At 59.4% G+C, this 57671-nt stretch carries 50 protein-coding genes and 2 pseudogenes (2 of these 52 cut by a window edge); 18 read left to right on the top strand and 34 right to left on the bottom strand.

Features of this window, described 5'->3' with window-relative positions; translation table 11 throughout:
• Nucleotides 1-310, bottom strand: the beginning of a protein-coding gene (locus ACQY1P_RS02595; RefSeq protein ID WP_430253842.1) for a glycosyl transferase family 90. The gene continues 494 nt to the left of window position 1, outside the view; only the first 310 of its 804 coding nucleotides appear in the window; its start codon is at nt 308-310; its stop codon lies off the left edge, out of view.
• 537 nt (nt 311-847) lie between these two features.
• On the opposite strand from ACQY1P_RS02595, the gene ACQY1P_RS02590 reads away from it, so the two are divergent.
• Both ACQY1P_RS02590 and ACQY1P_RS02585 read left to right on the top strand, forming a co-directional pair.
• A complete protein-coding gene (locus tag ACQY1P_RS02590) occupies nt 848-1063 on the top strand; it encodes a glycoside hydrolase family protein (RefSeq protein ID WP_430253899.1) in 216 nt (71 codons plus the stop codon).
• Nucleotides 1064-1235: 172 nt separating this feature from the next.
• The gene (locus ACQY1P_RS02585; RefSeq protein WP_430253840.1) at nt 1236-2705 is read left to right on the top strand and encodes an FkbM family methyltransferase; all 1470 of its coding nucleotides are present in this window, start codon (nt 1236-1238) and stop codon (nt 2703-2705) included.
• 434 nt (nt 2706-3139) lie between these two features.
• Here the strand turns inward: ACQY1P_RS02585 and ACQY1P_RS02580 are convergent.
• The 3 genes and pseudogenes from ACQY1P_RS02580 to ACQY1P_RS02570 all read right to left on the bottom strand — a co-directional run.
• Nucleotides 3140-3334: pseudogene (locus ACQY1P_RS02580) on the bottom strand (transposase domain-containing protein); the annotation flags it as partial.
• Nucleotides 3312-3563, bottom strand: coding sequence for a winged helix-turn-helix domain-containing protein (locus ACQY1P_RS02575; protein ID WP_430253897.1), 252 nt, complete (start codon nt 3561-3563; stop codon nt 3312-3314). The gene ACQY1P_RS02575 and the pseudogene ACQY1P_RS02580, both read right to left, overlap by 23 nt.
• Before the next feature lie 76 nt (nt 3564-3639).
• A protein-coding gene (locus ACQY1P_RS02570) for an IS3 family transposase (RefSeq protein ID WP_430253838.1) occupies nt 3640-4829 on the bottom strand; the annotation gives its coding sequence in 2 pieces (ribosomal slippage) (nt 3640-4577 and nt 4577-4829; 1191 coding nt in all).
• Between the two features lie 383 nt (nt 4830-5212).
• On the opposite strand from ACQY1P_RS02570, the gene ACQY1P_RS02565 reads away from it, so the two are divergent.
• Nucleotides 5213-6751, top strand: coding sequence for an IS3 family transposase (locus ACQY1P_RS02565; RefSeq protein WP_430253837.1), 1539 nt, complete (start codon nt 5213-5215; stop codon nt 6749-6751).
• A gap of 443 nt (nt 6752-7194) precedes the next feature.
• Here the strand turns inward: ACQY1P_RS02565 and ACQY1P_RS02560 are convergent, their stop codons facing one another.
• Nucleotides 7195-7665: a hypothetical protein gene (locus ACQY1P_RS02560; RefSeq protein ID WP_325264660.1), complete on the bottom strand. Its 471-nt coding sequence runs from the start codon at nt 7663-7665 to the stop codon at nt 7195-7197.
• A gap of 302 nt (nt 7666-7967) precedes the next feature.
• Between ACQY1P_RS02560 and ACQY1P_RS02555 the strand changes: the two are divergent.
• Nucleotides 7968-8339: pseudogene (locus tag ACQY1P_RS02555) on the top strand (IS66 family transposase zinc-finger binding domain-containing protein); the annotation flags it as partial.
• A gap of 207 nt (nt 8340-8546) precedes the next feature.
• Here the strand turns inward: ACQY1P_RS02555 and ACQY1P_RS02550 are convergent.
• From ACQY1P_RS02550 to ACQY1P_RS02520, 7 genes are all read right to left on the bottom strand, one after another.
• Nucleotides 8547-9497 carry a DUF808 domain-containing protein gene (locus ACQY1P_RS02550; protein WP_430253835.1) on the bottom strand — a complete coding sequence of 317 codons (951 nt, stop codon included), beginning with the start codon at nt 9495-9497 and terminating at the stop codon, nt 8547-8549.
• Nucleotides 9498-9830: 333 nt separating this feature from the next.
• On the bottom strand, nt 9831-10595 hold the full coding sequence (locus ACQY1P_RS02545; RefSeq protein WP_430253833.1) for an SDR family NAD(P)-dependent oxidoreductase: 765 nt from the start codon (nt 10593-10595) through the stop codon (nt 9831-9833).
• Entirely contained in the window at nt 10588-11472 is an 885-nt protein-coding gene (locus ACQY1P_RS02540; protein ID WP_430253831.1) for a polysaccharide deacetylase family protein, read from the bottom strand. Before ACQY1P_RS02540 ends, ACQY1P_RS02545 begins: the two co-directional genes overlap by 8 nt.
• A 19-nt stretch (nt 11473-11491) precedes the next feature.
• A complete protein-coding gene (locus ACQY1P_RS02535; RefSeq protein WP_430253829.1) occupies nt 11492-13216 on the bottom strand; it encodes an ABC transporter ATP-binding protein in 1725 nt (574 codons plus the stop codon).
• Nucleotides 13213-14088 (bottom strand): ABC transporter permease, encoded by an 876-nt coding sequence (locus tag ACQY1P_RS02530; protein WP_325264670.1) that lies wholly within the window; start codon nt 14086-14088, stop codon nt 13213-13215. Before ACQY1P_RS02530 ends, ACQY1P_RS02535 begins: the two co-directional genes overlap by 4 nt.
• Nucleotides 14088-15059: an ABC transporter permease gene (locus ACQY1P_RS02525; protein WP_062578112.1), complete on the bottom strand. Its 972-nt coding sequence runs from the start codon at nt 15057-15059 to the stop codon at nt 14088-14090. Before ACQY1P_RS02525 ends, ACQY1P_RS02530 begins: the two co-directional genes overlap by 1 nt.
• Before the next feature lie 60 nt (nt 15060-15119).
• On the bottom strand, nt 15120-15821 hold the full coding sequence (locus ACQY1P_RS02520; protein WP_209899240.1) for a creatininase family protein: 702 nt from the start codon (nt 15819-15821) through the stop codon (nt 15120-15122).
• 207 nt (nt 15822-16028) lie between these two features.
• On the opposite strand from ACQY1P_RS02520, the gene ACQY1P_RS02515 reads away from it, so the two are divergent.
• From ACQY1P_RS02515 to ACQY1P_RS02505, 3 genes are all read left to right on the top strand, one after another.
• The gene (locus tag ACQY1P_RS02515) at nt 16029-16592 is read left to right on the top strand and encodes a MarR family winged helix-turn-helix transcriptional regulator (protein ID WP_430253826.1); all 564 of its coding nucleotides are present in this window, start codon (nt 16029-16031) and stop codon (nt 16590-16592) included.
• Complete coding sequence (locus tag ACQY1P_RS02510; RefSeq protein WP_430253824.1) at nt 16589-18181, top strand: ABC transporter substrate-binding protein; 1593 nt, start codon at nt 16589-16591, stop codon at nt 18179-18181. The genes ACQY1P_RS02515 and ACQY1P_RS02510 overlap by 4 nt, the downstream gene beginning before the upstream one ends.
• A 77-nt stretch (nt 18182-18258) precedes the next feature.
• Nucleotides 18259-19203 (top strand): isoaspartyl peptidase/L-asparaginase family protein, encoded by a 945-nt coding sequence (locus tag ACQY1P_RS02505; RefSeq protein ID WP_430253822.1) that lies wholly within the window; start codon nt 18259-18261, stop codon nt 19201-19203.
• 223 nt (nt 19204-19426) lie between these two features.
• Here the strand turns inward: ACQY1P_RS02505 and ACQY1P_RS02500 are convergent, their stop codons facing one another.
• Genes ACQY1P_RS02500 through ACQY1P_RS02485 form a run of 4 tightly spaced genes read right to left on the bottom strand, consistent with a single transcriptional unit; the run spans nt 19427 to nt 24629 of the window.
• Nucleotides 19427-21049 carry a dipeptide ABC transporter ATP-binding protein gene (locus ACQY1P_RS02500; protein WP_430253820.1) on the bottom strand — a complete coding sequence of 541 codons (1623 nt, stop codon included), beginning with the start codon at nt 21047-21049 and terminating at the stop codon, nt 19427-19429.
• 10 nt (nt 21050-21059) lie between these two features.
• Nucleotides 21060-22649, bottom strand: a complete 1590-nt coding sequence (gene ggt / locus ACQY1P_RS02495; RefSeq protein ID WP_430253818.1) for a gamma-glutamyltransferase — start codon at nt 22647-22649, stop codon at nt 21060-21062.
• Nucleotides 22636-23430, bottom strand: coding sequence for a glucosamine-6-phosphate deaminase (nagB, locus tag ACQY1P_RS02490; RefSeq protein ID WP_082476360.1), 795 nt, complete (start codon nt 23428-23430; stop codon nt 22636-22638). Before nagB ends, ggt begins: the two co-directional genes overlap by 14 nt.
• Nucleotides 23427-24629 (bottom strand): ROK family transcriptional regulator, encoded by a 1203-nt coding sequence (locus ACQY1P_RS02485; RefSeq protein ID WP_062460431.1) that lies wholly within the window; start codon nt 24627-24629, stop codon nt 23427-23429. Before ACQY1P_RS02485 ends, nagB begins: the two co-directional genes overlap by 4 nt.
• A gap of 217 nt (nt 24630-24846) precedes the next feature.
• On the opposite strand from ACQY1P_RS02485, the gene ACQY1P_RS02480 reads away from it, so the two are divergent.
• From ACQY1P_RS02480 to ACQY1P_RS02470, 3 genes are all read left to right on the top strand, one after another.
• On the top strand, nt 24847-26352 hold the full coding sequence (locus ACQY1P_RS02480) for an ABC transporter substrate-binding protein (RefSeq protein WP_430253815.1): 1506 nt from the start codon (nt 24847-24849) through the stop codon (nt 26350-26352).
• Between the two features lie 78 nt (nt 26353-26430).
• Nucleotides 26431-27372 carry an ABC transporter permease gene (locus tag ACQY1P_RS02475; protein ID WP_113111578.1) on the top strand — a complete coding sequence of 314 codons (942 nt, stop codon included), beginning with the start codon at nt 26431-26433 and terminating at the stop codon, nt 27370-27372.
• Nucleotides 27369-28247: an ABC transporter permease gene (locus tag ACQY1P_RS02470; protein WP_062459246.1), complete on the top strand. Its 879-nt coding sequence runs from the start codon at nt 27369-27371 to the stop codon at nt 28245-28247. The genes ACQY1P_RS02475 and ACQY1P_RS02470 overlap by 4 nt, the downstream gene beginning before the upstream one ends.
• A gap of 509 nt (nt 28248-28756) precedes the next feature.
• On the opposite strand, the gene ACQY1P_RS02465 is transcribed toward ACQY1P_RS02470, so the two are convergent.
• From ACQY1P_RS02465 to ACQY1P_RS02440, 6 genes are read right to left on the bottom strand one after another with little or no spacing between them, the layout of a single operon-like run.
• On the bottom strand, nt 28757-29608 hold the full coding sequence (locus ACQY1P_RS02465) for an ABC transporter permease (RefSeq protein ID WP_325265080.1): 852 nt from the start codon (nt 29606-29608) through the stop codon (nt 28757-28759).
• Between the two features lie 44 nt (nt 29609-29652).
• A complete protein-coding gene (locus ACQY1P_RS02460) occupies nt 29653-30594 on the bottom strand; it encodes an ABC transporter permease (protein WP_062459249.1) in 942 nt (313 codons plus the stop codon).
• A gap of 4 nt (nt 30595-30598) precedes the next feature.
• Complete coding sequence (locus ACQY1P_RS02455; protein WP_092663321.1) at nt 30599-31729, bottom strand: ABC transporter ATP-binding protein; 1131 nt, start codon at nt 31727-31729, stop codon at nt 30599-30601.
• A complete protein-coding gene (locus ACQY1P_RS02450; protein WP_113166351.1) occupies nt 31726-32766 on the bottom strand; it encodes an ABC transporter ATP-binding protein in 1041 nt (346 codons plus the stop codon). The genes ACQY1P_RS02455 and ACQY1P_RS02450 overlap by 4 nt, the downstream gene beginning before the upstream one ends.
• A 15-nt stretch (nt 32767-32781) precedes the next feature.
• Nucleotides 32782-34302, bottom strand: a complete 1521-nt coding sequence (locus ACQY1P_RS02445) for an ABC transporter substrate-binding protein (RefSeq protein ID WP_430253812.1) — start codon at nt 34300-34302, stop codon at nt 32782-32784.
• A gap of 32 nt (nt 34303-34334) precedes the next feature.
• On the bottom strand, nt 34335-36167 hold the full coding sequence (locus ACQY1P_RS02440) for a gamma-glutamyltransferase family protein (protein WP_430253895.1): 1833 nt from the start codon (nt 36165-36167) through the stop codon (nt 34335-34337).
• A 180-nt stretch (nt 36168-36347) separates the two neighbouring features.
• Here ACQY1P_RS02440 and ACQY1P_RS02435 point away from each other — a divergent pair, with 180 nt between their 5' ends.
• A complete protein-coding gene (locus ACQY1P_RS02435) occupies nt 36348-37097 on the top strand; it encodes a GntR family transcriptional regulator (protein ID WP_244473975.1) in 750 nt (249 codons plus the stop codon).
• Nucleotides 37084-37470: an SgcJ/EcaC family oxidoreductase gene (locus tag ACQY1P_RS02430; RefSeq protein ID WP_244476191.1), complete on the top strand. Its 387-nt coding sequence runs from the start codon at nt 37084-37086 to the stop codon at nt 37468-37470. Before ACQY1P_RS02435 ends, ACQY1P_RS02430 begins: the two co-directional genes overlap by 14 nt.
• Before the next feature lie 158 nt (nt 37471-37628).
• On the opposite strand, the gene ACQY1P_RS02425 is transcribed toward ACQY1P_RS02430, so the two are convergent.
• The 9 genes from ACQY1P_RS02425 to rsgA all read right to left on the bottom strand — a co-directional run bounded on the left by ACQY1P_RS02425 (nt 37629) and on the right by rsgA (nt 49700).
• Nucleotides 37629-38744: a TRAP transporter substrate-binding protein gene (locus tag ACQY1P_RS02425; RefSeq protein ID WP_062578270.1), complete on the bottom strand. Its 1116-nt coding sequence runs from the start codon at nt 38742-38744 to the stop codon at nt 37629-37631.
• Nucleotides 38745-38806: 62 nt separating this feature from the next.
• Nucleotides 38807-40375, bottom strand: a complete 1569-nt coding sequence (locus ACQY1P_RS02420; protein WP_325264704.1) for a TRAP transporter large permease subunit — start codon at nt 40373-40375, stop codon at nt 38807-38809.
• A gap of 21 nt (nt 40376-40396) precedes the next feature.
• Nucleotides 40397-40945, bottom strand: coding sequence for a TRAP transporter small permease subunit (locus ACQY1P_RS02415; protein WP_062459277.1), 549 nt, complete (start codon nt 40943-40945; stop codon nt 40397-40399).
• Between the two features lie 388 nt (nt 40946-41333).
• Nucleotides 41334-42437, bottom strand: a complete 1104-nt coding sequence (locus ACQY1P_RS02410; protein ID WP_092663305.1) for a branched-chain amino acid ABC transporter substrate-binding protein — start codon at nt 42435-42437, stop codon at nt 41334-41336.
• 414 nt (nt 42438-42851) lie between these two features.
• Entirely contained in the window at nt 42852-44453 is a 1602-nt protein-coding gene (locus ACQY1P_RS02405) for an ABC transporter ATP-binding protein (protein ID WP_430253810.1), read from the bottom strand.
• Between the two features lies 1 nt (nt 44454).
• Nucleotides 44455-45588: an ABC transporter permease gene (locus tag ACQY1P_RS02400; protein ID WP_062459285.1), complete on the bottom strand. Its 1134-nt coding sequence runs from the start codon at nt 45586-45588 to the stop codon at nt 44455-44457.
• Nucleotides 45581-46504: an oligopeptide ABC transporter permease OppB gene (gene oppB / locus ACQY1P_RS02395; RefSeq protein ID WP_062459288.1), complete on the bottom strand. Its 924-nt coding sequence runs from the start codon at nt 46502-46504 to the stop codon at nt 45581-45583. The genes ACQY1P_RS02400 and oppB overlap by 8 nt, the downstream gene beginning before the upstream one ends.
• 57 nt (nt 46505-46561) lie before the next feature.
• Nucleotides 46562-48145, bottom strand: coding sequence for a peptide ABC transporter substrate-binding protein (locus tag ACQY1P_RS02390; RefSeq protein ID WP_244473984.1), 1584 nt, complete (start codon nt 48143-48145; stop codon nt 46562-46564).
• Between the two features lie 553 nt (nt 48146-48698).
• Entirely contained in the window at nt 48699-49700 is a 1002-nt protein-coding gene (gene rsgA / locus ACQY1P_RS02385; protein ID WP_092663297.1) for a ribosome small subunit-dependent GTPase A, read from the bottom strand.
• Between the two features lie 446 nt (nt 49701-50146).
• On the opposite strand from rsgA, the gene ACQY1P_RS02380 reads away from it, so the two are divergent.
• The 3 genes from ACQY1P_RS02380 to ACQY1P_RS02370 all read left to right on the top strand — a co-directional run bounded on the left by ACQY1P_RS02380 (nt 50147) and on the right by ACQY1P_RS02370 (nt 51719).
• On the top strand, nt 50147-50356 hold the full coding sequence (locus ACQY1P_RS02380; protein ID WP_062459297.1) for a cold-shock protein: 210 nt from the start codon (nt 50147-50149) through the stop codon (nt 50354-50356).
• Between the two features lie 129 nt (nt 50357-50485).
• Nucleotides 50486-50716: a hypothetical protein gene (locus tag ACQY1P_RS02375; RefSeq protein WP_062459299.1), complete on the top strand. Its 231-nt coding sequence runs from the start codon at nt 50486-50488 to the stop codon at nt 50714-50716.
• Nucleotides 50717-50729: 13 nt separating this feature from the next.
• Complete coding sequence (locus ACQY1P_RS02370) at nt 50730-51719, top strand: sensor histidine kinase (RefSeq protein WP_113166133.1); 990 nt, start codon at nt 50730-50732, stop codon at nt 51717-51719.
• A 111-nt stretch (nt 51720-51830) separates the two neighbouring features.
• Here the strand turns inward: ACQY1P_RS02370 and ACQY1P_RS02365 are convergent, their stop codons facing one another.
• Nucleotides 51831-52232: a response regulator gene (locus tag ACQY1P_RS02365; protein ID WP_062578258.1), complete on the bottom strand. Its 402-nt coding sequence runs from the start codon at nt 52230-52232 to the stop codon at nt 51831-51833.
• Nucleotides 52233-52979: 747 nt separating this feature from the next.
• Between ACQY1P_RS02365 and ACQY1P_RS02360 the strand changes: the two genes are divergently transcribed.
• The 3 genes from ACQY1P_RS02360 (at nt 52980) to ACQY1P_RS02350 (ending at nt 56674) form a co-directional block, all read left to right on the top strand.
• Nucleotides 52980-54170 (top strand): glycine C-acetyltransferase, encoded by a 1191-nt coding sequence (locus tag ACQY1P_RS02360; RefSeq protein WP_062459309.1) that lies wholly within the window; start codon nt 52980-52982, stop codon nt 54168-54170.
• 44 nt (nt 54171-54214) lie between these two features.
• The gene (gene tdh, locus ACQY1P_RS02355; RefSeq protein ID WP_430253807.1) at nt 54215-55249 is read left to right on the top strand and encodes an L-threonine 3-dehydrogenase; all 1035 of its coding nucleotides are present in this window, start codon (nt 54215-54217) and stop codon (nt 55247-55249) included.
• Nucleotides 55250-55351: 102 nt separating this feature from the next.
• Nucleotides 55352-56674, top strand: coding sequence for an MATE family efflux transporter (locus tag ACQY1P_RS02350; RefSeq protein ID WP_430253805.1), 1323 nt, complete (start codon nt 55352-55354; stop codon nt 56672-56674).
• Nucleotides 56675-56692: 18 nt separating this feature from the next.
• On the opposite strand, the gene ACQY1P_RS02345 is transcribed toward ACQY1P_RS02350, so the two are convergent.
• Both ACQY1P_RS02345 and ACQY1P_RS02340 read right to left on the bottom strand, forming a co-directional pair.
• The gene (locus ACQY1P_RS02345) at nt 56693-57256 is read right to left on the bottom strand and encodes an NIPSNAP family protein (RefSeq protein WP_192087247.1); all 564 of its coding nucleotides are present in this window, start codon (nt 57254-57256) and stop codon (nt 56693-56695) included.
• Nucleotides 57257-57341: 85 nt separating this feature from the next.
• Nucleotides 57342-57671, bottom strand: the 3' portion of a protein-coding gene (locus tag ACQY1P_RS02340; protein WP_430253803.1) for a helix-turn-helix domain-containing protein. 570 nt of this gene lie beyond the right edge of the window; the window shows 330 of its 900 coding nt (coding positions 571-900); the start codon falls outside the window, past its right edge — the gene reads right to left on this strand; the stop codon is at nt 57342-57344.

The raw sequence follows: 57671 nt of genomic DNA, 5'->3' as shown, positions 1-57671 counted from the left end.
TGTGGACGTTTTGTTGCGTCAGCCACCCTCCGGCGGGCACTGCGCCTGTGGTCGAGCCACGCCACAGGGCAACCGGCTTTCGATCTGCCCAAGAGGTCACGCCTTCGCGTAAAACGTCTTCGTACCCTCGCGCCTCGGTATAGTAGAAATCCGGAAGCAGCGTGACGTTCTGATAGGTCATCTTGCGTTGCCAGCTCACGCTTAATATGTCGCGCGGTGCGTCTTCTCCCTGAAAGACAAATGAGAGGCCTTTCTCTGGGATGCGGCTGAGCGGCAGCAAGGTCAGCACCTCTTCTGCATATGTTATCATACTGGCGGTGCGGTGATTTTCGCCATACTAGCGGAGGATTATTGATGCCGACGAGCGGTTCATTTCTACATGAATAGTGAAGTTCAGATAGACATCATCCGTACCCACTAGTCTGCTAAGTTCGTCATGCGATACCAGCTCGGTGACTACTTTTAACTCTCCCATGATGGGCCCTCTCTCCAGCACAATTTGCTGAACCACATAGTCACCCGTGCGGTCTTAGTCCAGTGGGTTGGCGTCAGCGCATGCTTTAAAGCAGACCGCCTCGCCATCCGCTTAGACACTTTTGGAGCCCTCTAGTTTTCGCCACACGACCGGCAGGCGTCAATCAGATCTTGAGCAGGCGCTCACAGGGCCTTTTTCATTCCCGCATTCCGTGCCCGAAACCCGGCGCATGCGCCACGCGTACCACCATCGGAGAACACAATGACCACGCCTCGCACCAGCGCTACGGGCCGGATGGCTATTGCTGCGCATGGAGGATCACGGCTGACCGCTAAGCTGACTCTATCGGCATAACGACCGTGAGGGTTAGCCATACGTCCGCTGCAGGGCTACCGTTGGTCAAAAAGGGGTGAAAATCACGGCGGCCAATGTGACGAGATCCTTGCCCGCGATCTGGCGGCAGTCGAGGCCGATGACAACCGGCTGGTGGAGGTGCTGATTACCCAGAACCAGTTCGACGCTCTCGTTCCCTGGTGTTCAACAGCGGTTGCACCGCCTTCCGTAAATCTTCGCCGCATACGGAAATAGGAGGTGCCAGGGAGGCTACATAGCGAGCTCGATATGTCACAAGATAAGACGCCCTGCATTTACGTGGTTACGTTCCATTCAAGCCAAATTCTGAGGCACGTGTAGGTGCTTGCGATCAGTAAGCGGACGAGATAGTGCATGGTATTATGGTAAAACGATAGGACGACTTCAGATGGGGATCACTTCGTACGCTCAAAACTTTGAAGATGTAATCCTATGGCGCGCGCTGGGTCACATTGAAGGAGGTGCGTATATCGACATTGGAGCGCAAGATCCTGTGATAGATTCCGTGAGCTTAGCCTTTCACGAAAGGAACTGGCGCGGCATTCATGTTGAGCCATCAGCTCAATACGCCGACTTACTCAGAAAAAACAGGGTGGGCGATGTAGTCTTACAAGCTGCAGTTTCCGGGAAGAACGGCCTGCTTCAGTATTTTGAGATACCGGACACAGGAATATCCACAGCCGAAGCCGAGATAGCCGCCAGACATAAGGCTACTGGATTTAATATACTAGAGTTATGGGTTCCGAGTATCACTCTGGAATCCATATTTGAGATGGTTGGTGAGAAAGATGTCCATTGGTTGAAAGTTGATGTTGAAGGTAGCGAAAAACAAGTTTTGAGTAGCTGGGGTCAGAGCGGGGTTCGCCCTTGGGTTGTCGTTGTCGAAAGTACACTCCCTCTAACAACGGTGCAGAACCACGAAGAGTGGGAGGGTATTCTCCTAGACAAGGGATATGATTTTGCTTTGTTCGATGGGCTTAATAGATATTACGTCTCCCATTCTCATCTGGATTTGGTAGCGAAGGTAAGCGTTCCAGCAAACGTGTTTGACGCATTTACTCTCACCTCGCATGCCTTCTCAAGAGAGCCGGAGCGCGACGCTGCGGACGAAGTACACCAGAACATACCTGACGCCCCGACTTCCGAATTAGGTAGTGAGGTGAGGCGAGATGTATCATCTTTGTGGAATGCGATGGCTTCAGTAAGAACGGCCATTAATGAGCAACTTCAGGCGCTAGATGAAGCGAAAGCCACTGCCGCTTTAAGTTTATCTAATGTCGGTGAGTTCAGTCTGGAGATTGCGGGAATCCAAACCCGGTTATCCGGTAATGAAGCTAGGTTGCACGCTCAGGATGGCACGAATGAAGCCCTGTCGAAGAGCATTGAGCAGGTTGAATTGAACTTGGTAACGCATAAAGGTCTGCTTGAAGAAGTGAAACTCGACGGTTCCTCTGCGCATGCCGCGGCAAATGAGCATGCTCAGTCGATTGCCGAGATCCAGGATCGCTTGACAGACAGTGAGTCAAAATACAACGCTCTAGCTGAAAAAAACGGCTCCTTATCCGAAAGCGTTGACAGCGCAGGCCTTTCGATACGATCGCTCGAAGCTTCCGTAGCGCAGACTCTTGATAGTCTCACTGTGAGAGGGGACGAAATAAATCTCCTTCTATGCAGCGTAGATACTATCAAGATGCAGTTGCTCACGACGGACGAAGTCTTGAAGGAAATGAGGCTCCAAGCAGGGCAAAATGAAGAGCTGGTTGCCGAACTCGCTTTGGGACTGCAAGCAGTTTCCCAGACCATCGAAAAAATAGAAAGTCGGCGATGGCTATACAGGCCCCGGGCTAATAAAACTTAGGGCGGAAGCAATGAAGATACGAGAGAACGTGAATAGCGTCTCATTGGGTTGGGCAGCGTAGGCAAGATTGCCTTTATCGGTGGCGTTCCACCGAGTTGCCGCGCCGGTCCGAAATACCTCCCACATCGCGAAGCCCCCTGCTCCCGCAGACCACCTTCAATGCGATGACACGCTGCTGTGAGTCCATCTGCGGCCAAGGGTTCCCGCTAACGATGGTAAGCCCACGTGAAGGCCGTCTTGCGATGACGGGCTGTTATACCAAACGTCATTGATCAGTGCCCTTGCGCCCATTTGCGTTGGCCGATCAACATGATCTTCCACGGTCGGTCCTGCAGGGGTCGCCAAGCCTAGCAGCAGTTGTCGACGATATCCTCGTAAGAGTTGAAGACGCGGTTTGAGAGCCAGTTGTGTAAGCATCCGTCGAAGGCCGCGGGTCAGGCCGCCTGAGCGTTCAGCGTCTTGGGTGCCCAGTTCCACGGTAGCAGTTGCTCCAGCCTGCTGAGAGGTGTGTCGGCGATACGGGCAAGGACGTCGGCAAGCCAGGCCTGTGGGTCGATGTCATTGAGTTTGGCGCTCATGATCAGTGTCGCCATGAATGCCGCACGTTCAGCACCACGATCCGATCCGGCAAGGCGCGGACGGCCTTGTTCCCCGCCTGGCCCAGCGGCGCGTGAGCTTGTTCTTCTGGCCTATCCGAGCTTCATCCTGGAACCAGATTTCGATCACTTTGCCCTTGGCGGGCCGGGGCCGAATTCTGCCACAGCGGCGGGAAATTTTTTCAAACGCCTCGGCCGCCTCCGGATCCCGCGCATGATGTCTTGGGCGAGCCGAGAGCTTGCGATACCCCATGGCACGCACTTCGCGACCCAAGTTACTCGCTCACCGAGATGCGGAGCTCTTCCCAAACCCATTGGACTGACCTGCCACTGAAGTTTCATCCGGCTGCGACTAGAGCCTCGGCGGTTTTTGATACGCCAAATGGCGCGATGGGAGCAACCGGCGGAAACGCGAAGTTTCCACTTTGCGTAGCGTTGGAGTCGGTTGCGGCGATGATCCCGGCATAGTCCGCCGGGCTCTGGTATCTGAGCGATGAGTGGGGCCGGAAGTTGTTGTAGTCGTCGGCCCATTCCGCAATGGCGCTGCGGGCATGATCGAGACCAAAGAACAAACTTTCATTGAGCAGTTCATCGCGCATGCGGCCGTTGAAACTCTCGACATAGCCGTTTTGCATTGGTCTTCCAGGCGCAATGTAGTGCCATTCGACCTTATGATCCTTTGACCATGCAAGGATGGCATTCGAGGTCAGTTCGGTCCCGTTGTCTGAAACGATCATGCCGGGCTTGCCCCGTCGCTCGATAAGTGCCGTCAGTTCTCGCGCGACACGGCGACCGGAGATCGATGTGTCCGGGATCGCCGCCAGGCATTCGCGCGTGACATCATCGACCACATTCAGGATGCGGAAGCGTCTGCCGCAGGCGAACTGGTCGTGGACGAAATCCAACGACCAGCGGGCATTGGCCTTTGCTTCGACCAGGATCGGCGCTCGTGTGCCAACAGCACGACGTCTGGCTTTCCGCTTGCGCACGGAAAGCCCTTCCTCGCGATAGAGCCGGTAGATGCGATTGACGCCGGAGGGCTCTCCGTCTCGTCGAAGCAAGATGAACAATCGACGATAGCCAAAACGGCGGCGCTCATTGGCCAGATCGCGCAATTTCGCTCGCAGATCGACTTCCGGCGGTCGAGAGGATCGATAGCGGACCGTCGTTCGGTCTGCTGATATGATCTGGCAGGCCCGCCGTTCCGAAAGCCCCATTGTGACCTTCAGATGCGCGACAGCTTCACGCTTGGCGGCAGGCCCTACCATTTTTTTCCGAGAAGCTCACGAAGTGCGGCAACATCCAGCATCTGCTCAGCCAGCAACTTCTTCAGCTTGGCATTCTCGTCCTCCAGCGCCTTCAAACGTTTGGCCTCCGACACCTCCATGCCGCCGTATTTGGCCTTCCAATTATAAAAGGTCGCCTCAGAAATCCCGTGCTTGCGGCAAAGATCAGCGGCCTTAACGCCTGCCTCCTGCTCCTTCAGCACCCCAATAATCTGCTCTTCCGTAAATCTCTGCTTCTTCATAAGTCCGTCCTCGATGAGCCGGACTCTAATCCATTCTGGAGGAAATTCTCAGTGGCAGGTCAGCTGCCATCTATGACTGACGACCTATCGCAGTATCTACAAGGTCGGCAGGTTCATACAGGCGGTATTTTGCATACGTCTGTGGAACCCCAAGATGCTTGGCTGCGTCAGCAATCAATCCCAGAATTAAGGGGGACGTAAGTGTTCCGCGGCGGCCACGATGTTGTCGCAGGCGTTAGCGTTTCCTCCCAGCCACCAGCCCTCGGTGAGAAGACGGTAGGGCAGGCGGGGAAGGGCGGAGCGTTCTGGGATGAGGTGATTTCCACTGAGAGCTGACCCGGAGGGGGTGCGGACGAAAACTAGGACCACGAAGGAGGTAGTTCATGTATTCCTACGTAGACAGACTTCGAGCGGTTGAGCTGTATCTCCGGCTGGGCAAGCGACTTAACGCGACCATTAGGCAGTTGGGTTATCCTACAAAGAATGCCCTGAAGGGTTGGTACCGGGAGTACGTCGAGAACCGCGACTTGCGTGTTGGGGCGGTAGCTCGAGCACCGAAATTCTCCGAGGCCCAAAAACAGGCCGCACTTGAGCACTTTCGCACCCATGATCGTTGCATCTCTGCGACGATGAGGGCGCTCGGCTATCCTGGACGAGGAACACTGACCGCATGGGTTCGTGAAACGTTTCTGGAGACGCGAACATCGATGGTCGGTCGGTCATGGCATCCGGGCTATAGCGAGGATGTGCGGCAGGCTGGTGTCATCGGGCTATGCGGTGGGGATGAAACCGCACAACAGGTAGCTGACCGACTGGGCGTCTCAAGGCCGACATTGTACAGCTGGAAAGATCAGCTACTCGGTCACGAGGCTCACACATCCATGAAACGCCGCAAAGCCAGCCCCAAGGTACCTGAACGTGAAGAGCTCGAGCGACAGCTTGAAACCCTCCAGCGTGATGTCCGCCAGTTGCAGCTCGAGCATGATCTCCTGAAGAAGGCCAACGAACTCATAAAAAAAGACCTGTGCGTCGATCTGCAGATCCTGAGTAATCGGGAGAAGACACAGCTGATTGACGCCCTTAAAGAAAATTATCGCTTGCCAGAACTGCTGGCCGAGCTTCGAATTGCCCGAAGCTCCTACTTCTACCATCGTGCCCGCATATGTTTGGTAGACAAGTACGCCGCCGTGCGCCTCAGCTTAGCGGATATCTTTGAAGCGAACCGCCGTTGCTACGGCTATCGGAGAATGCAGGTGTCGCTGGCCAGACAGAGCGTGATGATCTCGGAAAAGGTCGTCCAGCGCTTGATGAAGCAGGAGCAACTGGTTGTTGCCAATCCGCGTCGACGGCGGTTTGGATCTTATCTGGGAGAAATCAGTCCCGCGCCCGAGAACCTGATCAATCGTGACTTCCATGTAAAAGCGCCGAACGTGAAATGGCTTGCAGACATCACCGAGTTCCAGATCCCAGCTGGCAAGGTGTACCTTTCGCCGATCATCGACTGCTTCGACGGCATGGTCATCAGCTGGTCCATCGGAACCCAACGAGATGCTGGTCTCGTCAATACCATGCTGGATGCAGCCATCGGGACCGTGGACGACGGCGAACAACGGCCAATCATTCATTCCGATCGCGGAGCCCACTATCGCTGGCCTGGCTGGCTCAACAGGATCAGCAATGCGGAGCTGGTCCGTTCGATGTCCCGCAAAGGCTGCTCGCAAGACAACGCAGCGTGCGAAGGCTTCTTCGGCAGAGTGAAAACAGAGCTCTTCTATCCACGTGACTGGAAGGCCATCACGATCGAACAGTTCGTCGCCGAAGTGGACGCCTACATCCGCTGGTACAATGAGAAGCGTATCAAGTTATCGCTGGGATCGCTCAGCCCGGTCGAGTATCGTCAGAGCCTCGGCCTGAACTTATGAAGCAGTCCAACTTTTATCCGCACCCCCTATAAGGCTGCGCCGGGTCAGCTCTCAGTGGAAATCAACAGCGGAGCGAGGTGTGGTGCCCTAACGGATCTGCTTGACAAGGTTCAACCCGCGGGAGACCATGGGGCAAAGTAGGCTCGTAAGGTCAACGACCTGATTGACGACCGCAGCCGATCTATGCTTGCGGGCTGCGCCACATACGTACCGATCTTCCGACGGGCCGCAAGGCGGCTTTTCGGTTTCAAGGACGCACGACGGCACGTATTGGAAAGCCGCTTCTGCCTGGTCAGCAGCCCCATCTAACGCCGCATTTTTCGCGACAAAGGATCGCCTGTGAGGATCACTTTCGGTGATTGGCATCGACAACTAGGGCTGGCACCCCAGTCGTCGCTTTGGCAATACGGTAGATGCCCTAATCGTGCCCTGTCGGGACGTCGTCATTCGGACGGATCTAAGAGACTCCATAGCTCATCGATGTCGAGCTCTGCGATGTCGCTCGATAACTTGTTCGGCGCGTTGATCAATCTCGGGTCAAGCCGCACGCTCCACGGGAGCTCGGCGGCTCGCTCGCCTTGCGCTCCCAAATCAAAAACCATAACGGGTAGTTTGAGTGCGATTGGTATTGAAAGCGTGTAGCAGTAAGTCTCCGGCCAGACGCTCGAGATGAACACGAGGTCCGGTTGGATTTCCTTCAGATGCTCGATCACCTCGTCCTCGGATGAATAGGCGCCGGTCACATTGACGCCGGCAGCCTTCATTGCCGCATCCTGGTCGGAATAACCAATGATGGAATATTCGATGTCGAGGTCGTGCGATACCGCGTGACGGGCCAACGCTAAAATCACGTCGCTGCCTTTATGGGGACCGATCGCTCCTATACTGGCGACACGGATTTTACCGTCTTCCAAACGGCGGACAGCCCGCTCGTCTGTTCGAAACGGCTCCTCGTGGGGAAGCCTCGAACGCCGGCGATCCCTGCTCGGTCAGGCTGGGGAGGCCACCGAAGAGGCGGAAGGCTTAATTGTGGGCATCAAACAGCATCTCATGTGTCTGTATGGAGATACGCCCGTACGAAGCAGGCCCTGGAGCAGCTCAGCTTCGTGTGAGCCTGGAGCTTGGTGCGCTCATTGCCAATGATCGCCTAGTCCTCCGACCAGTCGAACTGGAACGCTTCGCCGGCGTTGAGATTACAGTTCTCATTGAACTGGTTGAGAGTATCGAACGACTCGAAAAACTGATTGCCGCATTCAAGAAGGCAGCCTTTGGACGTAAATCCGTGAAGAGTGATCCCGACCAGTTCGACTTGGCACCGGAAGACTTGGAAACTGCCATGTCCGCGATCCATGCCGACGCTGCTGGCGGACAGAAGGTTGCAAGGCCACGCGCGATTAATCGCGGCTCCCTTCCAACGCATCTTCCGCTTGTCGAAGAGTTGATCGAGCCGGAGAGCCTAACATGCGCCTGCGGCCATTGCTTGCATTGCATTGGCGAGGATGTTTTCGTACAGCTAGACGTGCTCCCGGCACAGTTCCGCGTTATTGTCACCCGCCGTCCGAAGTATGCGGGCCGCGCCTGCACTGAGTCGTCGTCAACGACGAGGCGCAAGCGCCCTTCATGCAATAGTCCGGCACGCACAGGCACTATTCAACCAATCGCTTCACTTAGTTGTGGTACAAGATACGTGTAGGAACGCGTTCTGCAAGAGACTTCGATCCTACGCTTCAAAAACTGGCATACGACTAACGCGGGCGAGCCTTCCGTTCGAACATGCCGACGAGGTCACCTGACGTTACGCAGGGCGACGCGAGGGGAGCACAGCATGCACGGCCGTAACGCCGATGACGACGATGGCGCCGAGAATGATGCCCAGCAAAGCCTGAAGCGAGGATGTCGTAAGCCACCCGACCACAGCCGGAGCAACCCCGATTGTAGTCGTCATGAAATGGGATGCCCCTTCTATGACATGCTCGGGTGTTGACAGCCCGAGCCCATCCAGCCCGTGGACGACGATACTGCCGCCGACCCAGAGCATGGCCGCAGTGCCCACGGCCGCCAGGATCTGTAGAAACACCGGCACACCCTTGACCAGACTGCGGCCGATCACCCGTGCCGTACCAGATCCGGCCTTTGCCATGTGCAATCCGATGTCATCGGCCTTTACGATGAAAGCCACGACGCCATAGACGGCAACCGTTATCAGCACTCCCACGGCAGCAAGCACCATGGCCTGGGTATAGATGCTGGAATCCGCAACATCGGCAAGCGTCAGGGCCATGATCTCTGCGGATAGGATGAAGTCCGTGCGGATAGCCCCGGCGACCTTCTGTTCTTCGAGCGCGACCGGGTCAACCGGTGTCGCCGAGTCACCCACATCGTGCGCGTGAGGAGCCAGCAGACCATAGATTTTCTCAGCCCCTTCGAAACAAAGGTACAGGCCGCCGATCATCAACAGCGGGGTAATCAGCCAGTTGGCGAAGTAGCCGAGCAGGAGGCAGATGGGCAGGAGGAAGACCAGCTTGTTGCGCAGCGAGCCCAAAGCGATGCGCAAAATTATCGGCAGCTCCCGGGCCGGTGATAGCCCAACGACATAGGTCGGGGTTACAGCCGTGTCGTCGATAACAACGCCTGCAGCCTTGACGCTTGCTTTTGCAGTCTGGGCCGCAACATCGTCCAGCGACGTAGCAGCCAGCTTCGCTATTGCAGCGATATCGTCGAGTAGTGCTATCAGGCCTGTCGCCAACGAAATGCTCCGTTAATTTCCGATTGAACACTCACAACAGATCAATAGCACGTCAAGTTCCGTCATCTCTTTTCCGAGCTTTGCTTATGGTTCAGCTGTCCCCCGTCAGGCGAGTTGTCCACGTACCACCAACTTGGCAGCAGCAGAAGTCGCTTTGGCGCCAGCGCACCTATCGCGTCTTGACGACGTCAGCGCGGTAGCCCGGGGATATCGCTGCACCGTACTCGATGACCCGCGTATTCAAGACCTTATTACAGGTAGCGAATCCGACCAGATGAGGTGAACGAGGCATAAGCTCACCCTCTTTCCGCATCCATCATGAGCGTGTCTACCTCACCGCACCCACTGCATGCCGTCGATCTGGATGTCCTGTCCTGTGAGGAAGTTCGGCTCCGATGTCGCGAGGAAGGTGACCACGCTTGCCACATCCTGTGGCGTGCCGACGCGCTTCATCGCAATGCCGGCGGCGAGTTGGGCTTCTCGGGCGTCGATCATGGCGTTCGAGCGTTCCGTCTTGATCACACCCGGGCAGATGGCGTTGACGACGATTTCGGGGGCGAGTTCCTTGGCCAGCGCCCGGGTCATGCCGAGAATACCGGCCTTGGCTGATGTATAGGCGAATTTGCTGACAGCGCTGGTCACGCCACCGGTGTGGGCGTTCATCGACGACATATTGATGATCCGGCCGCCGCCGTTGCGGCGCATAAGGGGTACGGTCGGCTGGATATAATTGAAGGCACCCTTGAGATTGATATCGATCGTGGTGTCGAACTCGTCCTCGGTGATCTCCTCGATCCCCTTCGGCATCGGCTTTCCGGCATTGTTGAACAGCACGTCGATACGGCCCCAGTGCGCATCGACTTCGGCGACGATCTCAGCGGCGCGTCGGTAGTCGCGCACGTCGGCGACGAAGGTCAGTGCCTGGCGGCCGAGTTCGGCAATTTCGCCGGCGGTTCGAGCCAGATCGTCCTCGATCAGATCGACCAGAACGATATCGAAACCGTGTTTTGCCAGATCCAGCGCGCAGGCGCGACCGATGCCGCGGCCGCCGCCGGTGACGAGAGCCACTTTGGGTGTCGTGTCAGTCGTTTCAGCCATCGGCATTCTCCTTGGCAAAGCGGGCAATGTCGGCATGGGTGCCGAACCATACGTCGTCGTGCTGCTTGATGTGCTGGATCAACTCTTCGAGGATGAAGATGCGCGAGCGGTAACCGGAGACATGCGGATGCATGGTGAGCAGAAACAGGCCGCCTTCCTGGTAGGCGAGGTCGAACTCGCGCTTGAAGATGTCGAGCACGGCCGGCGGCGGCGTGTAGGGGCGGTGGGCGGTAAACCGGTTCATGTTGAAGTAGACGGCATCGTCGCGGATCCATTCGACGGGCAGTTCTACCATTCCCGTCGGTTCGCCGTTCTCGACCAGCTCGTAGGGATCGTCGTCGGCCATCAAGGATGAATCGTAGAGTAGACCCAGTTCGCGTTCGATCTCCAGCGTCACGGCGGAGAAATCCCAGGAAGGGGTGCGCATGCCGACGGCACGGACGCCGGTGATCTTTTCCAGCGTATCGGCGGCGCGCAGATGCAGTTCGCGTTCCTTCTCCGGCGGAACCTGCGTGTTCACCTCGTGGATCCAGCCATGCAGGCCGATCTCGTGGCCCTCGGCGATGACTCGTTTCTGCTCCTCCGGATGGAGGAGGGCGGCAACCGCCGGCACGAAGAAGGTGGCGGGCACGTCTGCCGCCTTCAGCGTCTCGAGAATGCGCGGCACGCCACGGCGATTGCCGTACTGGCCCCATGACAGGCGACCGATGGATTCGCCGCCGTCGCGCAGTTCGTTGGTCTCATGGTCGCTGTCGAAAGAGAGTGCGACGGCGCAGCGGGCGCCATTCTTCCAGGTCTTCGGCTTCAGCGAACGGCCGGCCCGCACCTTGTCGACCTTGCCGCGCCAGGTCGCTTCGTCCCATTCCCAGGGTTCCATATCCCGTCCTCCGTTTAAGTCATTCGGCTGCCTGCGGCAGCACCGGTACGGCCGCCAGCAGTCGCTGCGTGTAGGCGTGCTGCGGATCCGCATAGATTGCGCCGGCGTCACCCTTCTCGACGATCCGGCCCTGATACATGATGGCGACGCGGTCGCAGAGGTGGCGCACCACCGACAGATCGTGACTGATGAACACCAGCGACAGGTCGAGTTCGGCGCGAAGGCGGATCAGGAGGTTGATGATCTGCGCCTGGATCGATACGTCGAGCGAGGCGACCGGCTCGTCGCAGACGATCACATCCGGCTGCATGGCGAGCGCTCGGGCAATGGCGATGCGCTGGCGCTGGCCGCCGGAAAACTGGTGTGGAAAGCGGTTGGCGAAGGTTGGGTCGAGACCGACGGCCGCCAGCCATTGCCCGACATAAACCGCCGCCTCGGCACGGCTCACCAGACGGTGGGCGAGTGGTCCCTCGGCGATGATGTCGCCGATGCGCATGCGGCCGTTGAGCGAGGCAAACGGATCCTGGAAGATCGTCTGGATGCGGGTGGTGATCTTTTTTGGCGCGCGACCGGCGCTCATCACGGGTTGGCCGTTGAGGCGGATCGTGCCCGATGTGGGCACGGTGATGCCGGCTGCCATACGTCCGAGCGTCGATTTGCCGGAACCGGATTCGCCAACCAATCCTAGAACTTCACCACGCTTGACGGTCAGTGAGACGCCGGCGACGGCGTGGACCACGTTTGTTGGTTGCGACAGGCCGGATTTGATCGCGAGGTTCCTGAACAACCCGGCCGGCTTTTCGAAGCGTTTCACGACATCGTCGATGACCAGATAGGGACTGCCGAGAGGCGGAAGGTTGGCGGTAGCCGATTTGCGCGGTGGTGGAGCCGCGTCCGTGATACCGCTGCCGCGCAACAGCAGTTGCCCGGGTTTGGCGCGCGAGGGCAGGGCGTCGAGCAGCGCGCGCGTATAGTCGTGCTGCGGTTTCGTCAGCACGCCGAGTGCCGGGCCGATCTCGACGATGTTGCCGGATTTCATGACCGCAACCCGGTCGGCGATCGACGATACGATGGCAAGGTCGTGGCTGATCCAGATCAGCGCCGTGCCGAGCTCGGAGACAAGCTCCTTCATCTCGGCAAGGATTTCCGCCTGGATAGACACGTCAAGTGCGGTCGTCGGTTCATCGCAGATGATCAGTTTTGGCCGGTGCAAAAGCGCTATCGCAATCGCAACGCGCTGGCGCATGCCGCCGGAAAACTGGTGAGGGAAGAAATCCACCTTGCGTTCCGGATCGCTGATGCGAACTTGGCGCAGCGCCTTGATCGCGCGCTCACGGGCTTCGGCGCTGCTGAAGGTTTCGTGGGCTTCCAGCGCCAGCTTGATCTGTGTGCCGATGCTCAGGACCGGGTTCAGAGTCATCATAGGGTCCTGGAAGACCATCGAAATGGTCTTGCCGCGGATGGCGCGCAGCTCATGGGATGGCAGGCCCACCAGTTCGCGGCCTTCGAGTTTGATCGATCCCTCGACGATGCGGCCGGGTTCGTCGATCAGGCCGATGATGGAAAAGCCGGTGATCGATTTGCCCGAGCCGGATTCGCCGACGAGGCCCAGCACTTCTCCCGGCGCGATGGAGAAGGAGACTCCATCGACAGCCTTGACCTCGCCGCGGCCGCTCGGGAACCAGGTCTTGAGGTTGGTGACTTCGAGAAGCGGCGTCGCCGGTGTTGTCACTGGATCGGTCATCGGCGGAGCCTCGGGTTGAGCTGGTCGCGGATCTGGTCGCCGACGAGATTGAGAGAGACGATGAAGATGATCAGCGCGAGGCCGGGATAGATCGAGATCCAGTAACGACCAGAGAGCAGATACTGGAAACCGTTGGCAATCAGCATGCCGAGCGACGGCTCGGTCGGCGGAAGGCCTACGCCGAGGAAGGACAGCGTTGCTTCAAGCGAAATCGCGCTGGCGATCTGCACGGTTGCGACCACGATCAGCGGTGGCAGCGAGTTGGGCAGGATATGCCGCAGCACCACGCGCCATGGCGACAGCGGGATGGAGAGCGCTGCCTCGACATAATCCTTCTGCCGTTCGGCCGCCGCGGCACCATGGGCGGTGCGTGCGAAGTAGGCGTATTGGGCAAAGATCAGTGCGAGGATCAGCTGGTAGCGACCCTGGCCGAGGATTGCGGCGATGACGAAGGCGAGCAGAATGGCCGGGAACGAAAGCTGCAAGTCGACAATACGCATTACGAGGCTTTCGAAGCGACCGCCGATATAGGCTGCGGCACAGCCGACCACGGCGCCGATCACGAAAGCGGTTCCGCTGGCGATGATGCCCATCTGCAGCGAGATCCGCAGGCCGTAGATGATGGCCGACAGCAGGTCGCGGCCTTGCGAGTCCGTGCCGAGCCAATGGGTGTAGCCACCGGTACCGACGTAGCCGGGCGGACGCCGGGCGTCGCGTAGCACCAGATGCGCGAGGTCGTAAGGGTCCTGCGGTGTCACCAGCGGCGCAATCAGGGCTATGAACACGATGACGAACACGAACAGGGCAGCGCCGGTGGCAACCTTGTTGCGGCGGAACTCATCGAGAAAACGGGAGAGTGGAGTGTCGCGCATCAGGCACGCCCCTTTCTCAAGCGCGGATCGAGCAGCGCATAGGTAAGATCGACCACGAAATTGATGACGATGAACAGGAGGGCGACGAACATCAGGTAGGCAACCATGACCGGTCGATCGAGCGAGGTGATGCTGTCGATGATCAGCTTGCCGAGGCCGGGCCAAGAAAAGATCGTTTCGGTGACGACGGCAAACGCAAGCGTCGAGCCGAGTTCGAGGCCAAACACGGTGACGAGCGGAATGGAGATCAGCCGGAGCACATGCCGGCTCAGCACCGTGAACTCCGAAAGCCCGGCAGCGCGGGCGAATTTCACCGTGTCGCTCAGCATCAGTTCGCGAGTGCCGGCGCGGGCAAGACGGATCATCAGCGAGAACTTGAACAGTGAGAGGTTCAACGCCGGCAAGATCATGTGGGAAAGGCCATCACCGGTCAGGAAACTGAAGTCGACGCCGAACAGGCTGGCGGTCTCGCCGCGTCCGCCGGCCGGCATGCAGCCGCATTGCACGGCAAACACCATGATCAGCATCAGGCCGAACCAGAAGGTGGGGACGGAAAAGCCGAGGATGGAAAGTGCCATGATGGCACGCGAGATCGGGTTGTGCGGCTTGTAGCCGGCATACATGCCGATCGGAATGCCGACGAGGCTGGCAAACAGCACGGCGGCCAGCGTCAGTTCGAGCGTTGCCGGTAGGCGGGTCAGGATCAGTTCGCTGACCGGCATGTTGTAGACAAAGGAGCGGCCGAAGTCGCCGTGCAGAATACGCCCGACAAAGGTGAAATACTGCTGCCACAGCGGCTGGTCGAGACCGTATTGCGCGATGACGGCGGCGCGGATGTCTTGCGTTGCGTCCGGTGAGATCAGCACGTCGATCGGGTTGCCCACGGCATAGACGCCACAGAATACCAGTGCCGACATGGCAAGGACCACGATCAGCGCCTGCCACAGCCTTTGCAGGATGAATCCAAACATTCGTTCCCTGTTCTCCCGTCTCGTGCGGGGTTCGAAAATGCGTCGTGTGTCAGGCGGTGGTCAGTGCCAGTCGCCTTCCAGTAGTGCGCGGGTCTCGGAAACGGCGACCTCCCAGATCGCTGCCATGTCTTCATCGGGGCGTTGGTAGAGACCGTGATAATTGCCGTCACCGAGCAGTTCGCGCTTCTGCGCAGCGCCGACGCGGGCAAGCGCCGCGTAGTCGATCTGTGGCTTGGCAGTCGTCGGCTGACGCGCGTCGGTGGTGCGCGTCCAGGGGAAATTCTCCATCCAAGACGCGTGCGATGCGGCGGGATCGGTCTGCTGCACCTTGGCCAGCGTCTGCGGCGCCCGCCACCAGTCGTGGAATTTGACCGATGCGTCGGGGTGGGCATTCAGCCATTCGGAAATCACCACCGTCGCCGGCGTGTTGCCGCCATGGCCGTTGACGATCAGGATTCGCCGGAAACCGGAGCGGTAGATACTGTCGAGCAGATCCTCGATAACGCCAATATAGGTGGCGAGCGACAGCGTCAGCGTGCCCGGAAACGTCGCGAACGACGAGGCGAGACCATAAGGCACGACCGGGAAGACCGGAATACCGAGCGGCTCTGCGGCATCGACCGAGACCTTTTCAGCCAGGATCATATCGGTGGCGAGACTGAGATAGGCGTGCTGCTCGACGCTGCCGATCGGTAAAATACAGCGATCATCTTTTGCGACGCGCTCTTCGACCTGCATCCAGTTCATCTCGGCAATCTTCAATTCGCTACCCTCGTTCTCAATCTTCGCGCAACTGAGCAAAGAACGTTCTGTTTTTCGCACGGACGCACAATATTTGTGCTTTCCGATGCTTTGTGTCGCATGAAGCAAAGTTCCATACGGGACTAAAAAAAGAAATTGACAGCCATTTAAACGATCGTCAAGTTCCATACGGGACTAAACCTCACGAAGCTCGAAAGCGACCGAAGAGTGCGGCAGACGCGTGGACCGACACTGGAGACCCTGCTGCGGGAGGGCGGAAAAGCCGCCGCCGGGACGCATGGCGTCGAGGACCTGGTATCCGTGAAACTGTGGAAGAACCCCTGCTGGTTGTCGTTCCGGTTCAACTTTCTGGCGCTGCAGTTCAACGAGCCGATCTACCGACTGATCGAAAAGGAACACGGCCTGGCGCGGCCGGAATTCGTCGTCATCTATTCGCTCGGCCTGTCCGACGGACTGACGGCCAGTGCCATCTGCAATTCCTCGGGCTTTCCGAAGAACACGATCAGCCGGGCGATCCAGAAGCTGATCGACAAGAACATCGTCCGTCGCGAAATCGACCAGGCGGACCTGAGAAGTTTTGTCCTCTACATCACCGAGGACGGCAGACGCATCGTCGATCAGGCCATGCAGCCGATGGTGGAGCGCGAGAGAGCCATGATCTCGTCGCTGACGCCTGCCGAACAGCTGATGTTGTCGGAACTGCTCGCCAAGGTCGTCGTCGATTCACCCAACTGGCCACCAATGACAACAATAGAGGAGAACGAAGAATGACGGCTTCCAGGACATTCCGCACCATCGTGCTCGCCGCAGCATTGCTCGGCGGCGTTTCGAGCGCAGCACTTGCCGCCGACCTCACCATCGGCGTGCGCGCCGGTCCGCTGTCGATCGATCCCGATTTCACCGCCGCCGGCACTCACGCCGAGGCGATGAAGCACATCTACGACTCGCTGATCAAGTCGGGCAACAATCTCGAACTCGAGCCGGGCCTTGCCACCAGCTGGACCGCGATCGACGACACGACCTGGGAATTCAAGCTGCGCCCGAACGTCAAATTCCATGACGGTTCGGACTTCACCGCCGAGGACGTCAAATTCTCGATCGAGCGTATTCCGAAAGTCGCTGGCCCGAACCCGACAACCATCTACGTCCGCCGCGTCAAGGGCGTAGAAATCGTCGATCCGCTGACGATCCGCGTCAAGACGGACGGACCGGCGCCAACCCTGCCCAACGATTTCATCCGTCTGTTCGTGGTGTCGCATATCGCTGCCAAGGATTATTCCGACAGCGCCGAAAAGGCGTCGGAAGGTTTCAATTCCGGCAAGGCCGCGATCGGGACCGGTCCTTACAAGTTCGTGTCCTGGACGCCGAAGGAGCAGCTGGTTCTTCAGAGCTTCGATGGTTACTGGGGCGGCAAAGAGCCGTGGGACAAGGTCATCCGTAAGGAGCTTCCCAACGACGCCGCCCGCGTTGCACAGCTGAAGGCCGGCCAGGTCGATCTGATCGCCCGTATTCCGGCATCCGACGTGCCGACGCTGGAAAGGGGTTCAAAGCTGACGATCGTTCGCCAGGACAGCGTCTACCTGTTCAACATGGCTTTCGACTTCCGCGAAAAGTCGCCGCAGGTGACCGCCAAGAACGGTTCGCCGCTTCCGAAAAACCCCTTCATCGATCCGCGTGTTCGTGAGGCCTTCGATCTTGCAATCGATCGCGAAACCATCACCGAGATCGCCATGGAAGGCATGGGCACCGTCCAGTCGCAGCTCGTGACACCGAACATCTTCGGCTACAATCCGGATGTGAAGCCCGCACCTTCCGATGTCGAGAAGGCAAAGCAGCTGCTGGCCGACGCCGGTTATCCCGATGGTTTCAAGGTGACGTTCTCCTTCACCAACGACCGCCTGCCGGGAGACAAGGACACCGGCACGACGATCGCCCAGATGCTGACCGCGATCGGCATCCAGGTGGAAGCCAACGCACAGCCCGGCGCCGTCTATTTCCCGGCCAACACGCGCGGCGATTATTCGCTGACCATGTCCGGCTGGGGCACGCTGACCGGTGAGGCGAACTACACGCTCTCATCGCTGGTCCATACCAACGATCCGACGAAGAAGCTCGGCGCCTTCAACATTCGTGGCTACTCCAACCCCGAAATGGACAAACTGATCGAGGCGGCCGGTGTCGAGATGGATGCGGGCAAGCGCGAACAGTACCTGAAGGACGCCAACGCGCTGGTCGCTTCCGATCGTCCCAATCTTTCGATCGCTTCGATCGTTTCCGCCTGGGGCATGAAAAAGACCATCACCATCGTGCCGCGTTCGGACGAAGACACACTGGCCATGAACATCAGGCCTGCGAAATAGCCTCCACGCCAACCGGAGGTAAACTTGGCCGGGCAGTTCTGCTGCCCGGCTTTTTTATTCATGGGAAGGAGAAGATCATGGGCAAGATTGCACTGGCGATCCATGGCGGCTGCGGCGTGATGGCAAAGCTCGGCCTCAGTGAGGCGGAATGGGAAGCGGCGCGCGTCGATCTCGGTCATGCGTTGAAAGCCGGATGGGCGGTGCTGAGCACCGGCGGCTCGGCGCTTGACGCCGTGCAGGCGTCGGTCGTGGTGCTGGAAGACAGCCCCCATTTCAATGCCGGCTATGGCGCAGCCCTCAATGCCGCCGGCGAGCACGAACTCGACGCCTCAATCATGGATGGCGCGACCCTCGAAGCAGGCGCAGTGACGCTGGTGCGGCGCATCCGCAATCCCGTCAAGGCGGCGCGGCGGGTGATGGAAAAGGGCGAAGCCGTGCTGATGGGCGGCCACGCGGCCGACGAATTTGCGAAGGTCGAGGGGCTGGACGTCGTCGAACCCAATTATTTCACCACCGAGAAACGCGTGAAAGCGCTGGCTGCGATGAAGGCGCATGCGGCGGCCGGCACGGCTGCATCGGCGAGCGAATCCGAAAAGCACGGCACGGTGGGGGCCGTCGCGCTCGACAGTGCCGGACATCTGGCGGCCGCAACCTCGACCGGTGGCTACAACAACAAACCGGTCGGTCGTATCGGCGATACCCCGATAGTCGGCGCCGGCATCTATGCCCGCGACGGTCTCTGCGCTGTGTCGGGCACCGGCAAGGGCGAGTTCTTCATCCGCTATGCCGTCGGCCATGAAGTCGCAAGCCGCATCGGCTATCTCGACGAGACGGTGGAGCAGGCGGCGTCGAAGGTGATCATGGAAGACCTGAAGCCGCACGCTATCGGCGCCGGTCTTGTGGCCGTCGGAGCCGACGGAACGATCGCCACACCTTACAACACCGACGGCATGTTTCGCGGCTGGGTCACGCCGGACGGCGAATTCTTCGTCGCGACACACGAGAAGGTATTTGCATTCTGATGAATTGCTTAACATCCCTTCATCTCGAAGGAAACTTTCGGCCGCCTTGATGTAGCGGCCGACAAGAGCGGTTTCATTGGACAAACTGTATGCCTTTGAAAGGCTGGTCGTCACAGCAGAGCAATCATTTGGAGCTCATCGGAGTTTTTCTTCGTGACGTAGTGTATGCGAGTTTTGAAAACCAGCGTCCGCAATCAGTTGTGATCACGACGGCGACTAGCAATTAGCTGATCGATACACAGTGTTCGAGCGACTTCCCCGGTATCGCGGCCAGCAGAAGCTGCGTGTAGGAATTCTGCGGATTGCCAAGCAACTCTCGGGTCGGTCGCATTTCCACGATCTCTCCGCGCTGCATGACTGCAATGCGGTCACAGACCTGGGCTGCAACATGCAGGTCGTGGGTGATGAACAACATCGCCAGATCCAGTTTTCCCTTCAGTTCCTCGAGAAGCTCCAGAACCTGTTTCTGGATCGTGACATCCAGCGCCGAGACGGATTCGTCGGCGATCAGCACGTCCGGCTTTAGGGCAAGCGCTCTTGCCAACCCGATACGCTGCCGCTGGCCGCCTGAAAATTCGTGCGGAAGGCGATCGATGGCACGGGCATCGAGCCCAACGAGTTTCAGGAGGTCAACTGCCTGCTGCAGCGCTTCGCCTTTCGGCACGCCATGGGCAATCGGACCATCAGCGATGCTGAGGCCCACCTTGCGACGCGGATTGAGCGAGGCAAAGGGATCCTGGAACACCATCTGGATGCGTTTGCGCGCATGGCGCAGGCCACTTGCCGGAAGCGCACCGAAATCGTCACCTCCGAGCATGATCTTGCCACTGTCCGGTTCGACAAGTCTTGTGACGAGCCTCGCCACCGTCGATTTTCCCGAACCGGATTCACCGATGATGCCGAGTGTCTCGCCGCGCCGGATTTCGAAGCTGACATCCTTCACCGCGTGCACAATGCGCTTCGGTTTGAACAGGCTGCCGCCTGTCACGTAGGTCTTGCGCAGGTTGGCAACCGAGATCGCGATGGTCTTGTCATCCACCTCGGCACGAACCGGCGGAACGCCGTTCGGAACGGCCGCAAGAAGGGCTTTCGTGTATTCGTGGGTTGGTCGGCGCAGCACGTCTTCTGCTGTGCCCTGCTCTACGACGATGCCCTTTTGGAGAACCAGCACTTCGTCTGCAATATCGGCCACGACCCCGAAATCGTGGGTGATGAAGATCACAGACATGCCGCGCCGTTGCTGGATGTCGCGGATCAGCTGGAGGATCTGCGCCTGCGTGGTGACGTCGAGAGCGGTCGTCGGCTCGTCGGCAATCAATACGACAGGCTCGAGCGCCAGGGCCATGGCGATCATTGCACGCTGACGCTGACCGCCGGAAAGCTGGTGCGGAAAGCTCTGGATGATGCGCTCGGGATCAGGCAGGCCGACTTCTGTCGCGAGCTTGACCGCCTGCGCACGGCGCTCCTCAGGTGTCAGAAGCCCATGGGCCTCGAACACTTCTGCGATTTGGTCGACGATCCGCATCGACGGATTGAGCGCCGTCATCGGTTCCTGGAAGATCATGCCGATCTGGCTGCCGCGCAGGGCACGCAGGCTCTCTTTGTCGACCTTCAGAAGATCGCGGCCACCGAACAGGATCTCTCCGCCGGCAACGCGGATTGCTTTAGGCAAAAGGCCCATCACGGTCTGGGCACAAAGCGATTTCCCCGAGCCGGATTCCCCGACAATGCAGAGAATTTTCCGTTCATCGAGATGGAAGGTCAGATCGTCGAGCGCATATTCGCGATCTCCGCCTTCCGGAAGCGCGAGCCGGAGATTTTTGACCGTCAGGATTGGAGATGACATGCTGATTACCTCAATAGCCGAGTGCCATGCCGTCCTTGCGGTGGTCGGATGCCCCCAGAAGAACGCCGCGCTTGTAGTCGATCATGATTGCCTGGCACCCTCCGATGGGTTCGTCCGCCCATTCGGTGACGTGACCACGCCGTTCTAGATCCGCTTTCACGTCCGGCGAAATCGTCGGCTCGAGGCTCAGCTTGCCGTTGTGACAAAAGCTGCGCGGCTGATCGCTCGCCTGCTGCGGATCGAGATCGCGGTCGAGGATCTGGCTGAGAAGGTGGGCGTGTCCCGTCGCCTGATACTGGCCGCCCATCACCCCGAAGGCCATGCGGGTGCGTCCGTTTTCGGCAAGTTGCGCCGGAATGATCGTATGGAAGGGTAGCTTGCCGGGGCCGATCGCGTTCGGATGGCCTTGCCTGACGACGAAGCCAGCGCCGCGGTTCTGCAAAAGCACACCTGATTTCGGTGCATAGATACCGCTGCCGAAGGCAAAGAACACAGAGTTGATCAGCGACATGGCATTGCCGTCGCGATCGACCACGGAGACGTAGACTGTGTCCTTGTGCTCGGGACCGTCCCATATGCCGGGTGCTCTTGCCTTTTCCAGACTGATCTTCGCCCGCATCGCCTCGATCGACCGGTCGGACAAAAGTGCTGCGATATCGAAGGTAATATGCTGCGGATCGGCGATCAGCGCGTCGCGCCTCGCATAAGCAGCCTTGGTGGCTTCCGCGAGAAGATGAATGCGGTCCGCTTCCGAGAGGGTGGGATCGCGAAGATCGAAGCCGTCGAGAATGCGGGCGATCAGAAGCGCTGCCAGCCCCTGGCCATTCGGCGGGCATTCGAGAAGACCCATGCCCCGATAAGAAGCGCTGATCGGAGCAGTCTCGAAAGCACGGTAGGTTGAAAAGTCGCCCTCCTCGTGCAGTCCGCCGAGCGACTTCAGCAGCGTGGTGATCTCTTCGGCGACCGACCCGGCATAGAAAGCGTCGCGACCTTCACTGGCAATGCGACGCAATGTGGCCGCAAGCGCCAGGTTGGTCATCCGCTCGCCGGTCTTTGGTGCCCGACCACCCGGGAGGAAATAGGCGGCGGCATCCGGATATTTCTGCACCCGGTTGGCGTAGCGTACCCAGTCGAGTTCGACGCGCGGCGTGATGCAATAGCCGTTTTCCGCAGCCTCGATAGCCGGGGCGAGCACCCTGCCCATGTCCCGCCCACCATAGGTCGCAACGAGATGGCACCAGGCATCAACGGCGCCCGGCACGGTCACCGCGTGGGGGCTGTCATCGGCAATGGTCGTGATGCCTTTTTTGAAAAAGTAATCGAGTGTGGCTGCCATCGGCGCACGACCTGAGCCGTTGAGCGCAATCGGCTTGCCACCAGCCGGTGTATAGAGCGCGAAGCAATCGCCACCAATCCCCGTCATATGGGGGTCGATCACCGATTGTAGGGCGATAGCGGCCACCGCCGCATCGACGGCATTGCCGCCGGCGCGCAGAATGTCCACCGCAGCAAGGGTTGCCTGCGGATGCGAGGTTGCCGCCATACCGCGATCGGAAATTGCCACCGACCGGCCGGGCCTAAAGAAATCACGTTGCTGCATGGACATTCCCCGTCATCTTCAATTGCTCGATGTCCAGCTGGGCGGCGGCTGCTTCGTCGCAGAATACAGTGACTGCAGCATGCCGTTGCAGGGACGAAGCCGGACAATCGAGGCTGACCTGGCCCTGCAGCGCTGCCGCCAGGGCTTCGGCTTTCGCCGCCCCCGTCGCAAGCAGCACGATCTCACGTGCCTCGAGAATGGTGCCGATGCCCATCGTCAACGCGGTTTCCGGCGGATCTTCGCCGTCTGGAAAATCCGGACGGTTGGCATCGATGGTCGATTGCGCAAGCCGAACCATTCGCGTCCGGCTGTCATGTGCCGAGCCCGGCTCGTTGAAACCGATATGACCGTTGCGGCCGATGCCGAGCAACTGCAAATCGATCCCGCCATTGTCTGAGATCATCTGTTCGTAGACTTTCGCGGCCGCGTCGAGATCAGACGCGGTGCCATCGGGAATGTGCGTTCGGGTCACGTCGACATCGACATGATCGAAGAACAGCTCGCGCATGTAATAGGCAAAGCTCGCAGAATGATCCCGGCCAAGACCGGTATATTCGTCGAGATTGAAGCAGCGCGTCTCGCGCCATGAAACCGTCTCGGTTTGACCGATCAACGTCCTGTACACCGTTCGTGGCGTTGAACCCGTCGCAAGCCCAAGCGTCAGGGCAGGCATCGCAGCAATCCGCTCCAGTATGAGAGAAGCCACAGCCTCGGACGCAAGCTCGGGGGTCTGATAGATCCGGATTGTGGGGCGGTGAAGGTCCCGTGGCATCGAGTTCATAAAGCACCTTCCAGGGACTTCGGAGTAACCGGCTCGACCCCGCGCAAAGGGAGGCCGAACAGAGCTTGGTAAAACCCCTCCTGCGCAATTGCGACGGCGCCAAGAATGCCAGCCCGGTTTCCGAGCGAGCTGATGACGCAGGCGGGCGGCACGGGCATGCAGCGCGTGAGATGGTACTCCACCCGATCGATCAATTCCGCACGGGAGCCAACGCTGCCTCCAAAAATCACCCGCTGCGGATCCAGCACGGCGGCAATCGCCGCAATGGCAACGGCAACGGTGCGGCCCACTTCGTCTATGACTGTCTGGGAAGCCCCGTCTTGTCGCGAAAAGATTTCGCGAACCGTCAAACCTTCGACGCCACTGTTTCCGGCATACCGCGACCGGATCGCGGCGCTGCCGACAGATGTTTCAAGCACGCCGGAACCGAACGCAGAGGAATTGAAGGGGTCGCCGCCGATCGGCAGGGTCGAGATCTCGCCAGCTGCGCCACGGGCACCACGAATGAGCCGCTTCTCGCTGATGATACCCATCCCGATCCCGGTTCCGAGCGCCACGAAGACGAAATTATCGATATCCTGGCCTTCACCGAGAACCTGCTCGCCCTTGGCCGCGACATTGACATCGTTTTCGAGAACCATCGGAAAGCCAAGGCGCCCGGTCAGCGCCGCCTCGAAATCGAAATCGGTCATGCCGGCGATATTCGGCATCATGGTGATACGACGGGTCTTTGGGTCCACCGCACCAGGAATGCCGACCGCGCCCATCCGCACGAGCTGCGGCTCGATCCCGATCTTGGCCGTCATAGTGTCCAGCAGCACTGCCAGCTGTTCGACGAGATGCATTCCGCCACGGGTGTCTGTCGCCTCCAGGATTTCTTCCACGACTTTACCGGAAAGGTCCGCAATCGACGCATGGACCTTGGTCCCGCCGATGTCGACGCCGAAGAGGAAAGCCTTGCCGGGATCGAGCTCGTAGTTGACTGCGCTGCGCCCGACGCCGCCTTGTGTGCGTCCCGTCTCACGAACCCAACCGTCGACCTCGAGGTCGCGCACGATCTCCGACATCGCCTGCTTCGACAGTCCGGTGACGCGGGCAAGCTCGGCGCGTGAAATCGGTGAACTATCTATGATCGTACGGAGCACGGTACGCGAGGTGATTTGTCGCGTTAGGGGCGCCAATCCAGAAATATCGGTCATGATCTCATTCAATTCGTCATCTTTGCGGACTAAGTTAACTGGCGGGGTATGTCTGTCAATCGAAATAAGGCTAAAATCGATTGAAATTCATGCAATTTGTGAAGGAAGGAAATTATTTAGTCATCCTTCTTTACAATAGGGATGTTCCTGTGCATCACTGATCGACGTACAAAAACTGGGCGAAACGCGCTCTTCTGCGCGGGTTTGAGGAAAAATAATGGGAACGAGCATCAAACTGGCGATGATGGCGACTGCCATCGCGATGACTTTCACAACCGCGCAGGCGGCAACGCTACGCGTCGGCATGCAGGACGATCCGGATGCGCTGGATCCTGCGACCTCTGGCACCTACGCCGGACGTATCGTATTTTCGGCAATGTGCGACAAGCTCGTCGATATCGACGCCAAGCTCGAGATCGTACCGCAGCTGGCAACCGCCTGGATCTGGAACGCCGAGGGTACGGAGGTGACGTTCACCCTTCGTGACGGCGTCAAATTCCAGGACGGAACACCCTTCGACGCAGCCGCGGTGAAGTTCAATATCGAACGCATGAAGTCCCTGAAGGATTCCAAGCGCAAGGGTGAGCTCTCGCCCGTCGAAACCGTCACCGTTATTGATGCGACCCATGTTTCATTCAAGCTGAAATCGGCCTTCGCCCCGCTTCTCGCCGTCCTGTCCGACCGCGCGGGCATGATGGTGTCTCCGGCGGCTGCCGCGGAAGGCAAGGAATTTTCCGCCAACCCGGTTTGCGCGGGCCCCTTCAAGTTCAAGGAGCGCCGCGCGCGCGACGTGATCTCACTCGAAAAATTCGACGGCTACTGGAATGCCGCGGCGATCGGTTACGATGACGTCCAGTACCTCTATATTCCGGATTCGACCGTGCGCCTTTCGCGGCTACAGGCCGGTGATCTCGAAATCGCCGAGCGCATCGCGCCGACCGACCTCGGCGCCGTCCGCGGGAACAAGGCGCTGGCGCTCCACACGTCGCCCGGCCTTGCCGTCTCACATCTGATGATCAATGTCGGCAACGGCGAAAAGGGCGGCGCGCTCGGCAAGGAGCCACGGCTTCGCCAGGCACTCGAGCTCTCGATCGACCGCAACGTCATCAACAAGGTTGCCTTCGCCGGCGAGTTCTCTGCCGACAACCAGATGATCCCGCCATCCAGCGTCTTCTATGACAAGGCGCATCCGGCTCCCGCCCGCGACATCGACAAGGCCAAGGCTTTGATTGAAGAAGTCGGCGGCGACGCACCCGTCGTCGAGATCACCTACGAAAACTCGCTCGCCGATGGTCGCGTGGCGCAGATCATCCAGTCAATGGCGGGCGAAGCTGGCTTCCAGATCGAACTGGTTCCGCTCGAAACGGCATCCGCCGTCGAACGCTACCTCGCTGGTAACTTTCAGGCCTATATCGGCAACTGGAGCGGCCGCGCCGATCCGGACCCGACACTGATCTCCTTCTTCGGCAAGGAAGGCAGCCAGAACGTCAACAAGTATAGCAACCCGGAAATGGATAAGGCCCTCGGAGAGGCGCGCGCGACGTCTGACGTCGAAAAACGTAAGGCTCTCTACGGGACGGCGACCGGCATCTACCTCGCCGACCTGCCGACGATTCCGCTTTACCACCCGAACTGGTTCTATGCGGCACGCACCGATGTCAGCGGCATCACGGTTTATCCAGACGGCCTCCTGCGTCTGACCGACGTAAAGCCTGCGAAGTAAGCCCAAGCCCGTCAGGGCATTGTGTAAATCATCCCGCCAGCCGGACCGTGGTGCTGGCGGGACCACACGAGAAAGCTCATGCTCTCCTACGTCCTGCGTCGCCTGGCAATCGCCATACCCACACTTCTGCTCGTCTCGATCCTGGTCTTCAGCCTGCTGAAGTTCCTTCCCGGTGATCCGGCGATCGCGCTGGCCGGTGAGGAACGCGATCCTGCCGTCATCGAGTATCTGCGGCAAAAGTACAGCCTCGATCAGCCGCTATACGTCCAATACGGCAAGTGGCTCGCCGGGATCGTCCAAGGCGATTTCGGCCTATCGATCCGTACTCGGCTTCCGATTGGCGAAATGATTGCGCAGAAGCTGCCGGTCACGATCCAGCTGTCGGTCATGGCAATGATCCTTGCGACGCTTATCGGCATTCCGGCCGGTATCATCGCAGCGCTGAAGCGCGGAACGGCGGCGGATTACGGCGTCAGCATCATCGGCCTTGCCGGGCTTTCCGTGCCAAGCTTCTGGCTCGGCATCATGCTGATCCTGCTTTTTGCCGTCACGCTCGGATGGTTTCCCTCTGGCGGCTACGTCGCCTTCATCGATAGTCCTCTCGACAATCTGCGCCACACGCTTCTTCCCAGCCTAGTGCTCGGAACTGCTGCTGCGGCCATTGTCATGCGCCATACGAGAAGCGCAATGCTGCAGGTGCTCAAGCAGGACTACGTCCGCACCGCCCGCGCAAAGGGCTTGAAGGAGCGCATCGTCGTCGTGCGGCACGTCCTGCGCAACAGCCTTGTCCCCGTCGTCACGATGAGCACGCTGCACTTGGGCGAACTCCTGTCGGGTGCCGTATTGACCGAACAGGTGTTCGGGATACCGGGCTTTGGCAAGATGATCGTCGATGGTGTTTTCAGCCGCGATTACGCTGTGGTCCAGGCTGTGGTTCTCTGCTCGGCAGCACTCTTCCTGCTGATGAACCTTCTCGCCGATATCGCCTATGTCATTCTAAGCCCGAGGTTGCGCGGATGAACACGTTGAACGCCACGCTTCAGTTACCGAGCACGTCAGGTGCAAGAAAGTCGGTGCTTTCACGGTGCCTGCGCCAGCCCGGCGTGATGATCGGCGGAACGATCATCCTGTTCTTCGTGCTGGTCGCGATTGCAGCGCCTCTGATCGCGCCCTACCAGCCCAATGCGTCCGACTGGATGGCAATCCGGCAGGGGTCGACAGTTGCTCACTGGTTCGGCACGGACGACCTTGGCCGCGATATCTTGACGCGTATCATCTATGGCACGCGGGCTTCACTGCTTGTCGGCATTGTGTCCGTCGCCATCGCCATCGCCATCGGCGTCCCCCTCGGCATGATCGCCGGCTATTTCGGCGGCCTCGTCGACATGGTGATTTCGCGCATTACGGACGCGCTTCTCGCATGCCCCTTTCTGGTGCTGGCGATCGCGTTTGCCGCCTTTCTCGGTGCAAGCCTTGAAAACGCGATGATCGCGATCGGGATATCGGCCATGCCGATTTTTGTGCGCCTGACGCGCGGACAGGTCATGACGGTCAAGGCCGAAGACTATGTCGACGCCGCCCGCCTCCTGGGAGTGCCGCACAGGAAGATCATGCTGACCTACATCCTGCCGAACGCTATGGCACCGATCATCGTCCAGGCGACGATTACCATGGCAACTGCGGTTCTTGCCGAAGCCAGCCTCGCCTTTCTTGGCCTCGGCCAACGTCCACCGTCTCCATCATGGGGAACCATGCTCGATGTCGCCCGGCAGTTCCTGACGGAGTCACCCTGGATGGCGATCTGGCCGGGTGTCGCGATCATCCTCCTCGTCATGGGCTTCAATCTGTTGGGCGACGGACTGAACGACGCGCTCGATCCGAGACGCGACGACTGATTTTGTCACCGAAGGCTTGAACAAAACGCCATACCTTACAAAGGCTGGAGAGCGTAATTTTCTGACAGTAGATCAGACGCACTTCGGGAATTCATACTAGGTCCAGACCCCCTTGAAGCTGTTGGCAACAGCTTCAAGGCGTCCTTCCAGATCTTTCCAGCGAATGGCCTTAATAGGTTTCTGTTCAAAACGCCCGGACGCACTTCTTTGTGTGCAGATCTTTTTTAACGCGACGGAAAAGGGGCGAGATCGGCTTTTTGGTCTTCTCTCTTCTGCGCAGCGTTTGGTACTGGGTCTCTGACGGGACGGTGTTAGCCTCCGACTCAGACTGTCGAGTAGGACACGGCCCGCTTCCTATTTCGTCTGCCTGCCGTCTCCAACGTCCTCGCTGCGTTGGCACTATGCCTCGAGAAACGATCCCAAACGCACGTGAAAAAACGCGTGCTCGCTCATCGTCGTTCCGTGAAAGCTCCCGGCTTGCCAAACGGCGGTACCGCGGCTGTTCCTGCCTACCGGGAGCGTGGATCAAGCGCGTCGCGCAGACCGTCGCCGAGCAGGTTGAACGACAGTACGGTCATGAAGATTGCCATGCCCGGCCATAGCGCCATCCAGGGAGCGTTGCTCATAAACCGTTGGGCGGAATTCAGCATGGAGCCCCAGGATGGTGCCGGCGGCTGCAAGCCGAGGCCGAGGAAGGACATGCTGGCTTCGGCGATAATCGCGGATGCGATCGTCAGGGTCGCCTGTACCATCAACTGGGGAAGAATATTCGGCAGGATATGGCGAACCGCGATCCGCCAACGTGGATTGCCCACGGCACTTGCCGCTTCGATATACTCTTCGGCCCGGATCGAAAGAACCTGACCCCGGGTCAGTCGGATAAAGAGCGGCATGGCGGTGATGCCGATTGCGAGCATCGCGTTCGTCAGGCTTGGACCGAGAAAAGCGGCCAGCGCGATTGCAAGGATCAGGAACGGACAGGCGAGCATGGCATCCGTAAACCGGCTGATAAAGCCATCGACCACGCCGCCGAGAAAACCTGCCGCAAGCCCGAGGGGCACGCCGATTGCCATCGCGATCCCGACCGATGTAAGGCCTGCCAGCAACGAAGCGCGGGTGCCCCAGATGATGCGGGAAAGTATGTCGCGGCCAGCCTCGTCCGTGCCGAACAGATGCGCCATTGACGGTGCCTTGCGAACCGCCGTCCAGCTCTGGGATGCCGGATCGTAGGGTGCAAGCAGGGGGGCAAGAATGGCGACGGCCACCACGAACAGCACCACGAAAAGGCCGACGAGCGCACTCTTGCGCTTCGACAGGCGTCGCCACAGGCGACCATGGAAAAAGTTCGTGACGGGGCTGATCTTGGGGGAGACAGCAGGTTTGGTCGTTGCGATCGTTGGCACGGTCAGCCTCTCAGTCTCGGGTTAACAAGGATATACCCGATGTCGGCCAGCAGGTTGAGGGTGATGTAGAACAGTGAGGTGACAAGCACCACGCCTTGGACCACAGGATAATCGCGCGTGAAGACCGCATCGACGATCAGCTTCCCGAAGCCGGGGATCGTAAAGATCTGTTCCGTCAGCACGGCGCCGGATAGCAGGGCGCCGAACTCCAGCGCACCGAGCGTGATGATAGGTGTCAGCGCGTTACGCATTGCGTGCTTAAATACAACGACCCACTCGCTTAGACCTTTGGCCCGGGCGGTGCGGACATAGTCGCTTTCCAGCGCCTGCAGCATGGCGCCGCGGGTATGGCGCATGATGACGCCGGCAATCCCGGTGCCCAGAACGAAGGCGGGCATGATCGTCGTCATCAGGTTCATCTTCAGGTCTTCCCACGGGCTGACGAAGCCGGAGGCAGGAAGCCAGCCAAGGTACACCGAGAAGAACATGATCAGCATGATGCCAAGCCAGAAATTCGGCAGCGAGATGCCGGCCAGCGAGACGACATTGGTGGCGTAATCGACCGGAGTGTTCTGGCGCAGCGCCGAAATTACACCTCCGGTAATGCCAAACACCAAAGCAAGGACAATTCCCATCACGGCGAGCTGCAGTGTCACGGGCAGCTTCAAAAGGATAAGTTCGAGAACCGGGCGATTGTGGCGCATGGATTGCCCAAGGTCGCCGGTCAGGACGCCCTTCACCCAGTAGAGATATTGCACGAGCAAGGGCTGATCGAGATGATACTGGGCGCGGATTGCGGCTAGCGTCGCTTCGTCCGGACTTTCACCCGCAAGCACAAGCGCCGGGTCACCAGGAAGCAGATGCTGGAGCGAGAAGATGATCAGCGACAGCAAGACGATGGTCGGAATGAGCTGCAGCAGACGACGTGCAAGAAGCGAGGTCAAGGGTTTAGCCTCCGGTCACGGTTGAGGAGGGCGTGGTCGTCATCCGGGCTGCAGCCATCGCTTCGAAGGCTGCAAAAAGCTTTTCCAGCTTCGGATCGCGAGGTTCGCGGGTGATCTCGGCCGTATCGAGTTCGGGTAGCTCTCGCCAGAAGGCGCACGCATTCGCATGGCCGCTTGCCTCAACATCGAGCTCCATGCTGACCGCCCTGCATTCGGGTCGCGCGTGGGGACACCGCGTATGCAGCCTGCAACCTTGCGGAGGCGACATCGGGCTTGGCAGATCGCCATGCAGGCGCGCTTCCTTCGAACGCTGCTGGCTGGGCGGGGCGGCGACCGGAATGGCAGACAGCAACGCCCGGGTATAGGGATGGCGCGGGGTCGCGAAAATTTCGTCCGACGTCCCGATCTCGACGATCTTGCCGAGATACATGACCGCAACGCGGTCGGCGATGTGTTTCACGACGCTCAGATCGTGCGAAATAAAGATGAACGCCAGACCCAATCGGTTCTGCAGGCTCTTCAGAAGGTTCAGGACCTGCGCCTGGATCGACACGTCGAGGGCAGACACGGCCTCGTCGCAGATGATTGCCTTCGGTTCGGAGGCAAGCGCACGCGCAATCACCACGCGCTGACGCTGGCCGCCGGAGAATTCATGCGGATATCGGCTGGCCTGCTCTGGACGAAGGCCGACCATTTCGAGCAGTTCCGCAACGCGTCGAGCGCGCTCGTTTGGCGGCACGATATCGTGCAGCATCAGCGGTTCGCCGATTGTCTGGGCAATCGTCATGCGCGGATTGAGCGAAGCGTAAGGGTCCTGGAAGATCAACTGCACATGCCGGCGCTGGCGGCGCATCGCCGCATGGCTGATGTTGGTGATATCCTGACCATCGATCAGGACCTGACCGTCGGTCGGCTGGATGAGGCGCATCAACAACCGGCCGAGCGTCGACTTCCCGCAACCGGATTCGCCGACGATTGCCAGCGTCTCGCCGGGCATCAGGGACAACGACACGTCGTCGACAGCGCCGACGGACGCCAAGGGCCGGCCGAAGACGCTGCGCTTGACGACGAAATTCTTGCCAAGGTGACGCGCCTCGATGATCGGCGTCTTGGCTTTCAAGAGGGCTTCACTCATGGGACGAGGTCCTGCAATGGCGCACGCCAGCAGCGGCTGAGGTGACCTGGGGATATTTCCATCAGGGTGGGCATCTCGGCGCATTTGTCGATGCTGAACGGACATCGCGCCCGAAACCGGCAGCCGGACGGTGGGTTGGCCATGTCCGGGACCGTGCCGGTGATGGCGACAAGCTGTTCTCGTTTCTCGTCCAAGCGCGGCAACGAACCGAGAAGACCAACGGTGTAAGGATGCTGGGGAAAGGTGAAGAGGTCTTCGACCGAGCATTGCTCGACAACCTGACCGGCATACATGACGATCACGTCGTCGCAGGATTCCGCGACAACGCCAAGATCATGGGTGATGAGAACGATGGCAGTTCCGGTCTTCTGCCGCAGTTCCCCCATCAGTTCGAGGACCTGGGCCTGGATTGTCACGTCCAGCGCCGTCGTGGGTTCGTCGGCGATCAACAGTTCCGGCTCGCAGGCAAGCGCCATGGCAATCATCACGCGCTGGCGCATGCCACCGGAGAGATTGTGCGGATACTGGCGGTAACGCGTTTCCGGTGACGGAATACGAACCAGCTTCAGCATGGCGATGCCGCGCTCTGTCGCCTCTTTCTTCGAAATCTGTCGGTGACGCAGGATGACTTCGTTGATTTGCTCGCCGACCGTATAGGAGGGATTGAGAGAGGTCATAGGCTCCTGGAAGATCATTCCCATCCGGTTGCCGCGCAGGCTGCGCATACCGCTCGTCGTTTCCTCGAGCAACTCGCGACCGGCGAAATTGATGCTGCCGGACACGCGTGCTGTGTGTTCGGGGAGGAGGCGCATGACGGCCAGGGAGGTCACGCTCTTGCCGCTGCCGGACTCGCCGACGATCGCGAGCGTGCGCCCTTTTCGAACGTCAAAACTAACGCCGTCGACGGCAGTGACGGTACGCGTGTCGTCTTCAAAGACGACACGCAGATCATCGACCCGCAGCACCAAGGCCGCGTGGTCGTCAGCCCGATCCGATCGGGCTGACTTGTCTTGGATGAGATCAGGTGAGGTGCTCATTACAGCCTTAAGCCATCAATTCTTCCGGCTCACACCACTCAGGCGGATGATGCCATCCGGAGCGGGCGCAAGGCCGGTGATGTTGGAATTGTGCGCGAAGATCCACTGCGAATGATACATGTAGACGATCGGAAGGTCCTTCTGGAGGATCGCGATTGCCTTGCTGTATTCTGCCTTGCGGGTCTCGACGTCTCCCGATGCGCGGGCTTTCGCCAGGATCGCGTCGAGTTCCTCGTTGCAGTAATGCGCGTCATTGGTCGGAGCACCGCAGGACAGCATCGGCGTGATGTTGAGGTCTGGATCGACGCGTCCGCTCCAGCCGACGACATGCGATTGGAACTTGCCCTGGCGAGCAACGTCGAGCAGGGTCATCAGCTCTGTCGGCTTGATCGAGACGTTAATTCCGACTTCGGCAACCATCGCCTGGATAAGCTGGGCAACCTGCTGACGTTCGGCGTCAGTGGGCACCAGAAGTTCAAGATCGACGGATTCGACGCCGGCTTCCTGCATCTTCTTTTTGGCAGCGTCCAGATCCCGCTGCGGAATTGGGAAGTTCTTATCGTAGTACTGATTGGAAGGCGGGAACGGCTGGTTGCCGATGCTCGCCTGACCGTCGAATACGACATCGCTGATGGCCTGACGGTCAATTGCAAGGCTGAACGCCTCGCGGATTGCTGCCTTTTTGCCGGCATCGAGGTTAGCCCCCTCGCCACCGATGCTGAATGTCACGCCGTAATATCCAAGTCCGACGACCGGCTCCACGGCCAACGATGAATCCGCCTTCACGGCTTCGACTTCGGTCGCAGCGAGCCGTTCGATCAGATCGAGCTGGCCGGAACGAAGGTTGAGCAGCCGCACGTTCGAGTCGGGCATGCCGCGATAAACGAGCCGATCGAAGTGGTATTTGTCGGCGTTGTAGTATTTTGGGAATTTCGCAAGGACAATGCGGTCCTGGATCACGCGTTCGGCGAAGGTGTAGGGGCCTGAACAGACGGGAGCATCGGTGAACTTCTCACCGAGCTTTTCAGCTGCAGTCGGGCTAACGATCATGCCGGCCCGGTCGCTGAGAGCTGCCAGCAGTGGTACCGACGGCTGTTTCAGGTTGATCTGGACCGTTGTCGGATCGACTACGTCGACGGTGCTGATGGAGCTGATTTCGGGTTTGCGGCGCGAGAACTTGGCATTGAGAGCCCGCTCGAGATTGTACTTGATTGCTGCCGCGTCGACCTTGGTTCCGTCGTGAAAGACGGCATCGTCGCGCAGCTTCAGCGTCAGTGTCTTGCTGTCGTCACCCCACTTCCAGCTGGTAGCCAGCATTGGGATGATCTCACCCTTATCATTGATATCGACGATCTTGTCACACAGTGACTGAAGGACGTGGCGACCAACGAAGCTCCAGTTGGTTGCGGGGTCGAGCGTATCGGGATCGTCCTGCAAGCCGATATTGAGCGTCGATTGAGCAGCAGCCGGTGCGGCCGTTGCCTGAATGCCTGCAAGCGCCAGTGTGGCGACCAGTGCGAGATAGTGTGGTTTCATCGCTATTCCCTCTCTTATTCGAAAAGTCTCATTCATCGTGCAACGGCGTAGCCCTGTACGCCCCGCGGATTGGCGCCGGCCTTTACGAGTTGCACGTCACCGTCCATTTCGCGGGCAACTGCCGACAGACGCCCTTCCGACCATGCGTCGCCCACTGTGATCTTGTGTCCGCGTGCTGCCAGATCCTCGCAGACCGTTTTGGAGAAGCGCGATTCAAGCGTCACCGCACCGAGGCTGATTTCTCGCGGCCAGAAGGAGCTCGGCAGGTGATCGGTATGGAATGACGGAGCATCGATCGCCTCCTGCAGGTTCATTCCCTTGTGCAAGTGGCGCAACAGCATGATCAATTGCCACTGGTCCTGCTGATCGCCGCCCGGTGTTCCCAACGCCATGTAGGGCTTGCCATCGCGGAAGACGGTGGTGGGCGTCAAGGTCGTGCGGGGTCTTGTCGATGGCATCAGCGACGAGTTGAGACCCTCTTCCAGCCAGAACATCTGGCCGCGGGTCGTGAGGCTGAAGCCGAGACCTGGAATGACGGGGCTCGACTGGAACCACCCGCCGGACGGCGTGGCGGAAACCATGTTGCCCCATCGGTCGATCGTGCTGACTTGCACGGTATCGCCGCGCTGAGCACCCTCGCGGGTCAGCGCCGGTTCACCCTGCCGGTCGTTGGGCAACGGCAGCTCGCGCGCGACCGTCGGCTCGCCGCCGCCGAGCCCCGGCTGCATAATTGTACCCACAGCGCGCAGGGGCGGCAGGTTGGGGTTGCGACCGTCAGGCGAGCCTGGACGCACCTCAAGAGATGCAGAGCGACCAATCAGAGCGCGACGGATGTCGGCGTAATCTGCAGACAGGAGTGTCGCCATCGGCACGTCGACGCTATCGCCATACCAGGCCTCGCGATCGGCCATGGCAAGCTTCGCGGTTTCAACAACGAGATGCACGAACTCTGAGCCCATCGGGTCAAGGTCCGCGATGTCGGTTCCCTTGAGGATCTGCAACATCTGCAAGAGGACCGGCCCTTGAGACCAAGGTCCGCATTTGAACACTTCACAATCGCCGTAAGTTACCGACACCGGCTTCTCGATCGATGGCGTATAGTCTGCCATGTCCTGCGCTGTAATCAGGCCCTTGTGTCGTCGGCCTGAGACATCCCATACGTCCTGCGTTTCGCAGAACTGCTCGATCTGCTCGGCAATCGGTCCGCGATACCAGAAATCTAGTGCGGCATTGATTCTCGCTTCGCGGCTGCCAGCGGATTTCGTCTGATCGAGGATCAGTTGGTACATGTCTGCAATGTGCGGGTTGCGAAAGAGCTTGCCCGACTGGGGCAGGGCACCGCCTGGCAGATAGACGGCGGCCGATGTTGGCCAGTGCGTCTGAAACAGCTCCTGCATCGATGCGATCGTGTTTGCGATGCGCGGCACCAGCGGGTGACCAGTCCTGGCATAGTAGATCGCCGGGGCAAGAACCTCCTCGAGTTCAGCCTGTCCGTAGTCCCGCAAAAGCGTGAGCCATGCGCCAAAAGCGCCCGGGATACAGGCTGCGAGAAGCCCGGTCCCGGGAATGATGTCCAGACCAAGTTCCTTGAAATACTGAACGGTCGCCTTCGCAGGAGATGGCCCCTGACCAGAGATGACAACGGGAGCATCGGCGCCCGCTGGGGTGACGATAATGGGAACTTCTCCGCCGGGGCCGTTCAGGTGCGGCTCCACCACCTGCAGTACGAAACCAGCTGCCACGGCCGCGTCGAACGCCGTGTGCCCTTTTTCGAGAATAGACATACCAACGGTCGAAGCCAGCCAGTGCGTCGACGAAACTGCCCCAAAGGTGCCGCGCAGTTCCGGTCGGGTGGTAAATGTCATTTGCTTCACTCACTTCTCGTGGGAAGGCGGCAGCGGAGACAGGACCATTGTCTATCTCCACGCAAATTGCCTCCAACGTCCCTTTGGGATACAATCCCGTCCTCTGTGGACACATTGTATATTATTCGGGCGCATGGCAAGTCAGTTGTGTAATTTACTTTCGTCGCGATAGGATGGTGTGTGACCTTGTGGGGAAGGAAACCTATGCTGGATGGACGGACGCCACTGAAAAAAGCTCGTAGCGATGTTATCGCCGACCAGCTGGAAGAAGCTGTGATTACAGGAGAAATTGCTGCTGGATCGCGGCTCGACGAGAACTCTCTCGCGGTCCAGTTCCAGGTGTCTCGCACGCCCGTCCGTGAGGCTCTTCGCATCCTGTGCGGCCGGGGACTGGCCGAGCGGGAAGCATTCAAGGGCGTCATTGTCACCCAGATTTCTACGGAGCGCATCGACGAAATGTTCGAGGCCATGGCGGAACTGGAAGCGACATGCGGCAGGCTGTCGTCCCAGCGCATGACGATGCGCGAACGGGCTGAGCTGGAAGCCATGCATCGTGAGATGAACGGCCTCGCACAGGATGGAGACCACGTTGGCTACAACGCCGTCAACACGGAGTTTCACAGCCTTCTGTTTCAGGGTTGCCACAACAGGGATCTGATCAGTGCAGCGCAAACGCTGCGGTTGAAGCTTGCACCCTTCCGGAAATATCAACTGAAGGACGTGGGGCGTCTGAAACGATCGTGTGACGAGCATCAGCAAATCGTTGACGCGGTTCTCGAGCAGGATGCGAAAGCCGCCGAAAACGCGCTGAGGCGGCATCTGGTCTCGGCCGCGCAAGAGGTTTTGGTCAGGCGTCAGCAGCAGAAGGTAAAGACCATCCAGGACAATGATCCGCTGGATAATAAGGAGGCTCATGATGACGCAGGATGATGAAAAACAGGCCATCCGCGACGTCATTGGCGTCATGCAGCAAGCGTGGAATACCGGCAACTTTCATGGCTACATGGCTGGCTTTGCCAACCCGGATGTCGTCTTTGTTTCCCGCGGCCGCGTCCAGAAGGACTGGCAGGCGACGCTCGACCATTACATCAGCGATTATGGCGGGTCCGAGGGCTCGCAAGGTCAGCTGACCTTTTCCAATATCCGCATCGAAATTCTGTGCGACGACGCAGCCCAGCTCATCAGCAACTACCAGCTGATCCGCCCAGCGGGAAATCAGACGGGAGTGAACACGCGGCTGATGCGCAAGCGCGAAGGAAGGTGGCTGATCGCCCTCAACCACGTTTCGCAGGTCGAGATGTGAAGTCTTGCCTTTGGTTCGTCACCATGGTGATTGGCCTAGAACGTTGACGTCAATTATTTAATCACCTGCAAATCTGTGAACAAGGCAGGGAGCTCGATGCATTCGCTAAGTCTTACCAAAAGTCCGGAGGCCGGCCTTAAAGCCGACCTCCGGTTTTGTTACTTGCCCGAGGCCTGGGCGGAGTACATGTAGCTGTCATAGCTGTATTCGGCGACGCGGAACCACTCGAAGGACTCGTCCCTGAACTTCTTCCAGCCCGGATAGATCTTTGCCCATGCCGGGTGCTTGGCGCTATATTCCGCGTAGAGTTCGAACGTCGTCTTGTAGGCGGCATCCATGACATCGCGTGGCAGCGGTCGCAGTTTGACGCCCTTGCCGACGAGCGAACGGATCGCCGCGGTGTTCTTCACATCGTAGAGTGCCTGCATGTTGATGTTCGCCGCCTTGCAGGCGGCATCGAGTGCGGCCTTGTAGGCGGGAGGCAGACCCTCATACTGTGCCTTGTTGATGAAGAAGTGGATTGTGAGGCCACCTTCCCAATAGGCCGGATAGTAGTAGTTCGGCGCAATCTGGTAGAAGCCGAGGCGTTCGTCGTCATAGGGACCGATCCATTCGGCCGCGTCGATCGTTCCGCGCTCGAGAGCCGGATAGATATCGCCCCCCGGTAGCTGCTGCGGCACCACGCCGAGCCGAGACATCACTTCGCCGGCGACACCGGCGATGCGCATCTTGACGCCCTTGAGGTCGGCGACGCCCTTGATCTCCTTGCGGAACCATCCACCCATCTGGGCACCGGTGGCCCCGCCGGGGATGCCAACCACGCCATAGGCAGAGAGAAACTCGTTATAAGCCTCATTGCCGCCGCCGTGGTAAAGCCAGGCGTTCTGCTGACGACCATTGAGACCGAAGGGGATGGTCGAGCCGATCGCAAATGTCGGATCCTTGCCGGTGAAATAGTATCCGCAGGTATGAGCGATCTCGACGGTGTTCGCTTTCACCGCATCGATCGCCTGCGGTCCGGGTACGAGTTCGCCGGCCTGAAACACCTGAATTTGGAATTTCCCGTCGGTGATCTTCGACAGTGTCTCCGCCATGACGGTTGCGCCGCCGTAAATCGTGTCGAGGTTGTTCGGGAAGCCCGAAGTCAGGCGCCATTTGATGCTCGGCAGTTCTTGGGCAACCGCCGGTGCGGCGAGTGCGGTCGCGGCGACTGTTGCCGCCCCTCCGACTGCGCCTTTCGTCAGGAAATTGCGTCTGTTGATGGTTTCCGTCATTGCGTTTCCTCCTCCTCAGGTTCGGCAGTATCGAACGCACGCTGTGCGATCAAAGCGTGTGTCTAGTTTTTCGGTGCGCCGAAGCTTGGCGTCGGGGAACCGAAATCTCGTGCAGGGATATCAACGGCCGGGGCGGCGGGATCGCCGGAAGACTGCTCCGGTGCGCCGAAAGGCTGGGTCGGTGTTCCAAACGGGTTAGCGCCATCGGCACCCGGCATCGGTACGTTGAGCTCAATCGTCGATGGATCGACGACGGCAGATCCTGATTTGTAGTGGGTCACGAGACCCGGAAAGACGATGACGACGACGACCATGACGAGCTGGATCGCCAGGTAGGGCAGGGAGCCCATGTAGATCTGGCCGGATGTGACCGGCTGGATTGTCGCACCGGTGATGCGATCCTTGTAGGCCCGTGTCGGAGCGACGGAGCGCAGGTAAAACAGCGAGAACCCGAACGGCGGATGCATGAACGACGTCTGCATGTTGATCGCCAGCATCACGCCGAACCAGATCAGGTCGATGCCGAGCGCATCGGCAACCGGTGCCAGCAGCGGGATGATGATGAAGGCCAGCTCGAAATAATCGAGAAAGAAGGCCAGGAAGAATACGAGCAGATTGGCAACGATCAGGAAGCCGATCTCGCCGCCCGGGATCGACGTCATCAGGTGCTCTACCCAGACGTGACCGTCGACACCGTAGAAGGTCAGCGAAAACACGCGCGCGCCGAGCAAGATGAAGATCACGAAGGAGGACAGTTTCGCCGTCGCGTAAAGGGCCGACTTGACCATCGCCAGCGTAAGCTTACGATTGAAGGCTGCAAGAAGCAGAGCACCGACTGCGCCCATCGCGCCGCCTTCGGTCGGCGTCGCAAGGCCGATAAAGATTGTGCCGAGAACGAGGAAGATCAGCACGAGCGGCGGCACGAGCGAGGTGATGACCTTGGCCACAAGCTTCCAGCCACGAAGCGATCGCGCCTCGATGGGAAGAGCCGGCACGCTTGCCGGACGCAGAAAGGACATCAGGATGATGTAGCCGGTATAGGCAGCAACCAGCATGAGACCGGGCACGAGTGCGCCCTTGTACATGTCGCCGACCGACCGGCCGAGCTGGTCGGCCAGAATGATCAGCACGAGGCTCGGCGGAATAATCTGGGCAAGCGTTCCCGACGCTGCGATCGTGCCGGCCGCGACCCGTCGGTCGTAACCATATCGCAGCATGATCGGCAGGGAGATCAGGCCCATCGAGATGACGGAGGCCGCAACGACGCCTGTGGTGGCTGCAAGGATGGCGCCCACGAAGATGACCGCGAAGGCGAGCCCGCCGCGGATCGGGCCGAACAGCTGGCCGATCGTATCGAGCAGATCCTCGGCCATTCCGCTTCGCTCGAGAATCAGCCCCATGAAGGTGAAGAACGGAATGGCGAGCAGTGTCTCGTTCGACATCTGCCCGAAGATGCGGTCAGGGATCGCTCCGAACAGGTTGATGGGCAAAAGGCCCATTTCGATGCCGATGAAACCGAAGACAAAGCCGACAAAGGCGAGTGCGAAGGCAACCGGATAACCAAGCAGCAACACGACGATCAGTGATAGAAACATGATCGGCGCGAGATTTTCCGCAAAGAATGCAAACATATGAGCGTATCCTGCTACGAATTAGAGCGCTTGCGCTTCGGCGTCGGCGAGAGCGACGGCGTCGGGCATCGCACCGCTGAGGATCGCTAGCCGTTTAATCAGTTCCGACAGTCCCTGGAGTGCCAGCAGGCCGAAACCAATCGGGATCATGGCCCAGACTGGCCACAGCACCAGCCCACCGGTATTGTTGGAGACCTCTCCGCTCACATATTTGGCGATGACGATCGGCCAGGACAGGTAGATGGTGACGAGGCAGAACGGCATCAGGAAGAAGATTGTCCCGAACACCTCGATCCAAAGCTGCGCCCGTCTGGGGAGCTGGCCATAGACCAGATCGACCTTGACGTGCTCGCTGCTCAGCAATGTCCAGGCCGCCGCCAACAGGAAGGCTGCGGAGAAAAGGTACCATTGCGCCTCGAGCCAGGCATTTGAGCTGAGATTGAAGACTTTTCGGGTCACTGCGTTGATGGCGCTGATCAGCACTGCCGCCAACAAAAGCCATGAAACGGCTTTACCGAAAAGCGTGTTCATCGCGTCGATAGCGCGCGACACGGCGAGTAGACCAGACATTTCAAACCCTCCCAGGCAAGCTGCCCGAAGGCAGCTGTCCCATGCACTACTATCGCCGCAAATCACACGCGACAAGAGCATTATGACAAGAGGCCAATCTCGCGGTCTGGGGAAAGGCTTCGATACACGTTGCTATGGGCTGGAACAGACCATGACGTAGGGAGCGCAAACGTCCCCGCTGATTCTCGATTTCGACGCTTGTTCTTTTCGCATCCAGCATGAACGCGTGACGCGCATGACGAGAGATTTCTGTCGTCAAATCAGTGTCTTTGAGAAAATAGGTCTGGTTTCAGCCGCCGTCGCTTCAGGCGATAATTGAAGGCTAGCGCACCGACGGCAAGCAAACGGGCGCCTAGGGCGCCCGTCGCAATACAGATCCGGAGCGGCCTTATTCGGCCACAACCGTCTTTCCGCCTTCCCACTTGTAGACGGAAAAGCTCTGCGAGCTGAGATCGCCGGTTTCACCGTAGGTCAGTTCGCCAATGGCAGTCTTGATACCGGTGCCATCCTTGAGCGCGGCAGCAACTGCCTCAGCGTCGTCGGTGCTGCCAGCCTTGGCGATGCCGGCGGCGATGACCTCGACGGCTGCATAGGCGTTGAGGGTAAACGCTTCGGCGGGGATCTTTTTTGCAATGAGCGCATCGGCCGCGGCCTTGCTGTCGGCATTCTTCAGCGCGTCGGCAGCGTTGGTGAAGATCGTGCCGTTGGCTGCGTCGCCGCCCGTGGTGATGAACTCGCTGTTGGAAAGGCCGTCACCCGCGATCAGCTGCACGTTCATGCCGGCATCCTTCATCTGGCGCACCAGAAGGCCTGCTTCCGGGTGATAGCCGCCGAAATAGAGGACTTCGGTGCCTTCCGACTTCAGGCGTGTCACCAGCGCGCTAAAATCCTTGTCGCCCGCCGTCAGCGCGTCGTTGAAGACTTCCGTGATGCCGGCCGCATTCAGCGATGCCTTGAAGGCATCGGCGAGACCCTTGCCATACTGCCCCTTGTCGTTGAGGATGGCGATCTTCTTGTCCTTGAATTTCTCGACCACGAATTTCGCGGCAACGTCCGCCTGCTGGTCGTCCCGGCCGCAGGTGCGAAACACGGTGGAAAGGCCACGCGCGGTCAGTTCCGGCGAAGTGGCTGTCGGGGTAACCATCAGTGCACCGTTTTCGGCAAACGCGACCGAGGCGGGGATAGAGACGCCCGATGTGACAGGGCCAACCACGAAACGGATATCGTCGGCGATCAGCTGATTGGCGGCAGATACGCCCTGTTTGGGTTCGCCGGCATCGTCGACAATTTTGAGCACGAGCTTCTCGCCGTTGACGCCGCCCTTCTTGTTGATTTCCTCGACCGCGGTTTCCGCGCCGTTCTTGATCTGCGCGCCGATCGCAGCAACCGGGCCGGTCAGCGGCGCGATGAGGCCGACCGTGATGTCAGCGTAGGCTAGCGGGGCGAATGCGAGTGTGGCAGCGAGTGCCGCAGTGATTGTCTTCAATGTCATGTCAGTCTCCTGGGATGCGGACCTCCCGACCCGCGTGCTAATGGTGCGCCGAACCCGCTCAAACCGTCGGCAATGCCATGACTGGTGGAAGAGGGAGGGCGCGTCCGGTCCGCGCGTGGCCATATTGAGCTTCTCCGCGCATCCGACAATTTTCCTAGAAATATTGGGACGGTGACGCAAGAACATAACCGGAAGCAGTGGCCTCTTGATTGAATAATTCACGCCTTCTTGTGGGGACGTGATGGGCCGGCTGCAGCCGTGCCCTTTCATGCCGGCAACTCACACGACGGAACCAACCCAGATTCGGGCAGCCGTCCATGGCGCCCGCCGGCGATCAGGCGGATACGTGTCTTTCTCCACACTGCGCCGCGGTTCGAAGACGACGACGGTGGGCATATTGCTGAGAGTGGCGACTCAGATGCTGAAAGCGGCTCCGATCAGCGCCCTTGTGTAATCGGCTTTCGGGGCGTCAAAGATTGCGTCCGTATCGCCTTCCTCAACAATCTTTCCGTTGTTCATGACGATCACATGATCCGCGATGGCCCTGACCACGGCAAGGTCGTGGCTGATGAAGACGTAGGAAAGGTTGTGGTCGGACTGCAGCTTGCGCAACAGGTCGATCACCTGTCCCTGCACGGACCGGTCGAGTGCCGAGGTCGGTTCGTCGAGGATAACCACACGCGGCTTGAGGATCATCGCGCGGGCAATCGCGATGCGCTGGCGCTGACCGCCGGAAAATTCGTGCGGGTAGCGATTGCGCGCCTGGGGATCGAGCCCGACTTCGGTCAGGGCGGCGATCGCGCGCCGGTCTCGATCCGCCTTGTTTAGCGAAGGCTCGTGGACGAGCAGACCTTCGGTGATGATCTCGCCGACTGTCTGACGCGGCGAGAGAGACCCAAAGGGATCCTGGAAGACGAGCTGCATCTCCTTGCGCAGGGACCGCATCTGCCGACGGTCGAAGCCGGAGATGTCGGTCTTGTCGAAGCGGTAATGACCATTGCTGTGGAGAAGCCGGAGCAGCGCGCGCCCAAGCGTCGATTTCCCCGAGCCGGACTCACCAACGATACCGATCGTCTGGCCCTGCCTGAGCTTGACGGTGACGCCGTCGACGGCCCGGAAACTCTTTGGACCCTTCGAAAAAAGTCCGCGGCCGATCGGAAAATCGACCGTGACATCGCGTCCCTCCAGAATGATCGGCGCGTTTTCCGCCGGCGGTTGCTTGCGACCCTGCGGTTCGGCATCGATCAGCATGCGGGTATAGGCGGAAGTCGGAGCCTCGAAGATCTGTGATGTGGCTCCCTGTTCCACCACTTCGCCGCGCCGCATGACGACGACACGTTCGGCAAAATGCCGGACAATGCCGAGATCGTGGGTGATCAGCACAATCGCCATGCCGAAACGCTTCTGGAGCGAGCGCAGCAGTTTCAATATCTGCGCCTGGACCGTCACATCAAGCGCCGTCGTCGGCTCGTCGGCGATCAGGACGTCGGGTTCGTTGGCAAGCGCCATGGCGATCATGACGCGCTGCCGCTGGCCGCCGGACAGTTCATGCGGGTAACTGTCAATGCGGCGGGCGGGATCGGGAATGCCGACCAGTTCCAAGAGTTCCAGCACGCGGCTGCGGGCCGCTTTCCGGCTGCCGCCGCGGTGGTAGACGATCGGTTCGGCGATCTGGCGGCCGATCGTGTAAAGCGGATCGAGCGAGGTCATCGGTTCCTGAAAGATCATCGTGATCTTGGCACCGCGGATCTTGTTGAGCTCGTTATTTCGCAGTCCGACCAGTTCCTTGCCCCGATAGGCGGCGGAGCCAGTGACGGTGCCGTTTCCAGCGAGCAGGCCCATAATGCCCATCATCGTTTGGCTCTTGCCGGAGCCGCTTTCGCCGACGACGGCGAGCGTCTCGCCGGCACGGACATCGAAGCCTATGCCCTTGACCGCATTGACCGTGCCATCCGGCGTCGTGAAATTCACTTTCAGGTCGCGGATCGAGAGAATGGTGTCTTTTTGATCGGTCATGTCAGCGATCCTTCGGGTCGAGCGCGTCGCGCAGGCCGTCGCCGATAAAGTTCAACGAAAACAGCGTTGCCACGAAGAAGATAGAGGGAAAGATCAGGAGCCAGGGTGCCGACTGGATATTGTTGGCGCCTTCCGAAATCAGAGCGCCCCAGCTGGTCAGTGGCGCCTGAACCCCGAGCCCGAGGAAAGACAGAAAGCTTTCCAGGAGGATTACCTTCGGAACCACGACGGTGACGAAGACGATCACCGGTCCGATCGTGTTCGGGATGATATGCCGGCGGATAATTTGCCAGTCGCTCAGGCCGAGCGCTTGGGCAGCGCCCACGAATTCCCGGCGCTTCAGCGCCAGCGTCTGGCCTCGCACGATGCGCGCCATGTCGAGCCATTCCACAGCACCGATCACCAGGAAGATCAGGATGAAGGAACGACCAAAGAAGACGACCAGGACGACGACGAGAAAGACGAATGGGAGAGAGTAGAGGATCTCGACGAAGCGCATCATGACATTGTCGACACGGCCGCCAAGATAACCCGCGGTCGCGCCGTAGAGCACGCCGATGCCAAGCGAGACGAGGCTGGCCAGCACGCCGACGGCAATCGAGATCTGGCCGCCGAGCATGACACGGGCAAGCAGGTCGCGGCCGTTCGGATCCGTGCCGAACAGGAAGTATTCCCGGCTGACATTCCCTTCGACCTTGAGAACGCGCCCGTCTTTTTCGGTCGCCACTACCTTGGTGTCGTCGAACTCGTTGGCACGGTCGAAATAACGCGTCGTGCGTGGGTCGATCGGATCCTCGGCGCTGATGGTCGCGGAAAAGATCTGGCCCGTCACCTCGAACGCGTCGAGGTTGACGCGGGCGCGAGTCGCGACGCCTTGCATGGCGCCCTCCAGCGATGCCTCGTCTGGCCGCGGCTCGAGACTTGGCGCCACCGTCACATAGGAAGAAAAGACCTGGTCATAGCTATGCGGCACAAAAAGTGGGCCGAGATAGGAAAAGAGCGCGATCAGAACGAGCATCACGCAGCCGCCCATCGCCGCCTTGTTGCGACGGAAGCGGATGGCGGCAAGCTGGAAAAGACTGCGGCTTGTGCTCTGGGGCGGGGTGGAAGCCGGATCGGTGGCGATATCAGTCATGACGGACCCTCGGATCGAGCAGGCCGTAGAGAAGGTCGACCAGGAGATTAAAGACGATAACAAAGATGGCGATCAGAACGACGGTGCCCATGACCAGCGTATAGTCACGATTCAGCGCGCCGAGCACGAAATAACGGCCGACGCCCGGAATGGTGAAGATGGTCTCGACGACGGCCGAGCCGGTCATCAATGCGGCGGCACAGGGTGCGAGATAGGAGACGACCGGCAGCATGGCACCGCGCATGGCATGCGTGATGACGACGATCCGCGCCGGCAGGCCATAAGCGCGCGCGGTGCGGATATGGTCGGCATGCAGCGCCTCGATCATGGAGCCGCGCGTCAGCCTGGCGAAAACGGCAAGCTGCGGCAGCGCCAGTGCGATCATCGGCAGGAGCAGGAACGAGAACGAACCATCTCCCCAGCCACCGGCCGGCAACAGCGCAAGAAGAATTGCGAAAATCAGCGTCAAAACCGGACCGACGACGAAATTCGGGATCGTCGTACCCATCGTCGCGAGCGTCATGATGGAAAAATCGAGCACGCTGTTCTGGCGCAGGGCCGCGATCGTGCCGAGCGTCACGCCGCCAATCAGGGCCAGAAGCAGAGCGTAGAAACCGAGTTCAATGGAGTAGGGAAGGCCTTTTCCGATCAGTTCCGCAACGGTGTTGTCCTTGTAGATATAGCTTGGACCGAAATCACCCTGTACGGCATTGCCGATATAGGTGAGATATTGACGCCATAACGGCTGGTCTAGCTGGTAGGTCCGCATGATGTTTTCCATCGTTGCGGGTGGCAGCGGACGTTCCAGGTTAAAGGGACCGCCCGGAGCAAAACGCATCAGGAAGAAGGAGATCGTCACGACGATGAAAAGCGTCGGGACGGCGCTCGCGAGGCGGCGCAGGATAAAAGACAGCATGCAGTAGTCTCCTGCGGGATGGCGTCCGAAACGCTGTCGGACGCCATCCCGTGTCGATTATTCGGAAACGCTCAGGAAGCGGCTCAGGTGTTCATTGGCAGCATTGTCCTGCCAGCCCTTGATGCGGTCCGAAACAAGCCACAGATCGGCCTGGGTCAGGAAGGGAGCAATCGGCTGGTCGCGCATCAGGATTGTTTCCGCCTCATGCATGATCTTCGATCGCGCAGCCGGATCCGTTTCCGCATACGACTTCTTCATCAGATCGTCGAATTCCTTGCTCTCGTAATGCCCGTAATTGAAGGTCTTGTTGGTCGAGAGGTTCAGGGCGAGGAAGTTTTCCGGATCGGCATAATCGGCAACCCAGCCGGCACGTGCCACGTTGAACTTGCCGCCTTCCTGGAGATAGGCGTAGTGCGAGGAGACATCGAGATTGCTCATCGTCACCTTGGCACCGAACGTGTTTTTCCACATGTCGGCAACGGCGGTGGCGACACGTTCGTGGTTCGGGTTGGTGTTGTAGCGGACCTCGATATTGAGCGGCTTGCCGCCTTCACCGTAACCGGCTTCCTTCATCAGTTCGATCGCCTTGTCTTCGCGGTCGAGCTGGGAAAGTTCTGCGAAATCGGCCTTGGCGGGTTCGCCATAGTTCGCCATGCCCGGCGGCACCAGCGAATAGGCGGGAAGCTGCGATCCGCTATAGATCTTCTTGGCCAGGAAATCGCGGTCGACGGCCATGGACAGGGCCTGGCGGACACGAACGTCGTTGAAGGGAGCCTCGCGGCCATCGAAGACGTAATAATAGGTCGCAAGCGTCGGCGACACATGAACCTGGTCCTTGTAGGCCGAGCGCAGCCGCTCGATCTGGTCGGCGGAGAAGTTATAGACGAGATCCATTTCCTTCGCCTCGAAGCGGCGGACGGACGCGGCCTGGTCGTCGATAGGGTAGAAGATCACCTTGTCGAGCTTGACGTTGGCGGCATCCCAGAAATTGGGGTTCTTTTGGACAACGAGGCTGTCGTTCGGCACATGGCTGACGAGCTGGAAGGCCCCGTTCGACACCATCGTGCCTGGCTTGACGAAATCGGCGCCGTTCTTCTCAAGGCTTGCCTTGGAGACAGGCAGGGCAGTCTGGTGAGCAAGAAGTTCAAGGAAGAAGGGGGTCGGGCGCTCGAGGGTGATCTCGAACGTCTTGTCATCGACGGCCTTGATGCCGAGTTCCTTCGGATCGGCCTTGCCGGTGTTGACCATTTCCGCGTTCTTGATCGGGTAGAGGATGTTCGCATATTTCGCGGCGGTCTTCGGATCTTCCACGCGCTTGAACGAGAATTCGAAATCCTGCGCCGTGACGGGCGAGCCATCGGACCACTTGGCATTCTCACGCAGCTTAAACGTGTATGTCAGTCCGTCTTCGGAGACTTTCCACGACTCCGCTGCACCCGGTACAATCTTGCCCGCCGCGTCGTAGATCGTCAGACCTTCATAAAGATCCTTCAGAATGAAGGCTTCGATATTGATCGAGGTCTGGGCCTGATCGAGCGTTTGCGGTTCGCCGGAATTGCCACGATGAAGCACCGTTTCAGCAAATGCCGGTGCCCCGGCCAGCAGAGTTGATCCGAGCAAAGCGACCGCAGCCGCACGCATGAGACGAGATGACATACCGTTATCCTCCTGGTTTTCCGTCCGATTGGGCGAGTGAATGCCAGAAATATCGGAACCGCAAGGCTTTTTTGCTCTCGACTCAAATGCGGAGTGTATATCCGCGCGCCTCGACTAACCTCATAATTGCAGGGTCCTGCAGGGGCGATAGCCGGGGTATCCTGACCTGGCATCCGCGCCAGACCGTGAATCGAGAAAGCAGCGACATTTTACGTTCAGGTAAACCGAGCAGCGAATACCATGGTGTCGCGATCAGGGTGCCTGGAGTAATTTTATTGCAGGAGCACAAATGAAAGCGGTTTCCACCGATCTATCTCGATACAATCAGGGAGGGCATGGTTGGGCATCATCGGACTGCCATATGCGCCTCTCGCAATATGACGATCCGGCACCCCATCAGCGGCTCTCAAACATCGGGGACGGTGTAGCGTCGGCTATCACGGGCAACGAGCCGATGAGGCAAAGCGTCACGAATCTGCACGCTCCGCGGCTCATCCCTTCAACAAAGCGCTTCGGCCAAGCATGCGGGAGGTCGCGCCTAGTGGCGCTTTCTTCTGGAGATCTTGTTGCCGTGTGGACCGCTGACGACCGGCGTCCTGTCCCGATTTTCGGTGACCAGGGTTCGCCACCGGTCGAGACGATCGCCTGCAAGTTCGCCGCTTGCGACTGCAGCCTGAACGGCACATCCGGGTTCGTGGACATGGCTGCAATCGCGAAACCGGCACTGCGATGCCAGTTCGGCGATATCGGAAAAGAAGACATCGATACCGTCGGCAACATCACTTACATACAGCGTCCGGATCCCGGGTGTATCGATCACCCATCCGCCACCCGGTAGCGCGTGCAGCGATCGTGCCGTCGTGGTGTGTCTGCCCTGCGAGTCGTATTCCCGGATCGTGCCGGTCTTCTGTGTGTCCGACTGAGACCCGACGAGCGAGTTGACCAGGGTTGATTTCCCAACGCCCGACGATCCCACGAGCGCGCAGGTCTGTCCCTCGCCGCACCACGGCGCCAGGAGTTCGCGTGCCTCTACCGAGCGTCCGTTCAGGAGGATAACGGGCAGGCCAGGCTGCAGTCCCTGCGCCTGGACCCGGAAGACGTCAGCGTCTTCGGTCGTGTCCGCCTTTGTCAGGACGATCACCGGGTTGCTCCCGGCTTGTTCGGCCAGGATCAGATACCGTTCCAACCTTGAAAGGTTGAATTCGGCGTTGCAGGACGTCACGATGAACAGGGTATCGACGTTGGCAGCAACCAGTTGCGGGATCGTGTCGTTCCCCGCACGTCGTTGAAAGAGAGTTTTCCGTTCGAGACGGCGAACCAGCATGCCGCTGATCGGGTCGGCGAGGATCCAATCGCCGACCGCGAAATCGGCTGTGTTGGCGTTGGCTGGGAGCTCGAGGGCGGCCGGACCACCGGCATCAATAGCCTCCACGCGCGACCGGTGGACGGAGGCAATGCGCCGCGGCGCGAGTTCGTCTTCATCGGATGTGAGCTGATCCGAAAAGAAGTCCGACCAACCAAGTCGTTTAAGCGCTGTCATGTGAAGGGGGTCGATCAAAGGAAGGTCGCAATCTTTGGAGCTGTTAGGGTTGGACGGGGCCTGTTGGCTTCGGTTTCCCTTGGCTGCGCGAGAAGTTTGGCCGAAAAGAGTCTATGAGCGTCGGTGCGTCGCGGACGGAGGCAAGTTCTTTTGGACGCTGGCATACACAACCATCCTCTTCAGACTGTATGCGCGGGGCAGTTGGCGGACAAGCCCTAACGAACCTCGTCGTGCGGGACGGGTCTGCAGAGCAGGTCAAAACTAAAGGTTGACTTGGCGGCCCTTCGTCTCTATCTTTGGTTTATCGATCTTTTGCTTGCTGAACTTTGGTTACCGCGCGATTGGCACCGCGCTCTGAACGAACTTCCCTCTCAAAATCAATCGTTACACTCATCCGTTCGGCTTCGGTCCTACGGTCACTCAACATTGCTTTGAAAGGGTTCATCATGACCACAGGCACAGTAAAATGGTTTAATTCCACCAAGGGTTTCGGCTTCATCGAGCCTGACAACGGCGGCGCTGACGCGTTCGTCCACATCTCTGCCGTCGAGCGCGCGGGAATGCGCGAAATCGTAGAAGGCCAGAAGCTTGGCTACGAACTCGAGCGCGACGCGAAGTCGGGCAAGATGTCGGCCTGCAACCTTCAGGCTGCCTAATCGTACCTGGTTTCGTCCTTGACCACGGATGTACTGGCACCGACGACACCAAGTTATCTGAGAGGCCGGGCTTATAGCCTGGCCTTTTTTGTTGGCTCGCTCAAAGCAGGCTCAACCACAGGAAAATCCATGACACAGACCCATTCGAAATCCAGACAGCAGGCCGAGATTGCCTTCGGCAACACGCAGACGCAGTTCTTTGCCCGAAATCACGCCGTCGCGGAAATGGACTCCCTCGTTGCGGCGCGCGAGACGAAAACACAAAGGCTGCGGCAGGCACGCCTCGCGAAGGATGCCGACGACATCGCCAAGGCATCCGCAGGCCTGATCGCAATGCGCGCCCGCAAGTCCGACCTTTAAGGATGCCATCTTGATGGACCAGAACACCGAGTGGACATCCGGTCAGCTGCGACGCGCGATCAAGGCGGCAGGCGTGGCGCTGTGGACCTGGAACGTCGATACGGACGCGTTCACGATGGACCAGCGTGGATATGCACTATGGGATTTGGAGGTCGATGGCGTCCTGTCCTTTGAGGACCTGTCGGCCAAGGTCCATCCGGCCGACCGCGATCGTGTGAGGGCAGCGTTCTCGGCAACACGTGCCGTCGTTGGACCTTACGAGATCGACTTCAGGATCATGAGCGATGTTGAAGTTCGCTGGATCTCAGCACGCGGTCAGGGGAGCGATGAGGATATTCTGGCTCGGCAGATGACCGGCATCTTTCTCGATGTCACAGGCCGCAAGCAGGCTGAAGAAGGGCATGAGCTTCTCGCCGGAGAAATGAGCCACCGGGTCAAGAACCTGCTCGCCATCGCGTCAGGGCTGACGCAGATGACATCCCGGTCCTCGAGTTCGATCGCCGATATGACCTCACAGCTCACTCTAAGGCTAACCGCTCTCGGCCGTGCTCACGACCTTGTCCGGCCTTTACCTGGCGGGCAGGGCAAGGCCGCTCTTCTCGGTGACCTGATCACGATCTTGCTCTCCCCCTATGACGAGACGGCGGCGTTTGCTGGCCGTATTCGGGTAGCAGTTCCAAGGATGGGCGTGGGAGAGGCGGCAGCCACAGGCCTCTCGCTGGTGATCCACGAACTCGCCACGAATTCACTGAAATACGGCGCCCTGTCAGTCGGCACCGGAACACTGGATGTGTCCGGATCGGTCGAGGAGAACAATCTTATGGTGACCTGGATTGAGCAGGGCGGGCCCGAGGTTGTCTTTCCACAGGGCCCGGCCGGCTACGGTAGCAGAATGCTGGACCGTACCATGTCCGCTCACCTTGGAGGAACGATCTCCTATAACTGGACACCGGACGGAGCGCTGGTCACGCTTATCATCGATACGAGCCGGCTTGCCTCTTGACCGCTTGGAAAAGGCCTCGGCCGCAAGCCTTCGCCGGAAAACCGACGAGCTAACGCGCAGCTGTTTTGTCGTTGAACGTCTGCGCGGTCGCCTCGGTTGGCGGTCAATAAGTTAGCGTCCGCTTGTAACCGAAACATGGGTAGATGAAGCGCGCTGATCAGCGCTTTTCGACATCGACTCGAAGCGCGCAACGATCAGATCAAGGTCATACGGCTTGGAGAAAAATTGTGCCGAAGATGGCAGATCGATCTCACCGGGCGTGATGCGACCGGAGGCAACCACGATCCCTGCGTGGGGGAAGCGAGCCGCGACTTCGTGGGCAAGGTCCACACCCGTGAGAAGGCCGGGCATCTGGATATCCGTGAACAAGAAGTGAATGGTCCCGTCATCGATCTTGTCCAGGGCCTCGTCCACCGTGCCGGCTTCTATGACCTCGAACCCCGCATCCTCCAGGGCGTCTGTGACCGTCATCCGGATCAACACCTCGTCGTCCACCACGAGTACTTTGCGCATGTCCCACTCCCTGCATGTGGCCCTACAACAGACCGACGCGGTTATCGTTCCAAAAAACGCAGTGGGTATCAGACAACTGCATTGGCCTTTCCGGCTAGTGCGTTGGATTGCAGTGGCAGTGGCAGCTTTCGGTGAGTAGCACGGAGATGGCAGTATCCTTTGGTCTGCTTCGGGTGTGGGGACAATCTTTTGTAGCCGATGGGCGATCGGCGGCGCTTTCAACACCACGGCTGTGACCGAAGCGGCCACCCAGGGAAAAGACGCAAACATGTTGGTCATTGCGCTGCCGGCCGACGGCCACAAGACAGAAATGCACCCTACCGGACATCTGGACAAACGGTTGTGTTCAGCTCGCCGGCGTGGTTCGGCGCACGTACGTCGCGCGCCTTCCTGCAACGCGCAGGATCCATGTCACGAGACCGGTACCGGCTCCACGAAGCCGGTGTCCGGATCTTCTCGGCCATGTACGGACGTGAATTCGCGGCTGAGAACGATCTTCTCAACGCGCTTGATCTAGACGTAATGTCATTGGATGATTTAAAGACCCTTTGCCAAAACGGGTTTGCACCCTCGGCCGCGTGACCATCGTAAGCCTTCGATCATTGCTTCATCGTCCGGCAAACGGACCAAGCAGCTTAAGGTCGAGGCAGGGGAGGCAGGAGCGTCAACGCGCTTCTCCCGTCCCATACCCGAATTTCTCCAAGCCGCGACGCGGATGCGTCGGAGGCAAACAAGGTTGCATTCACAATGAGCAACGCGTTCCTCGCACATCTCTCCACCGAACTTGCGGGTCTGAGGTCTTCGGGTCTCTACAAGACCGAGCGGGTGATCGTTTCCAAACAGGCCGGCGAGATCGAAGTCGCATCTGGTCGCAAGGTTTTAAATTTTTGCGCCAACAATTACCTTGGCCTTGCCGACAACGCCGAACTGGTCGAAGCCGGCAAGAACGCGCTGGATCGTTACGGCTACGGCATGGCATCTGTGCGTTTCATCTGCGGGACGCAGGAAGAGCACAAGCAGCTCGAAGACCGGATTTCGAAGTTTCTGGGATTGGAGGATACGATCCTCTATTCGTCCTGCTTTGATGCCAATGGTGGATTGTTCGAGACGCTTCTCGGCGAGGAGGACGCGATCATATCGGACGCACTCAACCACGCTTCGATCATCGACGGGGTGCGCCTCTCCAAGGCGAAACGTTTCCGCTACGCCAATAACGACATGGCGGCGCTGGAGGAGGAACTGAAAAAGGCCGAAGGCAGCCGGTTCAAGATGATCGCCACAGACGGCGTGTTTTCGATGGACGGCATCATCGCCAATCTTGCGGGCGTCTGCGACCTTGCCGAGAAATATGGCGCCATGGTCATGGTCGATGACAGCCATGCCGTCGGCTTCGTCGGCAAGCACGGTCGCGGCTCGGCGGAACATTGCGGCGTCGAGGGCAGGGTGGATATCATCACCGGCACGCTCGGCAAGGCGCTTGGCGGTGCATCGGGCGGCTACACGTCCGGCAAGAAGGAAGTGGTCGACTGGCTGCGCCAGCGCTCGCGTCCCTATCTGTTTTCCAACACCCTCGCTCCCGTGATTGCGAGCGCCTCGCTGAAGGTGTTTGACCTGATCGACAATGGTGACGCATTGCGCGCCCGGCTAGAAGCCAATTCCCGCCTCTTCCGCGATGAAATGAGCAAGCTTGGGTTCACGTTGGCGGGCGAGGGGCATCCGATCATTCCCGTCATGCTCGGCGATGCGTCGCTGGCGCAGGACATGGCGGCGAGGATGCTGGAAAAGGGTGTCTACGTCGTCGGCTTCGCCTTCCCGGTCGTACCCAAAGGCCAGGCCCGTATCCGCACCCAGATGTCTGCGGCGCATAGTGAGGACGATGTGCGCCGGGCCATTGCGGCGTTCGAAGAGGTCGGCAGGGAACTGCGCGTGATCGAGTAGACGCCCGGCCCGAACCGATCCAACTCATTGACAGGAATTTTTCGATGACCAACATGATGCGCGCCCTCGTCAAGTCGAAAGCCGAAACCGGTCTCTGGATGGAGCATATCCCTGTTCCGGACCCCGGCCCCAACGACGTGCTGATCCGGGTGAAGAAGTCCGCGATATGCGGCACCGACGTTCATATCTGGAACTGGGACAGTTGGGCCCAAAAAACCATTCCGGTGCCGATGGTCGTCGGCCACGAGTTCTGCGGGGAGATCGCGCAGGTGGGCTCTGCGGTCACCAAGGTCCAGGTCGGCGCGCGCGTCTCCGGCGAGGGGCATATCGTTTGCGGCAAATGCCGCAATTGCCGCGCGGGGCGCGGACACCTTTGCCGCAACACGTTGGGCGTGGGTGTCCACCGGCCCGGATCTTTTGCCGAATTCGTCTGCATTCCCGAAGACAATGTCGTGCCGATCCCGGATGATGTGCCGGACGAGATTGCCGCGATCTTCGATCCGTTCGGCAACGCCGTGCACACCGCTCTCTCCTTCGATCTGGTCGGCGAGGACGTCCTGGTGACCGGAGCCGGTCCGATCGGCATCATGGGTGCGATGGTTGCCAAGCGCTCCGGCGCCCGCAAGGTCGTGATCACCGACATCAACCCGGTGCGCCTGGCACTTGCCGAAAAGCTCGGCATCGACCACGTCGTCGATGCGTCCAGGGAAAACCTGTCGGACGTGATGAAGCGCATCGGTATGACCGAGGGCTTCGATGTCGGTTTGGAAATGTCGGGCGCGGCCCCCGCCTTCCGCGACATGATCGACAAGATGAACAATGGCGGCAAGATTGCCATTCTCGGCATCGCGCCGACCGGGTTCGAGATCGACTGGAACAAGGTGATCTTCAAGATGCTCAATCTCAAGGGCATCTACGGGCGGGAAATGTTCGAGACCTGGTACAAGATGATCGCCTTCGTGCAGGGCGGCCTCGACCTTTCGCCTCTCATTACCCATCGCATCGGCATCGGCTCCTTCAGAGACGGGTTCGAGGCCATGCGCTCCGGCAATTCCGGAAAGGTCGTCATGGACTGGTGAAGCCAACATGAGGTCCAACAAAAAGCCGACCGATGGGGGCAATACGATGTCGATCAAGACTATAGGGCAGGCGAAGCTCTTCTGCTCAGGCCCTTTCGGATTATGACCATCTTGCCGGAACAGGGAGCAAAGGAAAACTGGAACCGTCGGATGGTCTTCCTGGCGCTTCCCATCATTCTCGCAAATCTGGCTCAGCCGATCCTGTCACTTGTCGATACGATGGTGGCGGGACATCTCCCGGGGTCTTTCTTTCTCGGCGGGGTAGCGCTGAGCGGCGTGCTGTTCAATTTCCTTTTCTGGAGTTTCAGTTTTCTGCGCATGGCAACGACCGGTCTGGTCTCCCAGGCGTGGGGTGCCAAAGATAGCACGCTCATGCGCATGCATCTGTTTCGGGCGCTGCTTATCGCCGCTGCCGGCGGTGCCGTGATCATCCTGCTGCAAAAGCCGATCATCGAGATCGGACTCGGATTCCTCGGCGGCAGTGAAGCGGTCTACCGGAGCGCGTCGGATTATGCATTCGCCAGAATCTGGTCAGCGCCTGCGACGCTCGGAAATTTTGTCCTTCTCGGCTACCTTCTCGGTTGCCAGCGCGTGATGATCTCACTGGCGCTACAAGTCGCCCTTAATATCGTCAACTTGCTCGCAACTCTCACGCTGGTTCTTGTTTTCGACTGGGGTGTCGCCGGCATAGGGGCGGGGACCGCCGTTGCCGAATGGGTGGCCTTGATCGCAGGCCTCTTCATCATCAAGCCATTCGGTGCGCATCCCGCAGTGCGGATGAAAGAGCTGCTGGACGGGTTGGCGCTTCGACGGCTGGTCGCGGTCAACCGGGACATCTTTCTGCGAAGCTTCTTCCTTCTGCTCTGTTTCGGCTGGTTTGCCCGCAGCGGTGCCAAGGAAGGCGACACGATCCTCGCCGCCAATGCCATCCTTCTCAACCTCCACGGCTTTACATCCTATGGGTTGGACGGGTTTGCGAACGCCACTGAAACCCTGGTCGGTTCAGTCATCGGCGCGCGGCAAAAAAAGGCGCTTGCCCAGGTGATCAAGGCCGCGTTTGTGTGGTCGGGGCTGGTGGCGTTTCTGTTTTCGGTCGTTTACGCCTTCGCTGGCTCATCGATCGTCTCGCTCCTCACCGATCAGGAAGATGTCCGTACCGCCGCCATTGCCCTGCTTCCCTTCCTGATCGCGTTGCCGCTCGTTTCCGTGACCAGCTTCATGCTTGATGGCATCATGATCGGAGCCATGCGTGCCCGAGATATGCGCAACAGCATGATCATCTCCACCGGCATCTTCATCGCCACCGCTTATGGTCTGCAGCAGATCTGGGGAAATGAAGGGTTGTGGACAGCGATGATGGTCCTGATGATAGCGCGTGCGGTAACGCTCGGCTTGAAACTGAAAGAGACATTTGCGCAGGTGTAGCGGCAATTTGCACAGCGTTCAAAGCGGCGAAAACGACAAGGGGCGCAGCACGGTGTGCTGTCCGTCATACCCACCGACGTACCTCAACGGATCAGCGTGACGTGGAAGCAGGGCAAGAGGACCTTCTGTCGAACCGGAAAACGGCTCGAGCAGCGCGACCGCATCAGGCGGCGCATGGCCGGTCACCAATCCTGCACAGTCAGGGGCAAACAAGGGCGTGCCTGCGGGCCGTGGGCCATGCTGCCGGTGACGGTCGGCGACGGCCGTGTCGAAAACGGGTGATCCGCGCCCAAGCGTCGCCAGATAGTTGTGCTGCTGCAACACCATCGGGAAAGCCTGGGGGATGAAGCCGTTCACCCAAGCCTCTTCATTCGAGAGGGCGGCGCGGCATGCTTCGCGTTCAGCCCAGTCCGCATAGGTCCAGAGATGGTGGATCACGTTTAGAGGGCCGGTTTCCGCCTGCCAGTAGCCGAGAAGTGGCAGGTGCCGTGTCACAAGTGGAAGCCCGAGGTCTGCAAGCAGCGCGAGGTACTCGCCGGTTGCGCCCGGCTTTAGCTGATAGGTTCGCCATTCGTGGATCATCACCGTCTCCCATCGCGTCAGTCTGGCACGCCGGACCGCCCGCGAACATGGATAAGGTCTGCAAGAGATTGGACAATTGAGCCTATCAGCTGTCGTGTCGTGCCGCCTGTTTGCGATAGGTCCCCGGAGAGATCCCGACACGCTGGGTAAAGAAGCGGTTGAAATAGGCGGGGTCGTCGAAACCGGTCATATGGGCCACCTGCGCGACGCTACTCTCGGTATAGACGAGGTAGCGCTTGGCTTCCATCAACAGCCGCTCGTAGAGCAGGTCCGACGCGGTCTTGCCGGCGCGCGCCTTGCAGGCAGCATTGAGCCGCGCCTGCGTCGTCGCCAGCTCTTTCGCGTAGAAGGTCAAGGATCGCTCCGTCCGGAAGTGGCGCTCCAAAAGGGCCCTGTAGCGCAAAAGCAGATCATA

This window comes from Neorhizobium sp. DAR64872/K0K18 (assembly GCF_050500175.1).
Classification (GTDB): Bacteria; Pseudomonadota; Alphaproteobacteria; order Rhizobiales; family Rhizobiaceae; genus Neorhizobium; species Neorhizobium soli.
The sequence above is the reverse complement of the archived record's forward strand: the minus strand, read 5'-3'. Positions and strand labels throughout refer to the sequence as shown.

Coding starts and splice junctions, on each gene's coding strand:
- ACQY1P_RS02475 (WP_113111578.1), top strand. CDS start 26,431: ATGCTCTCCTACGTCCTGCGTCGCCTGGCAATCGCCATACCCACACTT.
- ACQY1P_RS02530 (WP_325264670.1), bottom strand. CDS start 14,088: ATGCGCGACACTCCACTCTCCCGTTTTCTCGATGAGTTCCGCCGCAAC.
- ACQY1P_RS02415 (WP_062459277.1), bottom strand. CDS start 40,945: ATGTCTGGTCTACTCGCCGTGTCGCGCGCTATCGACGCGATGAACACG.
- ACQY1P_RS02360 (WP_062459309.1), top strand. CDS start 52,980: ATGAGCAACGCGTTCCTCGCACATCTCTCCACCGAACTTGCGGGTCTG.
- ACQY1P_RS02585 (WP_430253840.1), top strand. CDS start 1,236: ATGGGGATCACTTCGTACGCTCAAAACTTTGAAGATGTAATCCTATGG.
- ACQY1P_RS02400 (WP_062459285.1), bottom strand. CDS start 45,588: ATGACTGATATCGCCACCGATCCGGCTTCCACCCCGCCCCAGAGCACA.
- ACQY1P_RS02405 (WP_430253810.1), bottom strand. CDS start 44,453: ATGACCGATCAAAAAGACACCATTCTCTCGATCCGCGACCTGAAAGTG.
- ACQY1P_RS02510 (WP_430253824.1), top strand. CDS start 16,589: ATGACGGCTTCCAGGACATTCCGCACCATCGTGCTCGCCGCAGCATTG.
- ACQY1P_RS02350 (WP_430253805.1), top strand. CDS start 55,352: ATGACCATCTTGCCGGAACAGGGAGCAAAGGAAAACTGGAACCGTCGG.
- ACQY1P_RS02430 (WP_244476191.1), top strand. CDS start 37,084: ATGACGCAGGATGATGAAAAACAGGCCATCCGCGACGTCATTGGCGTC.
- ACQY1P_RS02440 (WP_430253895.1), bottom strand. CDS start 36,167: ATGACATTTACCACCCGACCGGAACTGCGCGGCACCTTTGGGGCAGTT.
- ACQY1P_RS02365 (WP_062578258.1), bottom strand. CDS start 52,232: ATGCGCAAAGTACTCGTGGTGGACGACGAGGTGTTGATCCGGATGACG.
- ACQY1P_RS02420 (WP_325264704.1), bottom strand. CDS start 40,375: ATGTTTGCATTCTTTGCGGAAAATCTCGCGCCGATCATGTTTCTATCA.
- ACQY1P_RS02480 (WP_430253815.1), top strand. CDS start 24,847: ATGGGAACGAGCATCAAACTGGCGATGATGGCGACTGCCATCGCGATG.
- ACQY1P_RS02485 (WP_062460431.1), bottom strand. CDS start 24,629: ATGACCGATATTTCTGGATTGGCGCCCCTAACGCGACAAATCACCTCG.
- ACQY1P_RS02345 (WP_192087247.1), bottom strand. CDS start 57,256: ATGATCCACGAATGGCGAACCTATCAGCTAAAGCCGGGCGCAACCGGC.
- ACQY1P_RS02525 (WP_062578112.1), bottom strand. CDS start 15,059: ATGTTTGGATTCATCCTGCAAAGGCTGTGGCAGGCGCTGATCGTGGTC.
- ACQY1P_RS02470 (WP_062459246.1), top strand. CDS start 27,369: ATGAACACGTTGAACGCCACGCTTCAGTTACCGAGCACGTCAGGTGCA.
- tdh (WP_430253807.1), top strand. CDS start 54,215: ATGACCAACATGATGCGCGCCCTCGTCAAGTCGAAAGCCGAAACCGGT.
- ACQY1P_RS02380 (WP_062459297.1), top strand. CDS start 50,147: ATGACCACAGGCACAGTAAAATGGTTTAATTCCACCAAGGGTTTCGGC.
- oppB (WP_062459288.1), bottom strand. CDS start 46,504: ATGCTGTCTTTTATCCTGCGCCGCCTCGCGAGCGCCGTCCCGACGCTT.
- ACQY1P_RS02370 (WP_113166133.1), top strand. CDS start 50,730: ATGGACCAGAACACCGAGTGGACATCCGGTCAGCTGCGACGCGCGATC.
- ACQY1P_RS02425 (WP_062578270.1), bottom strand. CDS start 38,744: ATGACGGAAACCATCAACAGACGCAATTTCCTGACGAAAGGCGCAGTC.
- ACQY1P_RS02500 (WP_430253820.1), bottom strand. CDS start 21,049: ATGTCATCTCCAATCCTGACGGTCAAAAATCTCCGGCTCGCGCTTCCG.
- nagB (WP_082476360.1), bottom strand. CDS start 23,430: ATGAACTCGATGCCACGGGACCTTCACCGCCCCACAATCCGGATCTAT.
- ACQY1P_RS02410 (WP_092663305.1), bottom strand. CDS start 42,437: ATGACATTGAAGACAATCACTGCGGCACTCGCTGCCACACTCGCATTC.
- ACQY1P_RS02505 (WP_430253822.1), top strand. CDS start 18,259: ATGGGCAAGATTGCACTGGCGATCCATGGCGGCTGCGGCGTGATGGCA.
- ggt (WP_430253818.1), bottom strand. CDS start 22,649: ATGCAGCAACGTGATTTCTTTAGGCCCGGCCGGTCGGTGGCAATTTCC.
- ACQY1P_RS02535 (WP_430253829.1), bottom strand. CDS start 13,216: ATGACCGATCCAGTGACAACACCGGCGACGCCGCTTCTCGAAGTCACC.
- ACQY1P_RS02450 (WP_113166351.1), bottom strand. CDS start 32,766: ATGAGCACCTCACCTGATCTCATCCAAGACAAGTCAGCCCGATCGGAT.
- ACQY1P_RS02455 (WP_092663321.1), bottom strand. CDS start 31,729: ATGAGTGAAGCCCTCTTGAAAGCCAAGACGCCGATCATCGAGGCGCGT.
- ACQY1P_RS02565 (WP_430253837.1), top strand. CDS start 5,213: ATGTATTCCTACGTAGACAGACTTCGAGCGGTTGAGCTGTATCTCCGG.
- ACQY1P_RS02540 (WP_430253831.1), bottom strand. CDS start 11,472: ATGGAACCCTGGGAATGGGACGAAGCGACCTGGCGCGGCAAGGTCGAC.
- ACQY1P_RS02445 (WP_430253812.1), bottom strand. CDS start 34,302: ATGAAACCACACTATCTCGCACTGGTCGCCACACTGGCGCTTGCAGGC.
- ACQY1P_RS02545 (WP_430253833.1), bottom strand. CDS start 10,595: ATGGCTGAAACGACTGACACGACACCCAAAGTGGCTCTCGTCACCGGC.
- ACQY1P_RS02390 (WP_244473984.1), bottom strand. CDS start 48,145: ATGCGTGCGGCTGCGGTCGCTTTGCTCGGATCAACTCTGCTGGCCGGG.
- ACQY1P_RS02375 (WP_062459299.1), top strand. CDS start 50,486: ATGACACAGACCCATTCGAAATCCAGACAGCAGGCCGAGATTGCCTTC.
- rsgA (WP_092663297.1), bottom strand. CDS start 49,700: ATGACAGCGCTTAAACGACTTGGTTGGTCGGACTTCTTTTCGGATCAG.